This window comes from Rhodococcus oxybenzonivorans (assembly GCF_003130705.1).
Lineage (GTDB): Bacteria > Actinomycetota > Actinomycetes > Mycobacteriales > Mycobacteriaceae > Rhodococcus_F > Rhodococcus_F oxybenzonivorans.
In genome coordinates this window covers 173,015-229,222 of record NZ_CP021356.1, presented here as the reverse complement: position 1 = coordinate 229,222, position 56,208 = coordinate 173,015, and the positions used below count along the sequence as shown (strand labels likewise).

53 protein-coding genes and 8 pseudogenes (2 of these 61 only partly in view) are annotated in these 56,208 nt (G+C 65.5%); 37 read left to right on the top strand and 24 right to left on the bottom strand.

Annotation, left to right across the window (positions count from 1 at the left end):
- The 5 genes from CBI38_RS36730 to CBI38_RS36710 all read left to right on the top strand — a co-directional run.
- Positions 1-1,000, top strand: the 3' portion of a protein-coding gene (locus CBI38_RS36730) for a hypothetical protein (RefSeq protein ID WP_109336297.1). It extends 38 nt beyond the left edge of the window; the window shows 1,000 of its 1,038 coding nt (coding positions 39-1,038); the start codon falls outside the window, past its left edge; its stop codon occupies positions 998-1,000.
- Positions 1,000-1,887, top strand: a complete 888-nt coding sequence (locus tag CBI38_RS36725; RefSeq protein WP_109336296.1) for a hypothetical protein — start codon at positions 1,000-1,002, stop codon at positions 1,885-1,887. Before CBI38_RS36730 ends, CBI38_RS36725 begins: the two co-directional genes overlap by 1 nt.
- A 56-nt stretch (positions 1,888-1,943) precedes the next feature.
- Positions 1,944-2,138, top strand: coding sequence for a hypothetical protein (locus tag CBI38_RS36720; protein WP_109336295.1), 195 nt, complete (start codon positions 1,944-1,946; stop codon positions 2,136-2,138).
- Positions 2,139-2,408: 270 nt separating this feature from the next.
- Complete coding sequence (locus CBI38_RS36715; RefSeq protein WP_109336294.1) at positions 2,409-3,356, top strand: C40 family peptidase; 948 nt, start codon at positions 2,409-2,411, stop codon at positions 3,354-3,356.
- Positions 3,357-3,488: 132 nt separating this feature from the next.
- Entirely contained in the window at positions 3,489-3,905 is a 417-nt protein-coding gene (locus CBI38_RS36710) for a hypothetical protein (protein WP_109336293.1), read from the top strand.
- 458 nt (positions 3,906-4,363) lie between these two features.
- On the opposite strand, the pseudogene CBI38_RS36700 reads toward CBI38_RS36710, so the two are convergent.
- From CBI38_RS36700 to CBI38_RS36685, 4 genes and pseudogenes are all read right to left on the bottom strand, one after another.
- Positions 4,364-4,483, bottom strand: a pseudogene (locus tag CBI38_RS36700) (Na+/H+ antiporter NhaA); the annotation flags it as partial.
- Positions 4,484-4,540: 57 nt separating this feature from the next.
- A complete protein-coding gene (locus tag CBI38_RS36695; protein ID WP_162603426.1) occupies positions 4,541-5,650 on the bottom strand; it encodes a hypothetical protein in 1,110 nt (369 codons plus the stop codon).
- A 110-nt stretch (positions 5,651-5,760) separates the two neighbouring features.
- A complete protein-coding gene (locus tag CBI38_RS36690; protein ID WP_109336291.1) occupies positions 5,761-6,033 on the bottom strand; it encodes a hypothetical protein in 273 nt (90 codons plus the stop codon).
- Between the two features lie 284 nt (positions 6,034-6,317).
- Positions 6,318-7,172, bottom strand: coding sequence for a phosphoadenosine phosphosulfate reductase domain-containing protein (locus CBI38_RS36685; RefSeq protein WP_109336290.1), 855 nt, complete (start codon positions 7,170-7,172; stop codon positions 6,318-6,320).
- 128 nt (positions 7,173-7,300) lie between these two features.
- Between CBI38_RS36685 and CBI38_RS36680 the strand changes: the two genes are divergently transcribed.
- The 7 genes from CBI38_RS36680 to CBI38_RS38265 all read left to right on the top strand — a co-directional run bounded on the left by CBI38_RS36680 (position 7,301) and on the right by CBI38_RS38265 (position 11,443).
- On the top strand, positions 7,301-7,978 hold the full coding sequence (locus CBI38_RS36680) for a hypothetical protein (protein ID WP_109336289.1): 678 nt from the start codon (positions 7,301-7,303) through the stop codon (positions 7,976-7,978).
- Positions 7,975-8,394 carry a hypothetical protein gene (locus CBI38_RS36675; RefSeq protein ID WP_109336288.1) on the top strand — a complete coding sequence of 140 codons (420 nt, stop codon included), beginning with the start codon at positions 7,975-7,977 and terminating at the stop codon, positions 8,392-8,394. Before CBI38_RS36680 ends, CBI38_RS36675 begins: the two co-directional genes overlap by 4 nt.
- Positions 8,391-9,257, top strand: a complete 867-nt coding sequence (locus CBI38_RS36670; protein ID WP_109336287.1) for an RAMP superfamily CRISPR-associated protein — start codon at positions 8,391-8,393, stop codon at positions 9,255-9,257. Before CBI38_RS36675 ends, CBI38_RS36670 begins: the two co-directional genes overlap by 4 nt.
- Positions 9,254-9,976, top strand: coding sequence for a hypothetical protein (locus CBI38_RS36665; RefSeq protein ID WP_109336373.1), 723 nt, complete (start codon positions 9,254-9,256; stop codon positions 9,974-9,976). Before CBI38_RS36670 ends, CBI38_RS36665 begins: the two co-directional genes overlap by 4 nt.
- A 229-nt stretch (positions 9,977-10,205) precedes the next feature.
- The gene (locus CBI38_RS36660; RefSeq protein ID WP_109336286.1) at positions 10,206-10,475 is read left to right on the top strand and encodes a WhiB family transcriptional regulator; all 270 of its coding nucleotides are present in this window, start codon (positions 10,206-10,208) and stop codon (positions 10,473-10,475) included.
- 5 nt (positions 10,476-10,480) lie between these two features.
- Positions 10,481-10,816: a hypothetical protein gene (locus CBI38_RS36655; RefSeq protein WP_109336372.1), complete on the top strand. Its 336-nt coding sequence runs from the start codon at positions 10,481-10,483 to the stop codon at positions 10,814-10,816.
- A gap of 72 nt (positions 10,817-10,888) precedes the next feature.
- Positions 10,889-11,443: a hypothetical protein gene (locus CBI38_RS38265; protein ID WP_162603404.1), complete on the top strand. Its 555-nt coding sequence runs from the start codon at positions 10,889-10,891 to the stop codon at positions 11,441-11,443.
- A gap of 356 nt (positions 11,444-11,799) precedes the next feature.
- On the opposite strand, the gene CBI38_RS36645 is transcribed toward CBI38_RS38265, so the two are convergent.
- The 4 genes and pseudogenes from CBI38_RS36645 to CBI38_RS36630 all read right to left on the bottom strand — a co-directional run.
- Positions 11,800-13,005, bottom strand: coding sequence for a hypothetical protein (locus CBI38_RS36645; protein WP_109336285.1), 1,206 nt, complete (start codon positions 13,003-13,005; stop codon positions 11,800-11,802).
- Positions 13,006-13,524: 519 nt separating this feature from the next.
- Positions 13,525-14,010, bottom strand: a pseudogene (locus CBI38_RS36640) (transposase); the annotation flags it as partial.
- 7 nt (positions 14,011-14,017) lie between these two features.
- Positions 14,018-16,111: an ISAzo13-like element ISRop2 family transposase gene (locus tag CBI38_RS36635; RefSeq protein ID WP_109336284.1), complete on the bottom strand. Its 2,094-nt coding sequence runs from the start codon at positions 16,109-16,111 to the stop codon at positions 14,018-14,020.
- A gap of 64 nt (positions 16,112-16,175) precedes the next feature.
- Positions 16,176-16,946, bottom strand: a pseudogene (locus CBI38_RS36630) (IS256 family transposase); the annotation flags it as partial.
- Positions 16,947-17,079: 133 nt separating this feature from the next.
- On the opposite strand from CBI38_RS36630, the gene CBI38_RS36625 reads away from it, so the two are divergent.
- The 8 genes and pseudogenes from CBI38_RS36625 to CBI38_RS40210 all read left to right on the top strand — a co-directional run bounded on the left by CBI38_RS36625 (position 17,080) and on the right by CBI38_RS40210 (position 23,891).
- Positions 17,080-18,180, top strand: coding sequence for an ATP-binding protein (locus CBI38_RS36625; RefSeq protein ID WP_109336283.1), 1,101 nt, complete (start codon positions 17,080-17,082; stop codon positions 18,178-18,180).
- Positions 18,177-19,436 carry a vWA domain-containing protein gene (locus tag CBI38_RS36620; RefSeq protein WP_109336282.1) on the top strand — a complete coding sequence of 420 codons (1,260 nt, stop codon included), beginning with the start codon at positions 18,177-18,179 and terminating at the stop codon, positions 19,434-19,436. Before CBI38_RS36625 ends, CBI38_RS36620 begins: the two co-directional genes overlap by 4 nt.
- Entirely contained in the window at positions 19,433-19,630 is a 198-nt protein-coding gene (locus CBI38_RS36615) for a hypothetical protein (protein WP_109336281.1), read from the top strand. The genes CBI38_RS36620 and CBI38_RS36615 overlap by 4 nt, the downstream gene beginning before the upstream one ends.
- A pseudogene (locus CBI38_RS40905) lies at positions 19,627-20,818 on the top strand (hypothetical protein). Before CBI38_RS36615 ends, CBI38_RS40905 begins: the two are co-directional and overlap by 4 nt.
- A 216-nt stretch (positions 20,819-21,034) precedes the next feature.
- Complete coding sequence (locus CBI38_RS36605) at positions 21,035-22,096, top strand: IS110 family RNA-guided transposase (RefSeq protein ID WP_109336280.1); 1,062 nt, start codon at positions 21,035-21,037, stop codon at positions 22,094-22,096.
- 118 nt (positions 22,097-22,214) lie between these two features.
- On the top strand, positions 22,215-23,516 hold the full coding sequence (locus CBI38_RS36600; RefSeq protein WP_109336371.1) for an AAA family ATPase: 1,302 nt from the start codon (positions 22,215-22,217) through the stop codon (positions 23,514-23,516).
- A 31-nt stretch (positions 23,517-23,547) separates the two neighbouring features.
- Positions 23,548-23,724: a hypothetical protein gene (locus tag CBI38_RS39945; protein ID WP_230990455.1), complete on the top strand. Its 177-nt coding sequence runs from the start codon at positions 23,548-23,550 to the stop codon at positions 23,722-23,724.
- Between the two features lie 41 nt (positions 23,725-23,765).
- Positions 23,766-23,891, top strand: a complete 126-nt coding sequence (locus CBI38_RS40210; protein WP_257792506.1) for a hypothetical protein — start codon at positions 23,766-23,768, stop codon at positions 23,889-23,891.
- A gap of 308 nt (positions 23,892-24,199) precedes the next feature.
- Here CBI38_RS40210 and CBI38_RS38260 read toward each other — a convergent pair whose 3' ends face one another.
- The 7 genes and pseudogenes from CBI38_RS38260 to CBI38_RS36570 all read right to left on the bottom strand — a co-directional run bounded on the left by CBI38_RS38260 (position 24,200) and on the right by CBI38_RS36570 (position 30,127).
- On the bottom strand, positions 24,200-24,400 hold the full coding sequence (locus CBI38_RS38260) for a hypothetical protein (RefSeq protein WP_162603425.1): 201 nt from the start codon (positions 24,398-24,400) through the stop codon (positions 24,200-24,202).
- A gap of 43 nt (positions 24,401-24,443) precedes the next feature.
- A complete protein-coding gene (locus tag CBI38_RS36590) occupies positions 24,444-24,935 on the bottom strand; it encodes a helicase associated domain-containing protein (RefSeq protein ID WP_109336279.1) in 492 nt (163 codons plus the stop codon).
- 331 nt (positions 24,936-25,266) lie between these two features.
- Entirely contained in the window at positions 25,267-25,806 is a 540-nt protein-coding gene (locus CBI38_RS36585) for a hypothetical protein (protein WP_418328374.1), read from the bottom strand.
- Between the two features lie 11 nt (positions 25,807-25,817).
- Positions 25,818-26,828, bottom strand: coding sequence for an IS110 family RNA-guided transposase (locus CBI38_RS36580; protein ID WP_109336278.1), 1,011 nt, complete (start codon positions 26,826-26,828; stop codon positions 25,818-25,820).
- A gap of 208 nt (positions 26,829-27,036) precedes the next feature.
- A pseudogene (locus CBI38_RS36575) lies at positions 27,037-27,407 on the bottom strand (phosphatidylserine/phosphatidylglycerophosphate/cardiolipin synthase family protein); the annotation flags it as partial.
- Positions 27,408-27,922: 515 nt separating this feature from the next.
- The gene (locus CBI38_RS40205) at positions 27,923-28,051 is read right to left on the bottom strand and encodes a hypothetical protein (RefSeq protein ID WP_257792505.1); all 129 of its coding nucleotides are present in this window, start codon (positions 28,049-28,051) and stop codon (positions 27,923-27,925) included.
- Between the two features lie 210 nt (positions 28,052-28,261).
- Positions 28,262-30,127, bottom strand: coding sequence for an RNB domain-containing ribonuclease (locus CBI38_RS36570; protein ID WP_109336276.1), 1,866 nt, complete (start codon positions 30,125-30,127; stop codon positions 28,262-28,264).
- A 424-nt stretch (positions 30,128-30,551) separates the two neighbouring features.
- Here CBI38_RS36570 and CBI38_RS38700 point away from each other — a divergent pair, with 424 nt between their 5' ends.
- Positions 30,552-30,725, top strand: a complete 174-nt coding sequence (locus CBI38_RS38700) for a hypothetical protein (protein WP_204165062.1) — start codon at positions 30,552-30,554, stop codon at positions 30,723-30,725.
- Positions 30,722-30,880, top strand: coding sequence for a hypothetical protein (locus CBI38_RS38255; protein WP_162603424.1), 159 nt, complete (start codon positions 30,722-30,724; stop codon positions 30,878-30,880). Before CBI38_RS38700 ends, CBI38_RS38255 begins: the two co-directional genes overlap by 4 nt.
- Before the next feature lie 358 nt (positions 30,881-31,238).
- On the opposite strand, the gene CBI38_RS36565 is transcribed toward CBI38_RS38255, so the two are convergent.
- Both CBI38_RS36565 and CBI38_RS36560 read right to left on the bottom strand, forming a co-directional pair.
- Positions 31,239-32,315, bottom strand: a complete 1,077-nt coding sequence (locus CBI38_RS36565; protein WP_109336275.1) for a PDDEXK nuclease domain-containing protein — start codon at positions 32,313-32,315, stop codon at positions 31,239-31,241.
- Between the two features lie 781 nt (positions 32,316-33,096).
- Complete coding sequence (locus CBI38_RS36560; RefSeq protein ID WP_109336274.1) at positions 33,097-34,041, bottom strand: phospholipase D family protein; 945 nt, start codon at positions 34,039-34,041, stop codon at positions 33,097-33,099.
- A gap of 192 nt (positions 34,042-34,233) precedes the next feature.
- Here CBI38_RS36560 and CBI38_RS36555 point away from each other — a divergent pair, with 192 nt between their 5' ends.
- From CBI38_RS36555 to CBI38_RS36545, 3 genes are read left to right on the top strand one after another with little or no spacing between them, the layout of a single operon-like run.
- Complete coding sequence (locus CBI38_RS36555) at positions 34,234-34,578, top strand: hypothetical protein (protein WP_109336273.1); 345 nt, start codon at positions 34,234-34,236, stop codon at positions 34,576-34,578.
- Entirely contained in the window at positions 34,575-36,551 is a 1,977-nt protein-coding gene (locus tag CBI38_RS36550; RefSeq protein ID WP_109336272.1) for a hypothetical protein, read from the top strand. Before CBI38_RS36555 ends, CBI38_RS36550 begins: the two co-directional genes overlap by 4 nt.
- Entirely contained in the window at positions 36,551-37,348 is a 798-nt protein-coding gene (locus CBI38_RS36545; protein WP_109336271.1) for a hypothetical protein, read from the top strand. Before CBI38_RS36550 ends, CBI38_RS36545 begins: the two co-directional genes overlap by 1 nt.
- A 433-nt stretch (positions 37,349-37,781) precedes the next feature.
- Here the strand turns inward: CBI38_RS36545 and CBI38_RS36540 are convergent, their stop codons facing one another.
- A complete protein-coding gene (locus CBI38_RS36540) occupies positions 37,782-38,375 on the bottom strand; it encodes a hypothetical protein (protein ID WP_230990453.1) in 594 nt (197 codons plus the stop codon).
- A gap of 769 nt (positions 38,376-39,144) precedes the next feature.
- Here CBI38_RS36540 and CBI38_RS36535 point away from each other — a divergent pair.
- Both CBI38_RS36535 and CBI38_RS40470 read left to right on the top strand, forming a co-directional pair.
- Positions 39,145-39,387 carry a hypothetical protein gene (locus tag CBI38_RS36535; RefSeq protein WP_109336270.1) on the top strand — a complete coding sequence of 81 codons (243 nt, stop codon included), beginning with the start codon at positions 39,145-39,147 and terminating at the stop codon, positions 39,385-39,387.
- A gap of 270 nt (positions 39,388-39,657) precedes the next feature.
- Entirely contained in the window at positions 39,658-40,338 is a 681-nt protein-coding gene (locus CBI38_RS40470) for a DUF3024 domain-containing protein (RefSeq protein ID WP_335743654.1), read from the top strand.
- 724 nt (positions 40,339-41,062) lie between these two features.
- Here the strand turns inward: CBI38_RS40470 and CBI38_RS36525 are convergent.
- Positions 41,063-41,734: a M23 family metallopeptidase gene (locus CBI38_RS36525; RefSeq protein ID WP_109336269.1), complete on the bottom strand. Its 672-nt coding sequence runs from the start codon at positions 41,732-41,734 to the stop codon at positions 41,063-41,065.
- A gap of 1,788 nt (positions 41,735-43,522) precedes the next feature.
- Here CBI38_RS36525 and CBI38_RS36510 point away from each other — a divergent pair.
- From CBI38_RS36510 to CBI38_RS36505, 3 genes are all read left to right on the top strand, one after another.
- On the top strand, positions 43,523-43,696 hold the full coding sequence (locus CBI38_RS36510) for a DUF3224 domain-containing protein (protein ID WP_109336267.1): 174 nt from the start codon (positions 43,523-43,525) through the stop codon (positions 43,694-43,696).
- A gap of 142 nt (positions 43,697-43,838) precedes the next feature.
- Entirely contained in the window at positions 43,839-43,997 is a 159-nt protein-coding gene (locus CBI38_RS38250) for a hypothetical protein (protein ID WP_162603423.1), read from the top strand.
- 104 nt (positions 43,998-44,101) lie between these two features.
- On the top strand, positions 44,102-44,608 hold the full coding sequence (locus CBI38_RS36505) for a helix-turn-helix domain-containing protein (RefSeq protein ID WP_230990452.1): 507 nt from the start codon (positions 44,102-44,104) through the stop codon (positions 44,606-44,608).
- A gap of 262 nt (positions 44,609-44,870) precedes the next feature.
- Here CBI38_RS36505 and CBI38_RS38245 read toward each other — a convergent pair whose 3' ends face one another.
- The gene (locus tag CBI38_RS38245) at positions 44,871-45,038 is read right to left on the bottom strand and encodes a hypothetical protein (protein WP_162603403.1); all 168 of its coding nucleotides are present in this window, start codon (positions 45,036-45,038) and stop codon (positions 44,871-44,873) included.
- Positions 45,039-46,126: 1,088 nt separating this feature from the next.
- Between CBI38_RS38245 and CBI38_RS36495 the strand changes: the two genes are divergently transcribed.
- Both CBI38_RS36495 and ubiG read left to right on the top strand, forming a co-directional pair.
- Positions 46,127-46,474, top strand: a complete 348-nt coding sequence (locus tag CBI38_RS36495; protein WP_230990451.1) for a hypothetical protein — start codon at positions 46,127-46,129, stop codon at positions 46,472-46,474.
- Between the two features lie 491 nt (positions 46,475-46,965).
- Positions 46,966-47,805 carry a bifunctional 2-polyprenyl-6-hydroxyphenol methylase/3-demethylubiquinol 3-O-methyltransferase UbiG gene (ubiG, locus tag CBI38_RS36490; protein WP_109336264.1) on the top strand — a complete coding sequence of 280 codons (840 nt, stop codon included), beginning with the start codon at positions 46,966-46,968 and terminating at the stop codon, positions 47,803-47,805.
- Here ubiG and CBI38_RS36485 read toward each other — a convergent pair.
- A pseudogene (locus CBI38_RS36485) lies at positions 47,796-48,056 on the bottom strand (3-hydroxyacyl-CoA dehydrogenase family protein); the annotation flags it as partial. The gene ubiG and the pseudogene CBI38_RS36485 sit on opposite strands and share 10 nt — an antisense overlap.
- Positions 48,057-48,814: 758 nt before the next feature.
- Here CBI38_RS36485 and CBI38_RS36480 point away from each other — a divergent pair.
- Together CBI38_RS36480 and CBI38_RS36470 are read left to right on the top strand one after the other, a co-directional pair.
- A complete protein-coding gene (locus CBI38_RS36480) occupies positions 48,815-50,194 on the top strand; it encodes a peptidoglycan DD-metalloendopeptidase family protein (protein ID WP_230990450.1) in 1,380 nt (459 codons plus the stop codon).
- A gap of 466 nt (positions 50,195-50,660) precedes the next feature.
- Positions 50,661-52,184: an NlpC/P60 family protein gene (locus CBI38_RS36470; protein ID WP_230990449.1), complete on the top strand. Its 1,524-nt coding sequence runs from the start codon at positions 50,661-50,663 to the stop codon at positions 52,182-52,184.
- 289 nt (positions 52,185-52,473) lie between these two features.
- Here the strand turns inward: CBI38_RS36470 and CBI38_RS39940 are convergent.
- The 3 genes and pseudogenes from CBI38_RS39940 to CBI38_RS36460 form a co-directional block, all read right to left on the bottom strand.
- Positions 52,474-52,627, bottom strand: a pseudogene (locus tag CBI38_RS39940) (IS1380 family transposase); the annotation flags it as partial.
- A 15-nt stretch (positions 52,628-52,642) separates the two neighbouring features.
- A pseudogene (locus tag CBI38_RS39935) lies at positions 52,643-52,972 on the bottom strand (hypothetical protein); the annotation flags it as partial.
- A 224-nt stretch (positions 52,973-53,196) separates the two neighbouring features.
- On the bottom strand, positions 53,197-53,595 hold the full coding sequence (locus CBI38_RS36460; RefSeq protein ID WP_109336369.1) for a DUF2784 domain-containing protein: 399 nt from the start codon (positions 53,593-53,595) through the stop codon (positions 53,197-53,199).
- 1,129 nt (positions 53,596-54,724) lie between these two features.
- Here CBI38_RS36460 and CBI38_RS38695 point away from each other — a divergent pair.
- The 3 genes from CBI38_RS38695 to CBI38_RS36440 form a co-directional block, all read left to right on the top strand.
- Entirely contained in the window at positions 54,725-55,063 is a 339-nt protein-coding gene (locus tag CBI38_RS38695) for a hypothetical protein (protein WP_204165061.1), read from the top strand.
- 480 nt (positions 55,064-55,543) lie between these two features.
- On the top strand, positions 55,544-55,912 hold the full coding sequence (locus tag CBI38_RS36445; protein WP_109336260.1) for a BlaI/MecI/CopY family transcriptional regulator: 369 nt from the start codon (positions 55,544-55,546) through the stop codon (positions 55,910-55,912).
- Positions 55,909-56,208: the start of a M56 family metallopeptidase gene (locus CBI38_RS36440; protein WP_109336259.1), read on the top strand. The gene runs 648 nt beyond the window's last position; the window shows 300 of its 948 coding nt (coding positions 1-300); it begins with the start codon at positions 55,909-55,911; its stop codon lies beyond the right edge, outside the window. The genes CBI38_RS36445 and CBI38_RS36440 overlap by 4 nt, the downstream gene beginning before the upstream one ends.

Below are 56,208 nucleotides of genomic sequence, written 5' to 3'. Positions count from 1 at the left end.
TGTTCTGGACCTGATCGACCGCGTCGAGAGCGACACCGAGAGCGACCAGTTTCTGATGGCGCTCGACTGTATCCACTTGCAACTCTTCTCGCCGAGGGTGGCCGCGATCGTCACAAGGCGAGCGGAGCTGGGTTTTGCCGCCCACGACGTGAATACCTATCCCCGACGCAATATGTGGCGCACGCAGGTCCCGTTCGGGCGAACGAACGGCGGTATCGTTGTCGAAATTCCCCTCGTCGTGATCGCACCTGTCCTGATCGGCATGATTTCTGTCCTACTCAACATGAATTCGCTTTTTCAGTCTCCGCTCACGGATCTGACGGTATTCATCTTCGTGGCTGCAGGTGTGGAGGTCCTCGCGATGTGGTGGTGGATCCGCCGTGATCCCCTCAGGCTGACCGCGGCGGACGAGCGGATGATCCGCGGCAACATTGCCAAGCTCGAGGCCTACGTCTCGGCCGGCGGCGACTTCTTCGAACTTCGTCTGGCCATGACTGGGTCCGCGATCGTCGACGATATTCGTGACGTGCCGGCATGGAGTCACGAGGACCTCGACATCCACTGCATCCGGCTCGACATCGAGGACCAACTCCGAGCGATTCTCGGCCACTGCGGTGAGCTGGCAACTTTCCGGGTCAGCGGTGGCGAACCCACGACAGGTGTCAGTGCCGAGGCTGACGCGGCGCGGGCGTCCCACCACGAGCAGCGACGGTGGTTCGAACAGGTCAAAGAATCACTGATCGGGCGGGTCGCAGCGTTGTGGACTCTTCACCAAGACCTATTGATGCTCCAGGACTCGACCGACGGTACTGCGGCTCTCGGTCGCATCGACGCTCACGCACCGGCGCTCGGAGAATTGCTGGTCAACTCGGCGAATGATGATCTCGAAACGTCGGCGATCGGTGACCTGGCCAATGACCTGGTCGATCTACATCAGGCGCGGGAAGCGGCGCTGGCCCAGCTGCGCGGCGACGTCGCCGGATACGATCGGCGCAGCTGATGGGCCGCAGCCATGACCGGATCAGCCCAGACCGCGTCAACGGTGTGTTCGATCTCGACCGGGGCGAAAGCGACGTCGCCACCCGCAAGGAAGGCGAACTAATCTCACAGCATGCCTACGACACCCGCGCCGATCTCCGCAGCGGAGCACGAGAACTCGACGACGCCACCGAGAACCTACCTGGATTGACCCGGGCGCAACGGGACCTCAACCGTGCCTATCCTCGGCCCACGCCGGCGGCAATCGGAAACTCTCGGCTACGCCCGCAGCTGCCACCGGCGATCGAACTCCGTCGCACACTCTCGGCACGACAACGGAACACCCGATCCGCGACGAAGCGCCGCGTCCTCGACGCGATGCCAAAAGCCCAGTACACGGCGCTGGCGTCGTTGACGTCGGACCCGAAGACCTGGCGGGAGACGAACAACGCCCTCTCCGCGGTGGCCGGCGACGCTGTCGAGCTCGACGATGCTCGCCGCAAGCAGGTCCAACGAGTGGACCGGGCAATTCAACGATACGAACGCGAATCCGGACGAGGTCATCTCGTGTACACGTCGGTGAGCATTCCCAACGCGGTCGTGAACCCGTCAGATCTGCCCTCGACGCTATCGCCGGGGACGGTCCTGTCCTTCGACCGGTTTACTGCAGCAACTCATTCGCTGCACGAGCTGGATTCGACCGCCCGGCCCACCGATGTTGTCTTCGAGATCCAGACCGACCGGGGCATGTACTACGGGCAATCTTCTCGCGTGGACAACTCGCACCACTTGCTGCCACGGGGAATGCAGCTTCAGGTGGTGGGGGCTCATTTTGTGCCGTATGAGCGGCCCGGACATCCGCCGGGGGAGCGCCTGGTCGTCCAACTTGTCGATCACGAGACGCCATGACGAGTCGAGGCGGGGCGTTCAAGACAGATTCAACTCACCGGAAGGAAAACTCAGTCATGACTGCGGACAAGCCGCGCCACCGGCGCCCCGACTTGATCTTTCATCCCGATATCTTCGCTGCGCCCGCGCAATTCAGAGTGGTGAAAGCCGCGCCACACGACGATTCGGATTCGACCGCGGACACAACGCAAGGGAAGGAGGGCTCCGGCGCCGACGCTCATACCGGACGACGAGATGGCAAGGGGCTGTGAGCAGAAAGAAAAGTCGGAGGCCACCTACAAGATGGTGTGCCTCCGACTCACCCAGTGCATTCTCAGTAACCACACCCTATTTGATCTTCCGCATCCGGTCCAATTCTCTACGCCCTATTGGCCGATGTGGATGCCCGACTGGGTTGCCCCGATTGTGAGTTCGGTCGAGTTGAACAGGTCTCTCTCTACTGTCCTGATCGCACGACATCCTCGCGGTCATCGAGACAGTACTTCCGCCCTTGGCCGCCACACCCTCGGCCAGGAGACATCATGGATTTCGCATCGATCATCATCGGCGTCGCAGTGGCCGGCGCATCAGCTGCCCAGGGCGGCGGAGTGGACCCCGCGATCACCGACAGCGTCACGTCGGTCGCACAGGAACTACCGCCAGCTCTCGCCCAGTATGTCCCGAACCCGCAGCCCTACCTCGCCGACGCGGCCCGGGCAGTGCAGCAGGCGCAGGAGCAGTTGCCCGCCGAGTGGCAAGCCGAGATCGAGAACGCCATTCCACCGGAAGTCCAGGATGCCGCTGCGGGCGCCAGGGAACAGCTCTCGCCCGAGGCCCAGGGCCTGATTCCCGAGGTGGTCCTGCCCGCCCCTAGCCCGGAACCCGGACCCGCCGGCGGTGTCGCCAACCCGGCAGGACCCGCAGCTCAGGCACCGTCATCGACTCCGCAGCAGGAGACGAATCCGTTAGTTCTGCCTCCTGCCGTCAGTGGGGCACCCACCACTGCGGCCGGCATCCCCTCCCTGACAAGAATGCTCGCCCCGACCGCAGTCAGTGATTTGACCTTCGACCCCCGCTTTCCCCGCAACCTCGAGCTCGCGCGTGCGGTCATCGAAGCGGCGATGCGCGCGATCGGACTGCCCTACCAATGGGGCGGAGGCCTTCTCACCGGACCGTCGATGGGCGACGGCACCGGAGGAACTACCGCCGGCTACGACTGCTCGGGGCTTACGCGTTTCGCCTACTACATCGGCACCGGCGGCACGAAGATTTTGCCCCGCACCTCACAGGAACAGTTCCGGGCAGGCCAGCAGATCACCATGACCCAAGCCCAGCAGGGTGACCTGCTTTTCGGGAACTGGCAGGCAGACGGAGCCAACCACGTCGCGATCTACCTCGGCGGCGGAAAAATGCTTGAAGCACCGCAGACCGGCCAGCTGGTTCAGATCAGCGCCGTCCGCCCGGACATGATCCCCGCCCGCTTCCTGTGACCATCGGGGGACAAGTTGTCCTGCGCTGATCCCGAAGCGGAACAATACGATCGCCACTACAAACGCAGACCGGCAACAGAGTCGAGCCGCGACCTTGCGGCACGACCGCACAGACAAAGGAGACAGTGACACATGAGCACTACGCCAGCCGCCCACAAGAAAGCAATCGAGACCGCACGAAAGAATGCGGAAGCACTGGCGCAGAAAGCAATCGAAACCCGCGTCGCACTTGTCGGAGCCATCGGTGAAGCAGTGGAAGAGCTAGCCGCACTCGACTCCGCACGCGAGGCAGCCGTAGACGCAATCAGGACGGCCCACGAGGACGCGATCGAAGGCGGATGGACGGCCAAAGAGCTCGCGGCCATGGGTTACACCGCCCCGAAGAAGCGGAAGAATACCTCCAGTAAGGCCGCGCGTGGTGGCGCCGGTAAGGACGCGACTGAGACAACCGACGTCGCAGATGCTGCTGCACCGCAGGAAGGCGATCAGCCGACGAGCACCGACGGGCAGGTCTCCAGCGAGCGCGAACCTGAGCATTCCTACAGCTAAGGAAGCAGTCCGGTGGCGTGGCTCGGGCGCCGTCCTCCCGATCCTTTGTCGGAAGACGGGCGCCCGAGCGTACCAGGAACTTCTCCGGGCCGGCATAGGTGCCGAAGTCAGAACCACATGTCAGAGGGTGTCCTTACGATGATCACGAGAAGGAGGTGGTATGGCCAGTACGTCTCCGCAGCAGTGGGAACGGGGCATGCTCGTCCCCGGCCGGGCAGCAGTGCTGAACGTTGAGTCGACCGACCTTGAGGAAATCGACGGTCGATCATCGAGATCTGTGTTTTGGACGCCGCCACCGGCAATCCACTGGTCGATCCCGGCGAAGTTCCGATTCACCCGGACGTCGACGCCGTGCATGGAATTACCCCGCCGATCTGATCGGCGCACACCCGGCTGGTCTACGGTCCACCAGACGTTCATAGGGGTGACAGCTGGCCGAGTGACCCTCTCCTACAACAGTCGTCGACTACTGCAAGGGGGGTCGGCGGGAACGTCCGGATGGAAGCCAGGAGGTGGATACTGACGACGGCGAGGACGGCCGCCGCGAACGCTATGTCGGTCGCGGCGGAATTGGCCCACCTGTTAGGGCGCCGGTACCGACGTTAATCACGGTGAACCCCGCCACCGTTCGTGCGCTACTCGTCGGGTTCCGTTACCTCGTCGGATTCCTTGTCGGGGAGGAGCTTCTCGTCGACGAACTTGTGGACATCACCCATGGAGCTCTGCGCCCCCATCGCGCCGATCACCACGGCCAGGATCGGGACGGTACCACCGGCGATCGTCACGACCGTGACAACGGTGGCGAGCGAGAGGAAGATCCCGAGCTTCACAATCACCCGCACCGTCTTCCGGGGAAGGAAGAGTGCCGCCTTCGCCCGATCGACCGCGTTGTCGATGGCCTCGCGCCACTCGGGGCTCTCCTCGATCGCCTCGGAGAACGCTGAGAACGACGGCTGGTCGAAGTCTCCTGACTCGTACGCTTCGGCGAGTTCGGTGAGCTGCGGTAGGACGAGCGTGGTGTTGTCGACGTCGAACTCGATCTGGTCCTCGTCGTCGTCCCGGAGGTGCGCGTGGGCGTTCCGTGCGATGTCCAGCAGGGGTGATGTCATCGCCGTCATGGCTGCGTTGTTCGCCTCCATCCAGTCCCGCAGGGGGCTGATGGACGGGAACAGGTTCGGCATGTTGAAGACGAGGCGTTCGGTGATGCCCTTGGTCATCGCGGTGTCCGCCAGGGCCTCGGTGATGCGCTGGATTGCCGTGTTCGTTTCGCCGACGTTCATCGAGGCAGCGAGGATTCCGAGCGACGGCGTGAGAGTGGACGCAGCCGGGGACGCCGCCCACTCGGCCAGGCCGGGCGTGCGGATGCTCGACGTGATCTGCTCGTTGATCGCATCGAGGAAGCCCTGAGTCCTGCCGACGTCGGACATCCCCAAAACGCTCTGCTTGAACGCCGGTGAATCCAGCAGGTTCCCGATCGTGTTCGCCCCGGTGTAGTTCGCCATGTTGAACCCGGCGAGCTTCGCGATGCTGTTGGTGTGCGGGGACAGGCCTTCGGTGAACGCCTTGTTGATTCCCGCGCGGTCGATAATGCTCGACGTCAGCTTGGGGTCAAGCAACCTGTCGAAGGCGGGCGACCGGAGGTTGGGGCCGATCGCGGTGTTGAAGTCGGCCGCCTTCCGAGGCTTCCGCTTCTTCGCGGGTTTCGGCTTGTCGGCGGCTTCTTCGGGGTCGATGATCTCAGTCAACGAGTACTCCTGTAATGGGTGGTTCCGTGCGTTGACGAGTTTACCGGCGCGGTCCGACACCGATGTGCTATTACACCTCTGAGCGGCCTTGCCCCGGAGGCGATCCGAATCTAGCCCCCGCTGGCGAGGTCGATGTGCCACCGGGCATGCTGTTGGGCGTTCCGGTTGACGTCCTCGCGCTTCGACCCGAGGATCGTAGCCCCCGCAGATGACGTAGCCCCGAAGGCGACGTACGTTCCGCTGGTGTGCTGGCTGGCCCGGACGATGTTCGCGGCGGGGATGCTGATCATGACGTGTTCGGCATGCTTGTCGTCACGCACCCACTGGCCGCAGGTGCAGGACACGTTGTACGTGTCGGTTTCGGCGACCCACTCGACTTGCACCCTTCTGATGCTTCTCGATGATCTCGTTGAGGAGGTCGCTCACGGCTGTCCACTTTCAGTGCGGTGTCGAGATCCCACCACATGGCTTCGCTGGTGTTGATTTCCCTCTGTACGCGTGCGAACGCGGTCGATGGTGTCGGTCAGTTCGGCGGTCTCGTGGAGGATGACCGGGCTGCCATGGTAACGCGGAGCTTCCACGCCTCCAGTTGACGCACGCGGACGATCAGGTCGGGAGAAGTGTGGGGCAGTTCGCCCCACGTCTCACCGCATAGAAAGCGGAGGTGTCAGACGAACTCGCGGATCCGTGGGAGGAGTTGGGCGAGTTCTTCGAAGAGTGCGGGCCATCCGCGGCGTAGGCGGGTGATGCGGCCGTGTTCGAGGAAGGCGGCGTCGAGCATGTGGGAGACCCGCAGGTGGTGTTCGGGGGCGCCGAGTTGGCGGAGTTTGTCGTAGACGGGGTTTACCGGTAGCTGGTGGTGGGCGATGTAGGCCCAGATTTCGGCGTTGCTCCAGTCCCATATGGGCCCGAAGACATGTGTTCCGTCGGCTCGGTCGATGAGGCCGCCATGGTGTCGGCGTTGCTCGGTGGTGTTGGTGCAGCAGCCGTCGCAGTCGCGTGTGACGTGGCTGCTGAGTGCGTTGTAGTAGAGCGACCAGCGTCCGGTCCCTTTCGGTGACTCGTCGGCTCGTACGCCCCAGATTTCTCCTGCCCCGTGTGCCGAGTGCGCTGCACGGGAGGGTGCACCGATGAGGATGTCGCGCAGTTTCTGGCTCGTGGCTTGGGAGGGCTGTTGGTGATCCCATTCGCCGGATTGGGCGAGGACGGTCAGCAGTGGTGGGTCGGCTCGGTGGGGTTCGAGGTTCAGTTTCCAGGTGTCGGCGAGTGCGGTGATGTAGGTGTAGGTCTCGGGGTACTCGAGGCCGGAGTCGAAGAACACGACGGGGATGTTCGGTTCGACCTGCAGGGTGAGGTGGAGTGCGACGAGTGAGTCCTTGCCGCCGGAGAAGGCGAGGTATCCGTCGTGGTCGTCGAGGTGTTGCTCGATGCGTCCGGTGAGGTTTGCGAGGTCGCGGCGGGGCCGGCGCAGTGCTCGGAGGGTGTTCAGGTCCAGGCCGTCGGGTTCGGGCTTGCTCGCCACACGTCCTCCTCACGGGTCACGGTTGGCTTCGAGATCTCGCAGCTTCTGTCACACAGTGTCCGCCCGGCGGATCTTCCTCCAGTCGTAGGGGCGGTTTTGAAGTCGTCTGGGCATGTGAGGAGTGTGTTGTGGGGAAACTGTGCGGGGTGGCTGGCCGGCAGGATGTCGTCGCCGCGGCATTCGCGTCGACGAAGACGCGCGAGGTAGTCGAGCTGGCGAGGGTGGGCCGGTGTGCGCGATGCGCAGCGTCCCCGGTTCCGGTGGAGGCGGTGACCAAGGTGGTCTCCCGAACGTTCACGGGTTTCGATTCGTGGAAAGCGCCCGCGGAGGGTGGGCTGTGCACGTCTTGCGCGTGGGCCTACCAGCACCCGGATCTGCGCAGAAGTATGCATGTGGTGACCACCCGACCAGCGATGAGGCCGATGACGTCGGCGGATCTCGAACGGATCTTGTTGCGGCCACTCGAGCCGGACACCGCCGTGGTGGTGCCCTTGCGGCCCGGTCGAAAGCACATCCTGCCGCACGCGCGGTGGGGTGGGATTGCGGTCGAGGACACGTGCCTGCCCTGGACTACGCGTGATGTCGCGGCGGTGACAGCGATGCGCCGACTGCGGGCGCTGGGGTTCGGTGCCCGCATGCTCACCGAGCCCGCGGCCCCGTATCCGGTGCTCGCCACGATCGCCCCCCGGCGGTGGCCGGCGGTCTTCGCGGACTGGGACCGTCTCGCCCCGTACCGCCAGTTCGGGCAGTGGTGGGAGCTCGCGCTGCGAGCCACCGTGTCGGCGAGTGCGAAGGGAACGAAATGACCAGCCCGACCGATCGATGGCTCGCGGCCGCACCGGGGGGGCTGCCGCCGCTCGAGGGTCCGGCGTCGACAGCAGAACGCCTGCTGCTGTTGCTGCACTACGGGATCGACTGGGATTCGGGATGGGTCGGCCGGCGACGGGAAACGTACTGGACCCAGCACCTGCCGAACCGTGTTCGGGTCGCCACCTATATCGGTGGCGGCGATCTCGACCGGTGGTGGTCGGTGGTCTCACGGTCCCTCGAATCGGAACCGACGAACACTGACCAACGGCTGGAACTGGCGACCCTGTTGCGTGAGGAGTCCGAGCCGGTGCTGACGTTGTTACGTGAGCGTCCCACGTCGTATGTGTTGCGCACACGGATCGTCGCCGAAGCCGTGGCCGGCGCTCGCGCTTCGGGAAGGAAGAGGCGATGAGGTCGACGGTGCGCTGGGATGTCGAGCTGACTGCGTTGTCCTCGATCTCCCAGAAGGGGGAGGACTCCGGAACGACGACGACACTGTTCCGGCGCGAGCCGGTGATCCAGCCGGACGGAAAGCCGGTGCTGGTGCCGATCGTGTCCGGGAACTCTCTACGCGGCGGGTTGCGCAGGATCGCCGAGGAGCTGTTCCGTGATGTCATCGGCTACGAACAGCAGATCCCGCTCTCGGCCGCGCACGCGCTACGAAACGGTGGCTCTCTGACGAAGGTTACCGGCGACGGACTGACCGGCCGCCGGCGGAAGCGACTGCGGGAGCTGGTTCCCCCGATCGGGGTGTTCGGCGGCAACGGCGGAGGTCAGCCACCGATCGACGGTTGCCTGAAGGTGGGCAAGGTGGTCCCGCGGGTGCGTGAGACCGAGACGATCATGACCCGGGCGTATGACGGCCGGCTGATGAGTCAGTTCGAGTTGGTCTCCCTGGAGAGCTACAGCCGATTCGACGACACCGACACCCGGGCCTTCCCCGAATCCTCCGCGGGGGGCGGAGCAGGAAAGGATGTCGGCTCGTCGATGCTGATGCGATTCGAGGTCGAAACAATTCCTGCGGGAACTCGTTTCGAAACCTTCGTGCGGCTGGACCGGGCCACCCCACTTGAGATCTCGTTTTTCACCGATGTGTGGGGCAGATTCGCGCGTGACGGATTCCTCGGAGGGCGCAGCGCGATAGGTCACGGGCGGGTCCGCGCCGAATCGGATCGGGTGGTGTTGGCCGGCCCGGACCCGCAGTCAGTGGACTGGCGCGTCGAGCTCGCACCACTGCGCGATGAGGTCATCGAAGCATTGTGCTGGCTGACATGACGGGCACCGAGGAGATGGCACCGTTCCTGGTGCGGGCGCACTTATCGTCGGGACTGGCGCATGCGACGCCGTGGGGAATCAGTCTCGACGGGATCCTCGCCGCCGAACTGTGGGCCGATCACAAGGCCGCGGCACTCGACCGAGGCGAGTATGTGCCGGCGCTGACACCCGAGTGCGCCCCGCCCGACCTCGAGCTGCCACTGGCGCGATGCGAGCTCGCCGGCGAGGACTGGCATTGGTGTGCGACGTGCTCGTTCCCCGAGGACCCGGCCGGTGATCCGGTGGTGCGGCACTGGGCGTCGCGGACCGATCACCGCGGGCTCGAGCAACTCAGTCACACCCTGCCGGCGGTGATCTCGGATCGGCAGGACCGCTACCGGGCCCGCTACATGCCCCTGATGATCACCAGCACTCGCACGGTCACCTGGCGCGGAGTCGGAGATCTCGACGCCGTCGCCACGATCCTGGGTGGCCTGGATGTCATCGGTAAGAAGCGGGCCCATGGTGAGGGCCGGGTCTTGCGGTGGGAGTTCGAACACTGCCCCGCAGCCGACCGGTGGGCGTCGGCGCACCTGCATAGCGACGGCACTCTCGGACGCACCACACCACCGGCCTGTGTACCCGAGTTCGAACCGGAATCGGCCGGCTTCGGGTTGGCCGGCCTGCGGCCGCCGTACATGCACCCGACCCGAATGAGGCAACTCCACCTACCTCGATGAGTGTTGGGCGCGTACCGGTTCGGTGCATCTTCTCCGCGCGATGTCACTCAACTCATCGATCTCGGATCTTCCTCCTCATGACGGGATAAGGCCGCTTCGGAGGGGACACGAATGGCCGTGACGGAGGACATCGATCACGGCGTGACGGCCGTGATGCGAAGTCGAGTCGCGCTGTCCAGGTCCGGGATACCGTCCGCCCCACCGAGACACCATCTGCGGGAAAAGGGAGATGAGCGAGATGACCGATACCGACACACGGCCCAGGATTGCCTTGGACGCTCCGCAGTGGCGAGACTTCGCGCTGTGCCGAGTGACCGATCCGGAAGCGTTCTTCCCTGAGACGGGGGAGAACGGCCGCCCCGCGAAGCGGGTGTGCTCTGGATGCGAAGTCCGTGACGCCTGCCTCGCCGAGGCGCTCGCCCATGACGAGCGGTTCGGGATCTGGGGTGGGCTGACCGCGGCCGAGCGCCGCAAGCATTACCCGAAGCGACACCGGTGATCGCCATGGCCGTGGACTTCGCACACACCAGCCACGCCGAAGGACGGCGACGCACCAAAGCGATCCACCTCGCCCGGTACCTCTGGGATCGGGGCCTTACCCCGGCCGACCTGCTGTCACTTCGGGCTGAACAGCTTCGTCGACTTGCGCGGACGGTGGGCGTTCATCCGCCGCGCTCAGCGGAAACCTGGTATGTCACAGCCAGGTTGCTGGAGCAGAAGACGCGGTGGGCGCAGGCGCATCCGGACCACCCCGCTGCTGCTCACGCCCGCTTGGACGAGCGGGAATTGTGGATGCCGTCAACGCAGCCGGATCCAGAGGCCGGTGGGGACCTGTTGTAATGGAGAACCGGCGAATGGGGGAAGCGATGAAGGTGTGCCCCTTCACACCAAGAAGCAGGAACAGGAGATGAAATGTCGGAGCTGTCGTGGATCACTGCCCAAGAGTTGTACGACCAGGGATATACGCTCAATGGAGCGCGTCAACTATTCGGAGAGCCAAAGACAAGCCCTGATGGGGCCCTCGGCTGGGAAGTGGACTGGATCGACCGCGCCGAGGAAAGAGCACTCACCCCTGTGCTGCCCTTCCTTATCGAACGTCTGCGCGGACATTCTGAGGTGGGAGAGGCCGCCGGCGAGCTGGTCAGGCTCTACGAGGAACTCAATCGTCGAGCAGGAATCGTCGGTGCACCCGATCCGCTCCATCACCATGAAATCTCCGAAGATGAGCTGGTAGAGCTCGGAAACGACCGTGATGCCCTGAATGCGATCTACGGGCCACCACACCGTATGACGCAAGAGCCTGTGGTCGAGGGTAATCCGGTTCCGTTCACGTCGCAGGCACCAAGCCGGTTCGGAGATGGGGCGCGGTTGGTAGGAAAGCCGGACGCTCCGGTGGTGGCTCAAGAGTGCAGTAAGCGAAGTAACGAACAAGCAGACCGAGAACGCCTGAAGCATGAAAGGTGCTAGGGCAGAGGAAATGTGATGATCGGCGGAGTTATCACGCGATGCTTGTGGACTGCGCGAGAATCCTGGCCGGCAGCAGCTGGCTCCTCCGCGACGGTGTCCGGTGCCGCCTCGGGGCCGGACGGCCGAACCCATGGTGTGGGGTGTCGCCGCGGGTGGGGCGATGGTAGCCATCATCGTCTGCGCCGCCCTTACCAACCAACAACGCTCGAATTCACGTGCGATGAACACCGTTCCACCTGGTGCTGTGTGAGCGCGGTGGTCGGGGATTTCGACTCAGCTATCAACCAATTGTGCGCCCTAACATGCTGGCGCCGCAGAATCCGGAATCTCGCAGGGTGTGGCGGTCGCATGACTGCTTAGAGCAAGGTGACCTTGTCGGACGTCTTGATTGGTGCGCCTTCCGGTCCGGCGATATAGGTCGAGATCCAGATCGGATGGTGACGTTGTTCGCTGGGATACCACTGCCTCTTCCAGTGACCTCGGACTGTCCAACGATGCGAGTATGTGCGCGTTGCTGCCTCATTGATGGGTCGCGCTGAGGATCGGGACCGGTAGGACAGATACGTGATCTGTGAGGGCTTCTTACGTCGGCGAGTAGTCGCGGACTTCCCGGCCGACACTGCCGTGGACTCGACCTGTGTTGTCTTCTGACGGAGCATGTGGGTGAAGGAGATGAAGACCTCGAGAATCTCGGCGGATGTCCATCCGCGGTAGATCGTGAGGAATTCTTGCGGGAAATCCGAATCCATAGCGGCAGGGACGAAGCCGCCGATCGAGTGCAGGCTCGGCGGAGTGTCGCTTTCAGGAGGGCTGAGTTCGGCTTCCGCGGTCGGGAGCGGCAGGTAGACGTGGTTGACGTATCGGTAGACCAAGCCCTCGCGTAGCTCGCCTTCGTCGCCGATGAACTCCTCCATTCCGGCTGCCGATACGAGCTGAACTGACAGAAGAGTGTCGTACAGGATTTGCCATATTAAGAAGAGTCCGCCGTCGGGTTGGGCGAGGTAGGCAACTCCGGAGGGTGATGGCAGGTCTGCGGGAGTCACGCTCACCTCGGCAGATGTCTCACTGCCCGCGAGGATGAGGGCTGTCATTTCCTCGGAGGCGTAGTACGCGTGCCGATCGACTGTAGCTCCGCTTGTGCACCGATACGCGCAGTACATCCCGAGCATTATGCGCTCTTCAATGGCGCCAATGGCGGACTCCTTCGGCCCGAAGCAGAAGTAGTGCGGTGTGTTGGCCAGCAGCGATTCCGCGGATTGCCCGTGGAATTCACAGAACCACGCAAGTGTAGTGCCAATCGTTCGCGAGGCGCGGAACCGTTCGAGATCGGGCACCAACCAGGCATATGGCTCGAGGTGTTTAAGGACGGGTGTAGCAGCTTCGTCCAGTGCGTCCAGTAGTAGCGGCATCTGTGCCGGTTTCAAATCGGCCAACGCCATCTGTGCCCGCCGACGGGTCGGCAGGCCATGCCGGAACTGCTCACCCGTTACGAACGGTCGATTCCACTCCTGCTTGGTCTTGCGGCTGTCCCGCTTGGTCTTGCGGCTCTTCGCTCTACCCATCGTTCCCCCTCACGTGTGTCACTGTACGAACCGAATGCCGGTGTGATGTTCAGACACGCATTGTGTGTTGGATCACTGGGCGGCCCCCATTGGTCTCGCGTGCGGGCCTGAGTGTTGAACTCCCCGTCGCCGTGGAGATTCGGTGACTGGCCGTCCAACGAGCCGTGATCGGCGGATCAGCAGTCTGGCGGTTGGTCGCCGTCGTCGCCAATTTCGAGAAGCGAGGTCGGCGGGGCCGGCGTTCTGCCGGAACACACTTGTAGGCATGAGGGTGGCGTCGATGGGAGAGCTTTGTCAGATTGCCTTGTTCCCCAGTGAAGCCTCGCCCCGCGTCCCCGGCACAGGGTGCGCCGGGGACGCGGGACGAGCGCAGAACCCCCATTTGTGCAGGTCAGACCGTATATTTAAGGAGTCTAATTCGGTAGCGAGACTGACCAACTCGCTCGACTCTGGAGGATTTTCTGGGTCAAGTCCTGGGGGGTGGTGTACGACATTGTCGCGTGAGTCTTCGTCGGGTGGTTATGCGGTCAGCGCCGCTTGGGTCACCTCCTGAGCGGGTTCGGTGGCGGTTCCGTCGGGGTGGACACCGCGGGAGCGGGCCAGCACGTCTAGCCCGAGATAGCGGCGGCCTTCGATCCACTCGTCGTGCTGTTCGGCGAGTACCGCGCCGACGAGCCGAATCAGGGCGGTGCGATCGGGGAAGATTCCGACCACGTCGGTTCTGCGCCGGATCTCTTTGTTGAGCCGTTCCTGGGGATTGTTGGACCAGATCTGACGCCAAATCTGCTTCGGAAACGCCGTGAACGCGAGCAGATCTATCCTGGCTGCGTCGAGGTGGTCGGCGACCCTCGGCAGCTTCTCCGACAAGGCGTCGATCACCCGATCATATTGAGCATGAACCGAATCGGCGTCCGGTTGGTCGTAGACGGAGTGCAGGAGCGCACGTACCCAGGGCCACGAATTCTTCGGCGTCTGCGACATCAGATTCGTCGAATAATGTGACTGTAAGGAATTAATGTGTCGATTCGGGTGTGTCGCCCTCTCGTGGTGGTATGGCAGCGAGGAGGGCGGCGGCGGTGCGGTAGCGGATGGTTGCCGGTGCCGGGGTGTAGCCGTCCTGTTCGAGCAGTGGCCGCACGTCGAGCAGGGCATTGCCGATAGTGCGTGGGCTGACCTGGAACAGTTCGGCCAGGACGGCGCGGTTGCAGAGCTGGCGCATATGCAGAACGGTGGCCAGGACGCGTTCGGCATCGGTGATCTTCTGGAGGAAGATTCCGCCGCGGCCCCCGGGCATGCGTTCGCCGCCGCGTTGGGCGTAGCGGCGTCGTTCGACCATGGCGGCTTGCCGGATGGCGAGGCGTTCGACGAGGTCGCCCAGTTGCCGGCGACTCATGCCGGTCAGAGCCGGATGCGACAGTGCCTCGGGGAGCGGCCGATTCGGTGTCGGGTCGGGTGCCGTGCCGTCACGGAGAAATCCCGCGAGGTCTGCGGCGGTGCTGAAGCGCAGCCCGATGGTCGGGGTGACGTGATGGCCGTGTTCGTCGAGCAGCATCCGCGTTTCGGCGATGATTTCGCCGATGGAGTTCGGATTCACCCCGAGCAGATCCGACAGCACCCGCTGAGGGCAGACCTGCCGCAGATACACGACGGTGATCAGCAGGGCCGCGGCGTCCGACAGCAGGCGTCGCCCGCCGGCACCCGGGGCATTGCGGCGCCGGCCGCCGCGTTGGTGCCAGCGGCGTTGCTCGGCGCGGGCGGCCTGAGCCGGTGCCAGCCGTGCGGTGAGTTCCTCCAGCTCGTCGCCCGTCATGCCAGTCAGGCGCGAGTCGGCGAGCATCGCGACGGCCGCGGCACGCTCGCCTTCCCGGTCCCGGTTGGGAACCGGAGCGGCGTCGGCGTGAGTGGGTTCGATGGTGTAGTTCCACGTTCCGCACTGGGCGTGCGGGCGGATGGGCAACGCGCGCAACTCCTCTCGACCAACCGAGATCCCGATCGGGTAGTCGCCGGTGTCCAGCTCGGCGTCCACGCGCAGCCCAGTGCGGGTGCGGGTGGAGGCGATGGTCTTGACCACGACCTCGTGGCTGGTCAGCGGCCGCCCCCGCCAGTTCATGGTGATCTGGGAGAACAGTCGGTGCTCGATCTTGTTCCACTTCGAGGTGCCGGGCGGGAAGTGGCAGACCGTAATCGCCAACCCGGTCTCGGTTGCCAGCGCAGCCAATTCCGCCTTCCACAACCGGTACCGGTAGCTGTTGGAGCCACCGGCGTCGGCGGTGATCAGCAGCCGGCGCGCGTGCGGGTAGTCGGCGGCGCCGCGGGCCTGCCACCAGCGGCGGATGGAGGCGACCGCGAACGCGGCGGTGTCGTGGTCGACGCCGACATTGACCCAACCTGCGTCGGTGGTCAAGTCGTAGACGCCGTACGGGATGGCCCGGTCCGCATTCGGTCCGGTGAAGAAGCTGTGATCGACCACCCGCACCGGATCGCCGTGCGGCCGCCACTCGCGCCCCGGGGTGGGCAGCTGGCCGAGTTGTTCCTTCTTCTTCGAATCGACGCTGATCACCGGCTCGCCCGCGTCCTGGTGCGCCTTGACCTGCTCGTTGATGTAGCGGAACTGCACGTCCCGGTCCGGGTGCTGCTCGCCTTCCAACGTCTTGGCGTTGGCCTGCAAACTGAATCCGTTGTCCCGCAACAACCGTCCCACCGTCGGTGCGGACACCGGATGGCCCTGCCGGGTCAGCTCCTCGGCCAGGTGTCGCAGCGACTTGGTCGTCCACCGCAACGGAGACTCCGGATCCCCACGCTCATCCGGCTCGACCAGCGCCAACAACGCAGGCACCAGCTGCGGATTCAGCGCGTCCGCACCCTTGCGGCCCCCACCCGGACGGCGGACCCGACCCGTCGGCGCCGGCTGCTCGCCGGCCTCCAACTCGAACACGCCCCTGCGAACCGTGGTCTCGCTGACACCGACCGCCCGGGCCACCGCCCGCACCCCGCCATGCCCCAGCGACCGGGCCTCCGCCGCCAACGCCAAACGCCGCTGCCGCTCGTTCAGGTGCGGCAACAAGACCTCGAACCGCTCCCGCAACCGGTCCTCGACCTCGCTCACAACCGCCCTACCGCACCGACCTGACTCAAACTGCAAAACACCATGTTATTACCTTACAGTCACAATGCGTCCGGCAGCGCTGCCAAGCAGCCCCGGGCAGGGTAGCGCCGATCGCCGACACGAGGCCGGCGTGCGCGTCGGAGGTCACCAACCGCACCCCGGACAGACCGCGGGCGACCAACGATCGGAAGAACGCCAACCAACCGGCACCGTCCTCGGCGGAGGTCACCTCGATTCCCAAGATCTCGCGGTAGCCCTCCGCGTTGACCCCGACAGCGACCAGGGTGTGCACGTTGACCACCCGCCCGTTCTCGCGGACCTTGAGGACGAGGGCGTCGGCGGCGACGAACGTGTACGGGCCGGCATCTAACGGGCGGCTGCGGAACGCCTCCACCTGGGCATCGAGATCCTTTGCCATCACCGACACCTGCGATTTCGACAGCGAGGTGATACCGAGGGAATCGACGAGCTTCTCCATCCTCCGAGTGGAGACGCCGAGCAGGTAGCAGGTGGCCACCACCGACGTCAGGGCCTTCTCGGCACGCTTGCGGCGCTGCAGCAACCAGTCCGGAAAATACGAGCCCTGACGCAGCTTCGGGATCGCCACGTCAAGAGTGCCGGCACGGGTATCGAAGTCGCGGTGGCGGTAACCGTTCCGGCTGTTGACGCGGTCCTCGGAGCGTTCACCGAAACCGGCGCCGCACAGGCTGTCGGCCTCGGCGCCCATGAGTGCGTCGATGAACGTGGACAGCAGGCTGCGCAGCAGGTCGGGGCTGGCGTCGGTGAGGCGGTCGGTCAGGAACTGGTGCAGGTCGATATCGTGGGCAGTGGTCATCGCGTGGTCCTTCATCGAGTGACTTTGGTCGGTCTCTCGAAGAGTCACGCGATGGCCGCCTTCTTGGGCTACGACACGCCGGTCAGATCCGAATCTGGTCCGTACACCATCTTCATGGACGCAACCATTTTCTGTGGCTGATTTGGCGACTGCTGTGACGGTGTTGGATGCGAATGGGCGGGCTGGTGTTCCGTCGTTGTTGATCTCGGGTCCGGGTATGGGTAAGTCGAGTCTGGTGCGGGGGTTGGCGGCGTCGGATGGGGTGCTGTGCGAGACGGTCCTCGGGTCGTTGCGTGAACCGGCCGACTTCGCTGGCCTGCCGGTGGTGCGTGAGCACGGGGTGACGTTGGAGGCTCCGGACTGGGCGAAGCGCATTTCCGCTGAGGGTGGTGGCTATCTGTTTCTGGACGAGTTGACGACGAGTCCGCCTGCGGTGCAGGCGGCGATGCTCGCGGTCGCGTTGGACCTGAAGGTCGGTGATCTGCAATTGCCGAAGGGAACGCGGGTGATTGCGGGTGCGAATCCGCCCGATTGTGCTGCCGGTGGGTACGAACTGGAAGCGCCGCTGGCGAATCGGTTCTGCCATATGGAGTTCACTCCGTCTGTGGACGAGTGGCTGGACGGTATGGCGACGGGGTGGGCCGCGCCGCCCGTCTCGCGTGCAGTGGCGACGGACGAGCAGCGGGTGGCGTTGGTGCGTAGTTCGATCACCGGATATGTCCAGCGCAACCCGGAAGCGTTGGACGCGTTCCCGTCGTCGGCGGCGCAGAACGGGGGAGCGTGGCCGTCGCGGCGCACGTGGGCGATGTTGGCGGCGGTGTTGCCGCATCTGCGTGACGACGACAACGCGGCGATCAATGCGGCGGTGTTCGGGCTGATCGGTGAGGGGACCGGTGTCGAGTTCCTGGAATGGCGCAGAAATGCCGATCTGCCCGACCCGGTGGCGGTGATCGAGAATCCGGAAACGGCGTTCGACTGGCAGTCTCGTCCGGACCTGGTGTGGGCAGTTCTGTCGGGTGTGACGGCGTGGGCTGCGGGGCGGGGCACTGTCGAGGCGTGGCGCAGCGCGTGGGGGCCGCTGATCGCGGCTGCGGAAGCGGGTGCACCTGATGTGGCGAGCGCGGCGGCGCGGACGTTGGCGAAGGCGCGGCCCGCCAAGGCTGTGGTTCCGGCTGCGGCGAAACGGTTCTCCCCGATGCTGGTGGCTGCGGGTCTGGTCGGTGAGGCGGCGTGAGCGCGGTGCGGGTACTCGAACCGGACGAGTTGCGCGCGTTTCGCCTGGCCCGGTTGGTTTCTGCCGAACAGATGCCGTACTTCATGCGGGCGTTGTTCGCGGCGCAACCTGTCGCTGCGCCGGGACTGGGCACGTTCGCGGTGGATGCACAGTGGCGGTTGTATCTCGATCCGGCGTTGCTGGTGGGTGCGGACGCGTGGCCGGTCCCGGTGGCGGGTGCGGTTCTGTTGCACGAGGTTGGGCACTTGCTGCGGGCACATGCCGCGCGTGCGGAGTTCTTGCCGAAGCCGGTCGCGCACTTGGCGTGGAACTACGCCGCCGATGCGGAAATCAACGATGACTTGTTGGCGGCCGGGGTCGGGCTGCCGGAGGGGGTGATCACCCCGGAGTCGTTCGGGTGCGCATCGGGAGGCATCGCGGAGGACTACTACACGAATCTGGTCGATCCGTCTGCCCCTTCATCTCCGAACGCATCCGCAGACGGCGATGGTGATCCGGGGTGCGGGTCCGGTGCGGGGTGCCCTGCTGTGCCCGGCGAGTTGGGTGCGGCCGGGAATGAGGTCACCGAAGGTCTCGACGGCGCGGAGGCCGACCTGGTACGGCGGTATGTCGCGCAGGCTGTTCGTGAGTCTTCGGGGAAGGAGCGGGGGAGCGCCCCGGCAGGATTGGCGCGGTGGGCCGGTGAGGTACTGGCACCGCCGACGGTGGCATGGGATCGGTTGTTGCGTGCTGTGATCCGGCGCGTCTTGGCGGATCAGGCGGGGCGGACGAACTACACGTACTCGCGACCCTCGCGGCGCGGGATCCCGGGCATAGTCGCTCCGGCGATGCGGGGCCCGTCGATCACGGTCTCGATTGTGGTCGACACGTCGGGATCGATGTCGGCAGACGATCTGGATGCGGTGATGAGTGAGGTTGCCGGGGTGCTGCGGGCTGGCGGTGTGGCACGTGATCGGGTGCGGATTCTGGCCTGTGACGCGTCGAGCACAACGGCGCAGCCGGTTCGGTCCATCGCGGACGTGAAATTGATCGGCGGCGGTGGCACCGATATGCGGGTGGGTATCGAGGCGGCCAATGCTGCGCGTCCGCAGCCGCATGTGGTGATCGTCCTGACGGACGGGGATACGCCGTGGCCGGATCGCCCGTCGCGGTCGCATCTGGTGTGCGCGGTGATCGGCAGTGACGCGGCTGCGGGGCGTACACCGTCGTGGGCGTCGACGGTATGTGTCCCGGTCGGTGCGGGAGTTCGCGTATGAGCGCGGCAGGAAGCGGCGACCTGGTCCGCTACGCCGACCGGGTGTTGGCCGGTACCGGGATCGCCGCCCACCAGGTTGCGGCGGTAGTGGCGGGTACGGCGACCGATGCGGCGGCGGAGGCATTGCGCGCCGGTTGGCGCTGTGCCGCGAATCCGACGCAGGCCGGGAGCCATGAGGGTCGGGGTGCGGTATGAGCGTGGAATGGTTCGACCTCGCTCAGCGGCTCTATGCCGCCGAAACCCGGTCGCCGGTCGCTCGGCTCACGCATACCACGTTCAACCCGTCTGCGGCGGCGTTGGCGGTGCGTGCGGTGGCACGCGGCGGCAAGGTGTCGGTGTCGGTGGCCGGGGTGGGTGGTGGTGAGGAATGCGCCCGCGATGTGGATGCCCTGGGGCTGCTTGCGGTGCACGGCGGCACCATGGTGGGGCGCACTGATCCGGCCCCGTTGCTCACCGACGACACCGATACCTTGCCTGCGCTGCTGACCTTGGCGCGGGCGCACGCCTATCACCCGGACCCGCAGGTGGCCGGTGCGGCGGCGATGGTGGCGTGGTGGGCGGATCGTGCGGACCATCCCGGCACGTCGGCGGTGGTGAATCTGGTGGCCGCGTCGTCGGCGCGGTACGTCCTCGGCACTACCCCGGAGGCCGAACGGTCAGCGACCACGTGGCGGCAATGGTTCGGCATCTCCGATGACAGCGTCAGCGGCTTGCATGAGTGGGCCGCGCGGATCGGCGGCGGGGCGCTGCTGCCACTCCTGGAGCCGATTCACGAGGACGACCGCTATTCGTGGGACCGCGCTATCGGCGGCGACAGCCGGGTATGACTGGTCGCGCCCGGACAACACCGCCAGCGCGGCCATGGGATTGCGCACCCGATGCGATGCCGCCGACTTGAAAGCTGCCGCCCTGCTCGATGATCCGCTCTGGCGGCAACGCGCAGTTCATACCGGGCATGTGGCGGTCGGGGTGGCATCGGTGACCCCGCCGCCGATCCGGTCGCGTCGGCGCAACGCATCGCTGTCGGTGACCTGTGAGCGGCTCGATTCACGGTTGCGCGTCGGCTCCGAGGTTACCGGTTGGATGGGCACCCCGGCGGACAGGCCGTTCGAGCGGTTCTTTGTCGAGGTCACCTCGGCGCACGTCGTGGAGGGAAGGTTGGTCCTCGGTCTGGGCTCGGTCGGCGCGCACGCCCCCGCACCGGGAGCAAGGGTGTGCTTGATGCCGCAGCCGCCGTCCCCGCAGACGATGCGCGCGGGTCGGGGCCGATACTGGCGGCTCTACCGTGCCCGCCGTTCCTGGCTCTCCACCGGCCAAACGCCTGTCGCTGCGCGGCGTGAGGTTCCGACTTATGTTCGTGTCATCGGTCCGTGGTCGGGTTAGCTGCCCGTAGCGTTCCGTAGCAGACCGGAAGGATTGACTCCTGAGGTTCCTGTCACCCTATCTTTCGGGTTGACTTTTCGGGGGTGTGTCGCCCCTTCCGGCCTGCGTTCGCGGAGTGACTCAAGAGAGGCGTGACCCCAAGCTGCTGTGAGAGGTACTTGAAGTCGGATTGTCCTCCGCGGATCCCCATCCTGACAGAGAAGGGAACCGTCTTCCATGATCGTCATCGGTATCGATCCCCACAAGTCCACCCACACCGCAACCGCGGTCGACCCGGCCACCAACACCGACCTCGGCTCGATCCGCATCGACGCCACCATCACCGGCTACAAGACGCTGACCGCGTGGGCCAAGGCCTGGCCCACGCGCAAGTGGGCGATCGAGAACGCCGAGGGACTCGGCCATCACCTCGCACAGTGGCTGTTGGTCCTCGGCGAACTCGTCCTCGACGTTCCGACCACCTCCACCGCCAGGATCCGGCAACTCTCCCGCGGCAGCCGACGCAAGAACGACCGCATAGACGCTGCCGCGGCCGCATGTGTCGCCGCCCTACAGGGCGACGCCCGACCGGTCGACCCCGAGGGCCCGACCGATATCCTGGCGCTGCTCGACGAGCGCCGAACTAATCTGTCAGGCAGTCGAACTCGTCTCGTCAATCAGCTACACGCGTTGCTACGGCAGCTGCTCGCCGGCGGCGCCCCGACCTCGCTGACCGCGGCCGCGGCAACGGCACTGTTGCGGGGCTACCGGGCCCGCAGCGAGGTCGACCGAGTCCGGGTCGGGCTGTGTCGCAACCTGGTCGCCGACATCCACCGCCTCGATGGTCAGCTCGCCGAGAACGAGAAGCAGATGACCCGCGCGCTCGACGAGCACGGGACACGTCTGCGGGAGGTCGACGGAATCGGTCCGGTGACCGCCGCCTGCCTGATCGGCCGCACCGGCCGCGTCAGCCGCTTCCCGACCGCCGCGGCGTACGCGAACTACAACGGTTCCGCACCGGTGCAGGTCGCCAGCGCCGACGCCGACCGCCACCGCCTCTCCCGCTACGGCGACCGGCAGCTCAACAGCGCGCTCTACACCGTCGCGATGGTCCAGATCCGGATGCCCGCCAGCGCCGGCCGCACCTACTACGACAAGAAAATCGCCGAGGGCAAGAGTCCCCGCGCCGCGACCCGCAGCCTCAAACGGCACCTCTCCGATCACGTCTGGCGCATCATGCTCGCCGACGAGAAACGCAGCTACCGGCAACACGAGAAAGAATCAGAAAGGGCGGCTTGACAATAGAGAGGCACCCCTCGACGTGCTGATCGCGGGCGCGGAGGACTAGCCCGGCAGCCTGCACCGACACCCAAAAATTGTCTGCTTCACAACACCTTTCGTGAGAGGTTTCATCGTCATGCGCATTGTCGCCCCCCGAACAGATATCCCCAACCCGGCACCCTCGAGTACGCCTGCGCCGAGGCCGACGCCACCGTCGCTCACGGCGTGGCCGGGATCGCAGATCATGTCCGATCCGATCACAGCTCGTGTGCTGTTCTCGGTGTGGTCAGGTGATCCCGCCGTTGTCGTCCCGTCGCCGCCGGGTGCGGGTAAGACCCGACTGGTCGCCCTCCTCGCGGCAGCATTGGCACACCGTGCGGATCTGAGGGTCGGTATCGCGGCCCAGACCCGCGAACAGGCAGTGGAGATTGCGCGGCGGTTGGGCACCATTACCGATCGCGCCGCACTGATGTGGAAAGCGAAACCGCCGAAACCCGACAGCCGCGAGACGCCAGCGGTGTCGGGGCAGAAGGTGCGGTGGCCCGGTGACGTGGGCGCGATCCTGATCGGCACGACCGCCCGATGGCTGTTCTCGGACCCCGACCGCGTCGGCGCCGACGTGCTGATCGTCGACGAATCGTGGCAATGCACCTACGCCGATCTGGGCGCACTCGGCGCCATGGCCAGGCAGGTGGTCTGTGTGGGCGATCCCGGTCAGATCGACCCGGTGGTGACCGGCGACGTGTCTCGATGGGACGGCAGCGATACCGCCCCGAACCTGCCGGGACCGATCGCGCTGCAAGCCGCACACGGCGACGCGGTGGGCGTGGTCCGGCTGCGCCACACCTGGCGACTCGGACCGGACACCACCGCCCTGATTCAACCGTTGTTCTACCCCGACCTGCCGTTCACCTCCCGCCGACCACCGGAGCACCTGTCCGACGCTGGCGGAGTCGTGCTGCCCGAGCTGACGCACCGCCCGATCACGGTTTCCGGTGGCCCGTCCGATCCGGCGCTGGTGACCGCGTGCGCACAGCGGGCGCGGGAGCTGCTCGCCGCCGTGCTGGTCACCGCCGAGGATCAGCGACCTATGAGCACCGCCGATATCGCGGTGGTGGTTCCCCACGTGACGCAGGCGGCGGCGATCCGCGCCCTCCTGTCCGATCACCCGGACGTGCTGGTCGGCACCGCGAACTCTCTGCAAGGGCTCGAGCGTGCCGCTGTGGTGGTGTTGCATCCGCTGGCCGGATACCGCACCGCCGAGCCATTCAGCCTCGATCCGGGCCGCGCCTGCGTGATGCTCTCCCGCCACCGCGCCCACATGAGCGTCGTCATCGATGACGCGAGCGCCGAGGTACTCGCCTACACCGAACCCTCGACCGCGCACGCCGCCAATACCGCCCTGTTGGCCGCGCTGCACCGCACTCCCGCTGTGTAGCAACCCATCCCAATGAAAGGGGACTGGGGCAATGTCCGATGACATCATGACCGAGTTCCGCGCAGAACGGCTGCCGCACGTCGACTCGCCAGCCCAGCTGGCGGCCGCATTCGCGGGCGGACCCGACCGAACTTCACCGACGACTACGACGAGGGTTCTCAGGTCCACGACAACGGCGTCCGCGCGCTGCGGGCAGGCGATGGACTGATCCGTTATGTCCGCAAATGCACTCCCGATCAGGAGGAGGCCATGGCGGTCTTCGGTGACTTCCTCGGTGATCTGCACCATCTGGCCGACGTGATGGGCGTGGACTGGGACGAAGCGCAGCGAAGGGGAGCTGTCCACTATACTGCCGAACTGTACGGTGCGGACTAATGGAACTGGCGGCTGGAGGGGTCCCAAGGACCCGTTCGGCCGGCAGTCCCCGGCACCGGGTGCGCCGGGGACCGGCACTTCCCCATGCGGTCATCACACGTATGCGTGACCACCCGATATATGCGTGACGGTGTGCGTGAAATGCTGCGGTGAGACTTGCGTGACGCTCAGCGTGTTGATTTACGTGAAGCCGTGCGTGGCGACGAGCGTGTCACAATGCGTGCAGACAGACGAGTGCAGTTGCGTGTGATTCAACGACTACTTCTCCGGCTGGGTGCCGAAGGCCTACGCGGCCGACGTAGGGTTGGTCAGTAGCCGTCCCGGAGTGCAGCAGACCAGTTCTGGTTCATTCCGTGCACATCGAATCCGTCCACACCGACTGGAATCTGATAGTCCTTCACCTCGCCGAGCACCGGAGTATGTGCACGGGATGCTGGTCCGGGCGCTGTGCCCTTCACCTCGTCGTGGGCGTGGCCGTCTGGGATAGCGCTACCGCCTGTCCGCCTCATGGCGCGAGTGTCGAAATGTCTTAAGGGGCAGTTGTGGTGGGGGCTATCGCATCGGGTGTGCTGATAGGCGTGGTCCCCGTGGGCGCGGCCCGGGGGACACCCCGAGGACTGCGAGGGGGCGCCGCTCGTCGTCCGGCAGTGCGTTGGCTCGCCACTTTTTCACTGCCCGGTAGAGCCACTGGCCCACCTGCTCACCGTCTGCGGTGACGTAGTTTGCGGGGACGAGTGCGTCGCCGTGTTCTTCGCGGTAGGCGGCGATTTCGGTGAGCATCCGTCGCCGCTTACCGTCGGCCGGTGGCACGGCAGGGAGCGGCGCGCTATCCTCGGTCCACACGAAGCCGATCGCATCGAGTTGCGTAATGCGTTGCGGCGGCAGGGTGCCGAGCATGCGGGCCACTCGCTGGCGGTCCTGCCAGCGTCCCAGTCGGAAGCCGCATTCGGTGACGTAGTCGACGGGCATCAGGATTGCGGGGTGACGGCGGCGAAAGTCGGCGTAGAGCTGCAGAGGTGAGGCCGCGGACCGGTGTGCCCGCATCGAAATCACATCCTTAGGAAAGCCGTTCACGTAGTGCCCGGATAGTCATTAACTCAAGTATGTCAACCTCTTTGACGATCTGCCACGGAAGTCGACGCGTGTTGGAGTGCTCCTGGTGCACAGTTCGTGACAACTGGTGGAACCCACAAGCTATCGACAGCGCGAAGGATTAGTCCGACCTCGCGCACCGGTCGGCCGGGGATCTGTGGGTGCCCCCCGGTGCGGGGAAGCGCCTCCCCGTGCTGGCGTTGGTCTGATCACTCCAGCCTGTGCCCGCGGCGAGGTCGGTGCGCTGTCGATGCGGGGCATGTCGTAGTCATGAGGTCGAGCCTCAAACGTACGGATCGGTCACAGGTTCCAGGGTCGGAGCAGCGCGGCCCGCAGGCTGGTGGAGACGATGCGGGTGGTCGGTGCGCAGCCGGGGACCCGGGTGCCCGAGGTCGGCGAGCAGTACTTCCGCGTCGGTCACCGCGATCGGCTCCAGGTCGACTCGGGTACGCAGTTGGTACGCCACCGCTATGCGGGTGTGGGGGATCGCGATCGGGTCGGAGTCCACGACCGCGGGCGGGCAGAGCCATTCGTTGTCGGCGGTGACCTGGAGCAGGACGTCGCCCCGCTGGAGCCGGCCGCGGCCGCGGCTGCCGGGGGTGTCGATGCGGAACCATTCGAGCTGGTACTTCGCCGCCGGCCCTGCGGACGTACGGTGGCGGCCGGTGTGGGCTGCACGCTCGTGTTGTTCCGCGGCGCCGGGTTGGTAATTGGTGATGTGCCACAGGAACATCCGGGTGACCGGAATGGGGAGAAAGTCGGGTTTCGGTACGGTTGCGGCCGGCCGATCCCGGGCAGGGGTACGGCCCGGCCGGTCTGCCACTTGCTCCTCTGTCAAGCAGCGGTAGCGGAGCCCATCAATGGTCGGTCCGCGATCATGGCCCGATAGACGACATCGGAAAGTCTGCGCTTGAGGATGCGCAGAGCTTCCATGCCACCGTCACCGTTGGCCTTACGCCGGGACAAGAGAGCTCGGGCATCGTCATGGCAATGAGCCTGGCTGAGTGCAATGATATGGATTGCTGCATTGAGCCGCCGATTTCCCGTACGCGAAAGACGATGTCGTGCGCGGTTCGACGACCACACCGGCAGCGGTGCGGTTCCGTTATGGCGGGCGAAGGCATCCTTGGACCGGAAGCGATCAACGCCAGCCGTCTCACCGATCAGCTTGGCCGCCGTCAGCGGCGCACATCCAGGGATGGCCAGCAATGACGGTGCCAGCACCGTGATTCGGGTGGTGATCTCGGTGGCGAGTTCCTCGATCTCGACCGTGAGGCGCCGGAGATGGTCGACGAGGCGGACCGCCAATTCGGACACGAGCCCCGACAACTCCGACAAGAAGGACTCGATCTTGTCGTAGGCGCTGGCCCGTTCCAATCGCTTCGGCGGTGTCCATCCAGGATCGAGTTCGCGGCTGTGCCAGCGCAACCGCCCGATGATGCGAGTCCGTTCGGCGACGAGATCGTCCCTGTGATCGACCAGAAGTCGGATTTCTCGCTCCATACCGTCGAGCCGGGCTTCCGGTAGGTTGGGCTCGCGAAGGACGGCACGAGCAACCGCGAGCGCGTCGATCGGATCAGACTTTCCGTAGGTACGGGCACCGTCGCGCACATTCGCCATCAGCTTCGGCGGCACCCGCACGACCCGTTCCAGGCGGCGGCTCAGGTGCCAGCAGTCCTCGATCGCCCACATGCGATCGTCGCCTTGTTCCGCGCCCCATCGCAGCAGCGCCAGATGGTCCTTGCTGGTGGTCCGAATGGTTCTCGTCGACAGCTGGCTCCCGTTCTGATCGGCGGAAACGGCCGTGTGGGTGCGCTTGTGCGCATCGATCCCGATGACGATCATGGTGGTATGTCTCCTGCCCTGCTAGTGGGTGGGATGGCATGGGCCGGTCGATCGGCATATCCCAGTCGGGGCGACGCCACGCTCCTCTCAAGCCAGGTCGGCCGGTCCTTGTCGGTGTCGGCCGGCCGCAGAACTGGCAGAAGCCACGAAGGCAGATCGCGCGGTCGAGCGAACCGGTCGACACCTTCAATGGTGACACTGGGATGGCGGTGGCGTTGTCGAGGAACCTTGGTCGACCTCGGTGATCTTGTCGGTACCGTCGATGAATGTCCGGACGGCGGCCACGACCTCGGGATCATCGGTGATGACCACGGCCTCATCCGAGATCGTGGAGCTGTGGGAGAAGTTGGCGGAGCCGATGACCGCCCACCTACCGGTGGCGATCACGTTGGCATGCAGGTTCGGCGACGACAAGACCCTCACCCCGGCGGTCACGACGAGGACGTCACCGGCGCGCAGCGGCAGCAGGTTGGGTGCGTCCTGGTCGAGGTAGGCGATCGCGGCGTGCCGAGGTCCGCGCGTGCGGATGGCGCGGGAGATGTGCGGCCAGGGGCTCGATCCGTGGAAGGTGGTCCCCATACTCGAAAAGAGTAGTGGGATGATCACTGTTCGCTTCTTTGCAGCAGTGTCGGCGGCTTTCCTCCTTCCAAGGTCCGAGGCTCCCGTAGTTCTTCGGCGGAGACGGAGCGCGGCATAGGTCGGGATCTCGGAATTCGCTCGATCAGTGACATTTAGTGTGTGGGACTGGGCTGTAGAGGATGCCCTTCGATGCCGGCGTTCGAGCTCCTACACGTTCGAAGTGGCCACCTGGTTCTGCTCGAGGCCACCGGCAAACACCCAGTTCTCCCTGTGCTGAGCCGGGCCATCCTCTCCAGCCACCGATTCCCGTCCCGTATTCGTCACCGAACCGGGACATCTTTCTCGCGATGCGTCGATTGCTGGTGGGGAGTGGGGGAGTGGCAGCATAGTTGCAGTTCAAAGGGGATAAATAAGTTGTCGATGCGGGGGGAGGGAGGGTGAAAAGCGGCACCGAAGCGGGTTGAAAGACACTTGATCAGGCCCGTAGCGCCGACATCGGCGCTACCGGTCAGTCGTCATCGGCACCGCAACGCCGCGGTGCGGACACTGCCTGACACGTCGGCCGGAAATCCCGCATCCGCGGTGGTCTCGGCCGCCTGCCCGACGACCTGCTCGCCCGAACCCCGGCACGGGTCCTGCGTCATTCTGTTTTCGGACCGACGGGCGCCGGGATGTCGATGCTCCGATCGATCGACGGCGTACTTCTCCGGGCCGCCACGAGAGTGCCGTCCCCGTTCCATCGGAGCGCCTCAGGCGTCTCAGGCGGCTACCCGCCGGAGACTAACCGGCAGCGATTCAGCCGCACCGGCGCCCGACCGGTGTTGCCGCGGTGAACACACGACCGCGCGCCGCCATCACTGCCGGCCGAAAAGTGCCTCAACGAGCGCGGTGGCCGCCGCGGTTTTCGCGGTCGCCTCCGCGGTGGCGGTGTGGCCGGCGAGGTGCACGGTGGCGGTGAAGCGGGGTGCATGCGCGGGTCCGTCGGTGCGGAACTCCCATTCGGGCGGAGGCTGATCGTTGTTCTGGGCGAGGCTCATCAGCCAGGCGGTGGGGTTGGACAGCGCCTTGGACATCTTTGCCCCGTCCAGGTTCAGGGCGGCCGGGGCGGGCGCACAGTGCGGTTCCGCGGATATGGCGGAGCCAGGTTCCTCGGACGCCGGTGGGGGAGTCGTGGGCTGCGTGGATGGCGCGGTGGTCGGCCAGTCCGGTTCCGTGTCGGGGTGGTCGGTGCCGGTCAGCTGCGCGCGCATTGCCGCCCAGAGGGCGGCTTGTTCGGCCGGTTTCTTCGCAGTTTCGGTGGCCCAGGGTCCGCGGATGCCGAGGTGGGTGGCGCGGGCGGCGAACAGTGGGTTGTGGTCGGCACCGTTGCGCCGGATCTCGAGATCCGTGGGCGGTTGATCGGGGTGGGTTTGCCGCCACACCGACGCCACGCTGGGGCCCATCTCCGGGTGAGTATCGGCCAGGGTGTCCAGGATGCGGAGTTGGATGGGAAGCCAGGTGGGGTCGGCGGCGTCGATCAGGACCGCGACGTCCGGGGCGGTCAGCAGGTCGGCGTCGACACGGCGGACGAGTTCGGCGGCGAGTTCGGCCCGAAGCGGTGCGGTGGCTGCGGATTTGAGCACCTTGTGGAAGGTGCGGGAATCGAGGGTGGTGAGATCTGTGGTGGCCTGCTCGGCGACGATGCGTTGGTCGGCGTGTTTGAAGTGATTCTTCTTCGCTTCCCGGGCGGCGCGGGTGCGCCGGTTCAGGTCGCCGCCGAGGGCGGCCAACTGATCCGGGGTGTAGGGGGCGGGGGAGTGGTCGAGGTGGGCGAAGATGACCCGCTGGTTAATCAGGTCGGCCACCCGCCGCAGCGGTGAGGTGACATGGGTGTAGGCGCTCAACCGTAATCCGTAGTGGCCGTGCACGGTCGGGTCGTAGGTCGCGGCCCGCAACGTCGACAGCAGACGGCCGCGTAGTTTCGCGAACAGGTCCGGGTCCCCGGCCGCGGCGGCGATCTCGTGCATCAGCTCGTCGGTGCTGCCGGCGACCGGGTTGGGCCGGTGGTTGCGGAACAGGATCGGCAACCCCCGCTCCACGCACCACAACGCCACCGCCTCGTTGGTGGCGATCATCATCTCCTGCACGATGACGTAGGCGACGGTCCGCAGTTCCGCGGCGATCGCCACGATGGCCCCGTCCTCACTGCTCGCCCAACCTTGGGTGAGGTCGTAGAACGCGAGCGCCCCGCCGTCACGCCGGGCGGTCAGCAGGGCCCGGGCGGCAGCATCCGCGGCAGCCAACTGAGCGTGGAGCGGATGTGCCGGGTCGGTCAGGATGTTCGGCACCTCGGCGTGATCGACCGCCACGCATCGGCCCGTCGGGATGTGGCCGCGGCCGACGGCGGTGTCGACCAGCCGGCCGTCGGTGGTGAGGGTGCCGGTGACCCGCAGGCTGGTCCGCACGGCTTCGGTGGTCAGGGTGGCCGCCCGTTCGGCCGTGTCGCCGAGCATCGCAATGGTGCGGCTGCGCAGATAGCGGGTCTCGGCCCGCAGAAACGCCTGCTCGTCAGCCACCGACCCGAGACCGACGACGTCGGCGACACCGGCGATATGAACCTCCACCGCCCACCCGCGGCCACCAGCGAGCGGGATGACCGAGAAGGCGTCGTCTCGGTCCCGGGCAGACGCGGAATCGATCATCAGCAGCGGCGACATGTCGGTCGTGGTCGGTGATGCCATGATCGATCCCCCTTGGTTCTCTACAGGTATCCGACGATAACCGGCTGCTGTCCCTGCGGGTCGCCGGCACACGCCGGACCACCCCACAGACGTGGGGCGTTCTCGTGTGAGGTCCCATGGAATGGCGTGCGGTCAGCACTGCAGGGTGGCGCTACTCGGCCGACGATGTTGACGGTCTCGGTGGTGGTTTTCGCGGGGCAGAACTAGCGGTCACGATGAGGACGCCGAGCCTTTCATCGGGCAAGACACGATGGTGCTCCGCAATTCAGGTGCCCTGGGCTGGCGAGTTGCCTTCTCGACGTTGATGTCCCCGGGGCCCCCGGACGTGGTCGCCTGAGGCTGCGTCCGCACACGGTGGCGGATCACATGATGGTGCACACCGACGGGTGGGTGCCGTCCGCGGACACGACGAAGGGTAGGGCGCATGACCACAGCCTCGATGATTCCGGCGTCTTCGATCACCACCCGTCCGGTGCGGCGGCCTGGTGCTATGAGTACCGCGGAGATCAAGTCGAGGATCGAGGCCATGTTCGCTGACGACCGCAGCCCCGCCCGCCCGCCAATCACCGCTGTCCAGCGATGGGGGATCGCCTCGTGAATGTAGTGCTTCTGCTGATGGTGCTGGCCGCGGCGTTCGCTGCCGTCCTGGCGATGCAGACCGGGGACCGGGCCGCTCGCGCTACTGACCGGCCGGTCATCGTGCGCTCCGTCGACGGTCGCCCGCCCTGGGACGAACCGCCGCCCGCGCGTTGAAACTGCGTCGGAGCACCATCAGGTCCCACCGACCGAGCTGCGTGACGACTGATGTGCGCGTCTGCCGGGTTGGCGGCGGGGCGTCCTGTGAGCCCGCGGCGCTCCGGCCGATCCGACGGACCGCATCGCACTCACGCGGATCCGCATCGCACTCACGCCACGTGCGCGCAGACGCGAGCCGGGACCCGTAACGCAGGTGCGATGTCCTGTTTCCGGGAAAGTGGACCGGGGCACTCCACCCTCTACTGACTGCCGATGCCCCTGCCGCGACGGGCGATCCGGACGCCCTAACGCTCACCTCAGGGTGTGGTTTGCGATCCGGTAAGCGGGATCCCCTATCGGAGACGAACGTCCGACATCACACACCGGATCCATCGCGTGACGATTGTTTCCGCTGGGGTTTCGTCGACTGCGGGGTGTGGTCGTCGAGCTCGAGGGCGACCGCGCGGGTGAGGGCGTCCTCGGCGGGGAGCGCGGCCTGCTCGGCGGGCGAGAGATCGTAGCGGGAGACGGCGATCGGCTGGGTGGTGCCGGCCAGTGCGTACCGGACGACGGACTCGTTCTTGTCCGCCACCAGCAGCATCCCGACCGTGGGCTGGTGCTGTGGCCGCCGTAGCCTGTCCTCGACGAGGGCGACGTAGAAGCCGAGCTGGCCGGCGTTGCGTGGATCGAATTTCGTGGTCTTGAGTTCGATGACCACGTACCGGAGTTGCTCGACGTGAAAAAAGAGCAGGTCGAGAAAATAGTCATCGCCCTCGACATCGAAGTGGACCTGGCGGCCCACGAACGCGAATCCGGGGCCGAGCTCGCGGAGGGTGTCGATGATGCGTTCGACGAGCCGATCCTCGAGCTGTCGCTCGGCGGCGTCCCCGTCGATGGCGAGGAACTCGAGCGTGAACGGATCCTTGGTGATCTGCTGAGCGAGCTCGGAATCGGTGCGCTCGAGAGCGTGCGGGAAGTTGGAGGGGGCGGCACCCTCTCGCTGGTGCAGATGGGTCTTGATCTGGTGCGCCAGCACGGGGCGACTCCAGCCATGTGCGATGTCCTTGGCGCTGTACCAGTCGCGCAACTCGGCGTCATCGAGCTTCTCGAGCAACTCGATGACATGACCCCAGGGCAATTGGCCAACGGGTCGTTGACCGATTGCATCGGGGTCGGGCCACGCCTCGGCGAACCTGCGCATGTACTTGAGGTTGGCCGGTGAGAAACCCTTCGCTCCGGGAAACTCTGTGCGCAGATCCGCGGAGAGTCGGGAGAGGACCTTGCTGCCCCACGGGGCTGTCTTCTGTCGCTCGATGATCGTCGCCCCGATCTGCCAGTAGAGCCTGAGCAGTTCGGTGTTCACTCGGCGCTGGGCGATGTAGCGCGCCTCATGCACGAGCCGCTTGATGCTCTCGAGCGTGGCGGCGTAGTCGGTAGGGACGGGGGAGGACATCGCTCGAGGCTAACGGAACCGGCTGACCCTCTGGCATCGCGGGAGGCGACCCAGGTGAAGCCGGGCTGGAGCGGCAGTGGGATCTGGGCCTCCGGCCGGGTCTGTTTGAGGATCGGTTATCGGCCCGGCCGGCGAAAAAGAAAGCACCTGCAGGTTCACGTGCACCAGTGCGTGTGATGCAGCGTGTGAACGTGCGTGTATCTACTGAGGCTGGGCTCAGCGGCGGCCGGGAACACGCACGGCGGACAAGCTGAGCGGGGCGAAGGAGTGCGGTTTGGCGGAGGTCGGAAAACGTGGTGGCAATTCTGCGCGGCCGAGCAAGCGAGGTCGAATCGCGCGTTTACGCGACGATGCCCCTGCGGTGGGCGGCGGACCCAACATGGAGTCATCCAGTGCGGGTGTGACGTCGAAACCCTTGCCCCGCAGGGGTGGAGGCGGGGCGGGCGCCAGCAGCAGCTGGTGACCACGGCCGCAGCCCGGCCGGGACGCTCGACGACGAGGATTGCCCGGGCCTACTGGGCGCCCGTCTTGTAGCTCATCGGTAGATTGATCAGCCCGGCAGCCACTTCTCGTGGCGAGGTGGGTAGGGGTGGAACCGGTCGACGGCATCGACGGAGACTGTGTTCGCCGTTGAGGGAGAAGGCGGCAGTTACACGCCAGGAATGTCGGGCACGAGAGTTCGCGGAAGAGAACGCCGACCAGTTCCGTGCAGAACTCGACGCATTTCGAGGGGTCGGGCGGTTCGGTGCTGGTGCGCAGCTTCTTTCGTGGGCGTTCCCGCTCAGAGGTCCCACAGCGTGAGCAGCGCCGTCCGGAGGCTGGGGGAGCGGACGTAGTGATCGGTCCGCAGCCGTGACCCAGGGTGCCCGAGGTCGCTGAGCGCCTTCTCGGCGTCGGTAAGGGGCACGGGTGGCAGGTCGGTGCGGGTGCGCAGGAAAAACAGCACCGCTCCACCGGACCGTGGGATCCGGATCGGATCGGAGATGACCACGGCCGGCGGGTGGATCCACTCGTCGCCGGTGGAGACGAAGACGATCACGTCACCGCGCCGAAGGGTGCCGGGTGTGTCGAGGCGGAGCGAGTCGAGCTGGTACTTCACCGCCGGCCCGCCAGCGGCGTTGTGCCGGCCCCGCTGGTTGTCGAGGACCTGTTGTTCGGTGTCGGTGGGTTCGTAATCGACGGCGTGTTTGATAAACATGCGGGTCACCGGGGTGGGCAGGAAATCAGTTTCGGTGCGAACGCGGCCGGTGACCCCGGGCAGTGGGACAGCGCGGCCGATCTCCCACTCGAGGATCGCGTCGTCGAGGAACACCTGATCGACCTCGGTGATCTCGTCGAGGCCGTCGATGAATGTGCGGACACCGGCGACGATCTCGGGGTCGTCGGTGATGACCACGGCGTCGTCGGCGAGGGTGGAGTTCTCGGACGCGTTCGCCGACCCGATCACCGCCCGGGTACTGGTAGCGATCACCTTCGCGTGCAGGGTCGGTGACGACAACACCCGCACCCCCTTGTTCAGGTAGTAGGTGAGGGCGGCGGGGGAGGTGGCGTGCGCCCGGATAGCGGCCTTGGACGCGTTGACGACCAGCAGGTCCCCGGCGCGCAGCGGAAGCAACTCAGGTGCGTCCTGGCCGAGGTAGCCGATCGCGGCGTACCGGGCTCCGCGGGTGCGGATGGCGCGGGTGATGTGCGGCCACGGGCTCGGCCCGTGGAAGGTGGTCCCCATACCGACAGACGGTAACCGGCCACCGGCCCGGGCGGGCAAGAGCTGTCAATGCCGTCGGCCGCCCAAATGTTCCGCACCCACTCTGCAAGACAGTATGCAAGCAAGTGTGCGCGCAAAGATACGCGCAACAAGGCGTGTAGTGGGTAGGATGACTCAACCGAAGGAACACGGGCGGAGACGAGTGGGGTGGGTATGGCGAAAGCAGGAAACACCGTAGGCGGCGCCCGCCGCCCGACCGGGGGCGGACGCGGCGGTGCCGCCCGGGCGGGGAAGGAAGGTTCCGGCGCGGGGGCCGTCTCGGGGTCGGGAAAGCCGAGTCCGGAGTTGACGGCGAAGCTGGAACCGCGGAAGGGGCCGACGAAAGTTCCGCTCAACACCCGGGTCTTGGCCTCGACGGAGGCCCGGTTGAACTGGCTGGTGAACCACCGCCAATCCACGGTGACCAACGTCGTGGACGTTGCCCTGCAAGAATTCTTCGACCGCTACCGCGTCCCACCGGCCGATCTCGACGGCCGGATCGCCGAGCAGGAGTCATGAGCTCCCCGTGGGAGCAAATCCCCCTCTTCACACTGCCCGACACCACCCCGACAACGTCCCCCGAATCCCCCGAATCCGCCGAAAAAGACGGTTCCCCCAACACCACCGATCAGGCGGGTGTCACCGATGAGGCGGGTGTCACCGCTGGGGCGGACCCGGAACCAGCGGTCGCCACGCACCCTGGATTGCATGAGCAGGGGAACGCTGACTGGGACGAGCAGGGGGATGCTGAGTCGGACGAGCAGGTTGACGTCGCCGAAACTCCCACGAGCCCGGAGTCTCCCGACGTGGACACCGCCGACGTGGACAGCAACGTGGCGGACGGCGTCGCGGTCGACCCGCCGGTGTGGGAGGCACTGCCGGCGGGGGAGGCCGCGGATGGGCATGCGTTGATCGTGACCGCCGCCGGGACGTACACCCCGTCGGGGCGGGAGCTGACCGGTCCGGTCGATTCCCTCGAGAAGCTGGACAAGCTGATTCGCTGGGCCTCTTTGACCCCGTTGGGGGCACCCGCGCAAATCTGGATCGTCGGGTTGGCGGCGTGTGAGCTACTCGGGTGGGTCATCGATCCGGGCAGTGAAGACGACGTCAACGACATGGAAGCGTTGCGGACCCGCGCCGCATCGGAGTTGACCGCCACCCTGCATGCCACCCTGCCACCGTTACTCGGTGCGGGGTGGGAGCTGCGCGGCGAACCCGGTCATGTGGTGCACCTGTCCCGCACGATCGGGAACTTCACCTCGATGGTCGATGTGGTGATCGAACCGTATGTGTGGACCTACTGGAACAAGGACTTCGGCTGGCACAACCGGGTCGGCGATATGGGTGTCCTCGGCTCACCCACCGCGGGAACCTATCTCCCCGACGACGACCTGTCTGCCGCGCGGGAGCTGGGCCGCCGGCTGGCCTGGTGCGCCCAGCATCTCGGGGTGCTCCCCGGTCCCACCCCGGCCCGCACCGGCGCCGCGATCATCGACAAGATCAAACGCGAACGCACCCGCAGCGGTAAGGGCATCGTCGTCACCACCCCGGGGGCGGTGCCGCCGCTCGACGGGGCGCCGCGCGGGGACCTCGAGCCCGCGGTCGGCTGGACCCGGATCCCGGAGACCAGTGACCTCGAGGGTGCGTGCCGGTTGGTGTCGATCGACCAACGCGCCGCCTATTTGGCCTCGGCCGGGATGCTCGAACTCGGTTACGGGCAACCCAAGCATCTGACCGGCGGGTCGGCGGCCGCCGCAGCATCAGGGGAGAAGGGCACCCCGTTCGGGTTGTGGCGGATCACCCTGCCCGCGGGCAACACGTTGGCGCTGCCCGAGAAGCTGCCGTTGCCGCATCCGCACATGCTTGCCGATCAGCCGGTGCAGACCTGGGTCACCACTGTCACCCTCGATGCCCTTCGGGAGCCTGTGGCGGATGGTGGGATCGGTGCCGATCTCGACGATTTGGACATCACCGAGGCGTGGGTGTATCCGCAGCAGGGGCGGGTGTTGGACAAGTGGGCGAAGATTTTGCGGGAGGCCCGCAAGACGGCGGTGGACACCGGTGATGCGGCGATGAAGGGGTTCGTCGGGTCCTGCTACAAGGGGTACATCGGGCGGATGGTGAACCCGGACATGTGGACCGCGACCCGGATGCAGCATCATCATCAGCCGTTGTGGCGGGCGTCGATCATCGCGCATTGCCGGTGGCGGGGCCGCCGCGTCGCGATGCGCATCGCCCGCGAACACCATCGTTGGCCGGTCCGCACCGTCACCGACTCCTGGGTCTACCTCCTGCCCGGTGGTGAGGACATTGCCGATCCGAGCGGCGCGCTGGGAAAGATGACGGTGGAAAAGGACGTGGTCCTCACCGACACCCTCCTGCACGCAATGGCGTCGGCGGCGGATGTGCATGAGGTGAATCTGGCGATCAAGGCCGCCTTCGCCGACCACGAGGACGCCGCCGACGACGATGACGGGGAGGGGGTGCTCTGATGGCTTTGCATCTGCCCAGGCCGCGCACCACGAAGCCGGCGCAGCAGGCGGTCGGTCTCGACGGCCTCAAGGTGTCCGTGGCGAACGCCGCCACCAGCGGTGTCGAAAAATCCAAGCAGGTCAAAACAGGGGGACTGGCCGGGCTGACCAGCAAGGTGACCGTCACACAGTTACGGAAGGAACTTGGGAACGAGGGTTTGCGTCAGGCGGCGATCGATGCCGGCCGCACCCCGCCGTCGGACCGCACGTTGCGCCGGTGGGCGCAGCAGGGCCGTATTCCGCATGCGGATGTGCTCGAGCGGGCCCAGCGGCGGGCGGCGATCGAGCGATTGGGTGGTATCGATGCCGTGGCCGTCAAGATCGGGCGGTCCCGCTCGGCGGTGTCCCGGTACCGGTCGGGGGAGACGAACGAGTTACGTGCCGACGCCAGCAAAAAACTGAAGAACGTGCGGGCAGAGGACATCATGGCCCGGGCCGGGGTGTTGCGCCCCGATGGAACACCGAAGACCGCGGTCATCCGGGTCAAGGGTGGGGTGATGGTCCGCAACGGTGCCGACGAGGGCTACGACTACCGGGTCCGGACCCTGGATTTCGCGAACTCGGACACCCCGTTCAGCCCTGACGAGTCCCGCGAACTCGCCGCCGCCCTGGCCAATGATGATCATGCCCGGGTCGTGGCCTTGCTCGAGCGGCACGCCACCCTCGACTACCCGGAGAACAAGGGCTTCGACAGGTACAGCGACCAGTTCGGATTCCACTTCGACCACATCGAATCCGTCCACATCGACTGGATCTGACAGTTCTCCACTTGCCGCGGCTGGGCGCCGGAATATTACAGGGCTGCTGGATATTTCGGGACGCTGTGTCCCTCACCTCGCTGTGGGCGTGGCCGGCCGGGACAGCGGTCTGCCACCCAGCGGGTCAACTATCACTGTCCGCCGACCGGGTTCGGATGGCGCGGGATGTGCGGCCAGGGGCTCGGCCCGTGGAATGTGCTCGGCATACCCGAATCGGGTAGCGGGGATGACCGCGGCGGCCGGTCGGCTCCGATTGACCCGGCGCACCAGCGAGGCCACCAGCTCCCTGGTGAGGTGTGGGTGACTGCTGTAGAAAAATTTGTGCAGCGTTCGCGGGTTATTCTTCGGCCGACACACGTTGACTCTGCGGAGTGCTAATGAGCGTGCTGTCAGCGAGTGCGATATCCGAGTCGGCGCGCGGGGGTAGGGGTTTTCAGGCGGTGGGCTGGCGACGAATGAAGTCGGCCATTCCCGGGACGGTGAACGCGATTCGACCGTGTTCGGGGGACCAGATTAGACCCTTTTTGATGGCGGAATCACGGACATCGCTGACCGCGGTCGTCGCCACACCCATGGCTGCGGCGACCTTCCCGGACCGGGGCGTGGGTTCCCCGGTTTCGGCGATGGCGCGCAGGTACCGGCGCTCCCGGTCAGTGGCCCGGGTCCACCGGGACGGGAAGAACCCGTCATCGAGTGCTCGACGGCCTTCCTCGACCGCGAGGTGGGCGTCCTCGATATCGAAGGGGGAGGCGGGGGCGGTGTGCCAGATCGCCTTGCCGAACTCTTGCAGGAAGTACGGGTAACCGCCGCTGGCTTCGACGACGATCTCGAGCGCGTCCGGGGTGAACGCACCCCCGTGGGCCTCGACCGGGACCCGGAGCGCGTCGGCGGCATCGGCCGGGGAGAGCGGTCCGATAGTCCGGTAGGAGGATTGCCGTTCGGCGTAGGAGCGGCTGTCGGCGAGCACCGCGGGCAGGCTGGGAAGGCCAGCCTGCAATGGTTTTGCGGTCGAGTCGGTACCCGTCACCGTCGCGGTGCCCCATTCCACCCGAACGGCTGACTTCGCCCGACACCACATCTTCTCTTCCCGGGTAAGGAGCAGGATGCGACTCGCAATGACCCACCAGCAGCAGCGGATTCCACCACGACCGACGAGCAGGTGCGCGGCGGTCCCAAGAACGCGCGATGTCCCGGATGCAGGTCGAGTCGTGCGGACACTCGCAGCTCGACGGATCCGGGCTCGATCAGCCTCAACGTCGACCGTCTCGATAAGGCTTATCGATGTTTCCTCTCGGCTGGATCCGCCCGGTGGCCGGGCTGTCGGCACGTGCTATGACGATACCGATACTCCGGCATCATCGCCCGACGGCCTGGAGTGCGGGAAAGGACTGGCGGCCCCGCGGTCGATGGAGCTGATTCCGTATGCGTTGGCATGCTGGCCAATGGCGTGCCTAGCGCGTGGGCACCTCGTAGCCCACCGACGCGCTACCCCGAGCACCTGCATATCGTTGCGGCAGCGGTAGTGGCCCAACAGCCCGGCCAACATCCGCTCGATCCCGAGACGGGTTCCCCCATAACTCCCCTACTCCTGCGGCTGCTCAAACGGTGACCGGGTCCGGCGCACAGACGCTCGCAGCGAGCGGACCCGCGGGGTGCTGGTCGTTTGTGGGTGCCGATCCGCGGGCACCCTCGACGGGGACGAGGTTTCTCCGCCGCTCGGTGAGGCATTACCCGAAGCCGCACCCCAGACGCAGAGACCACCAGCACCGATTGACCCGACGAAGGACTGAGGCACCATGGCCACCTGCGAGACCTGCGGCAACGAATACGACAAGGCCTTCACGATCACCCGCGGCGACCGATCCGCGGTGTTCGACAGTTTCGAATGCGCCGTCCAGGCGATGGCGCCGCAGTGCGACCACTGCGGGTGCCGGATCCTCGGCCACGGCGTCGAAACCGCCGACCAGATCTACTGCTGTGCGCACTGCGCTCGGGAATCCGGCCACGGCGAACTCGCCGACCGCGCTGCCGGTGGCTGAGCCAGGCGAGCGGTCCCTGACCCGACGATGCGGAGAAACACTGGTCCGACAAGCCGCCTTCCGCCCACCTTCCGCCGGTCGGTGAGCTGTGTGGGCCTGGTGAGTCGTCGCGGATTGGCGATCTGTACCTGCGTAGCCGGACCGAGAAGTGGTCCATACTTCCCGAGTTCTCGCCGGCCGCCGTTTGGGGTGCAATCGCGATCCCACCCGCGACGGGAAGCAGCGTCTCTTCTACAACGGATTAGTCGGACACCGTCGCCGTCCACCCCGGTGCACTCCCTCCGCATCCCCGACGAGGTGGCCGCGGCCCTGCGCGAGGTCACGCTGCTGGACATCGACTGCGAACGCGTCGTCTTCGGTGCCCGCGTCGAGGACGACGACATCATCCTGCCGGTCAGCGACGTCGACCTCGAGGAGCGGATCGGGTACGTGGCCGCCGACGCCAACCATGAACCGAACCGGCGCCGCCGGCGGCGCCTCGACGCCGCGTTCACGGTACTGACCGAGGCCGCCGAGAACTCGCACCGCTCAGCCCCGGCCCCGGCCCCGAGGGTCGCCGGCGGCGGGGCCGGGGATGCGTGGCCACCGCGGTCGACGTCCGCGTCCGCGGTGGCCGGTCTGCCGGAGCTGGACATCGCGCGGGTGCGGCGGTGGTGTGTGGCCCGGGTGCCCGAGCACGCCCGGCATCAGGTGCGCCTCGAATGTGAGGTCGCGGCGCGTCACCTGACCATCGTCGAGCGGTGCGCCCCGTGGTGTGCCGATATCGGGCCGGAGTGGACCAGCCTGCCGATCGCCCGGCTGCGCTACACCAAGGCCACGAAGACCTGGAGCCTGTACTGGCGGGACCGCAGTCTCCGCTTCCATGCCTACGACCGGCTGGCGCCGTCGCCGCATCTGGAGGCCCTGCTCACCGAACTCGACCGGGACCCGACCTGCATCTTCTGGGGCTGACGACCCCGCTGGGCATCCGACTGATCACTGAGCATCGATGGATGGGGTGTGTCACGCAGGTCATTGGCCTCTCCGGTCGCCATCAATCACTCGACAGTCTCGCCGTCACCGAGTTGATCGCGCGGGTCGAGGACACGGGGTTGCGTACTGGTGAGCTCGCGTAATCAAGTGTCGCGTGGTCCTCGGTCCGAATCACCGGGAACGTCGGCTGGCGCGTAGCGATCCCAGTTTTCAGGTAGCCATAGTCCAGCGGGTAGATCACGGATCGGGCCATGCTGGCGCCCCGCGTCGTCGATACTGGCTACTACGTGTCCACACAGGTCAGCGACGGTCGTTTGCAGCACTGGTGAAGCGCCGATGTTCGGCCGGGCAGCGCGGCGATTCCGTGCTCACGCAGGCGACTCTCGATGGTGTGTAGCTCCCGCCGATCACTCGTGAACAGCACCCGACAGTCTCGGTCTGGGTGCCGCGACGTCCGAAAACCGAGAGCTACGCGAGGCCCTCGCCATCGCCCTCGGTGGACAACGGGTCGCAGTCATCATCGTGAGCACCCCCGACACGCCGCGAAAAAAATGTCGGGCTGTTCGTAGAGCCAGGAGCGTGGAACCCGGGCTTTCCCGTGCGACCGCATCGAACGAAATCAGTTGTCCTGCAATGCCCATTCGGCGCAGTGCGGCGACGGCGCGGCGGCATCGTTTGGAACTGACTACCGCCAGGGCGGGTTCTAGCCGGTTCCCCAGGTGGCCGAGACGCCGCGGTCGCGCAGCCATTGGCTCGGGTTGAGTCGGTTGCCGCCTGCGTCCGAGACCTCGAAGTGCAGGTGCGGACCGGTCGACTGCCCACGGTTGCCGACGGTGGCGATCTGCTGACCCGCCGCGACCCGCTGGCCGACGTTGACGATGAACTCGTTGATGTGGCCGTAGGCGGTGACGGCGCCGTCGTCGTGGCGCACCCGCACCCACAACCCGAACCCGGAGGCCGGGCCCGCGGAGATGACCTCACCGTCGGCCGCGGACTGGATCGGGGTGCCGATCGGGGCCGCGATGTCGATGCCGCCGTGGTGCGCGCCCCAGCGGGGGCCGTAGCCGGAGGACAGCGTGCCGGATACCGGTTGCACGGTGCGGGCCTTGAGCGGAGCGGGGGTGCCTGGGTTGACCGGCCCGAGCACGCCGGGCGAGGGCGGGGCGGCCGGGATGTCGGGCAGCTCGATCGCGGGCAGCTGAACACCGGCGGGCAGTAGGCCCGGCGGGATCTCGAGCGGGCGGGCGGCCGCGGACGCGGCGCCGAACTGCGCTCCGCCGATCAGAATGGCACCGGTCGCAGCGGCGACAGTCGCAATCTTCAGGCGGCCGGTGATGGAATTTGAACGATGTGCGGTCCTGCGGTGTTTCGCCACGGTGTCTTACCTCGTCTTTGTTGGCTAGACCGCGCTCTTGAGATTCGTGGCCTCGGACCCCCGGTCGAGAAGGAAAGTAACAAAACGATATCGACTGCGCCATCGTGACCCGATCGATATACAAACATGATCTTGCTCGAATATGCCCACGTCAGGGTCTTAGGATGGCCATCACGGGCAGGTAACGACACCGGGAACACCGTCCCGGGCACCCAGTCGAGCAGCGCCGCCCCAAGGCTGAGGAAACCGGTGGTGACCTCGACGTTTGCCGGGCCGGCGAGTGGGTGCGGGGACCGGCGCGACGGCGTCCCGCGATGCGGCGAGTGTGGCTTCACGGCCCGACGCAAGCGGACACGCCACCGACTTCGTCAAATGTGACGGGAACCACGCAGTGCTGTCCCGTCCAGGGGTTACTGGTGGGCTCGCGTAATCCGCTGTCGCGGGTTGTTGGTGGTGTCCACCCCGACGGTGACCGCCCTGCGACGTAGCGGTTCCAGGTGGCTGTGACCTGGGTGGTGATCTTGGTGGTCGTGAGGTGGTGGTAGCCGAGGCCCTGGAAGATGTGGTGGGGTGGTCGGACACGTCATGCCCGGTGAGCGTCCAGCGCACCGGCACCGGCACCGGCACCGGCACCGGATCCGGGTCGGCCAGACCGCGGATCTTCGCTTCGTCTTCCCACTGGAGGGCGCACCGACTTGGCCGGCTTCTCGACGGCGTACTCGCGGTGCTGCGTCCGCGATACCACCGCCACCGGGTGGCGGGACAAGTAAAGACCACGCGGACAGGAGTCGGCCGCCCACGGTGGCGACCGCGCTGAATTCGATCCGTCCGGGGTTGCGGCGAAGAGTGCGACGCCGAGGGGGGTGGCGACGAGGGGGGTGGCGACGACCACCCGCGGCCACGAGGGCAGGGCGTCCGGATCGCATCGCGTCCCTCACCGCGGGGTGTTCGCCCGATCGTGCACCGGCCGGACGTCGAGTCCTGCTGATCCAGAGTTCTCGCTCACGACAGGGTCCATCGCAGTACGGGCCACGCACCCCGCCCTCCGTGATTCACATATTCGCGGCGGACACTTGCCGGCAACGATTCGCGGGAGCGCATCTACCAAAACCGGACACGGTCGGCGGTAAACCAGCGGGCGCACGCGATCCCTGACCGAGATTCCAGTCTGATCGGCGGTGGGTGGCGGAACACTGCGTCTATGGACTTCGCCTATGGCCTGTGGTGGTGAGCAAACCGATGACAGCCGACGATCAGAAGTGGCGCCCGCGTCGGCGCTTGCGGGTGCTCGCGACGGACACCGCGATCCAGGACGGACAGATTCCACGTCCGACAGTTGGAGAGGTCGGCCGGTTCTGGCTCCTGTTCAACGAGGTCCCGCCCGACGCCTGTCTGGGACCAGACCGTGCCCTCAACCCAGGGGGCCCCGACCGCAGTCACATGCGGGCTGCCGTCCTCATTGACGGTGCGCGCCGGTCCCGTCGGCAGACACCTACACGGGCGCACCCTGGCCGACGATGCCGCCTCGGTGAACTGCGCGACGTTGGACTCGGTCGGGCGATCACGTCGCGGTCGCCCCACACCACCACCACGGGTTTACCCAGGGCGGAGAGCCGGCCGGCGACCGCGCGTTCGCTGTTCTGCTCGACACCGCGTCGGAATGACGCACTCCTTGCTGGGTCAATCGCTCCAGGGAGCGGTGCGAGATGTCCGGCACGGGAGTCGTCGGCGAAAGCCGATCTGCAGTGCCGTCACAGGTTTGTCAGTCCGGTCTGGCATTCTTCGTGCATGGCTGACACCACAACGCAACGAACAGTCGAGGCCGAGTTCGACATCGACAGCTGGGATGAGGTTCCCTACGACGAGCCAGACGAAGGTCCGAAATTGACCAGGGTCGTGATCCGCAAGGCCTACCGAGGCGCACTGGCGGGAACCGGGGTCGCGGAGGTTCCTACCACGTAGGGTACCGAAGGCGCCGGTTGCGTTGCCTCGGAACGTGTCCAAGTGTTGACGGTCGACGTGTATGCAGCCGTACCAGGGGTGTTCCGTCAACGAGCTTTCTGAAGAGCTCTTCGGTTGAGTTCACTTCCTCTGCACAGTCAGCGTGCAGACGACGGAGACGTCCCGGCTCACCGCCAGATACCGCGATCTGCTCGTCGGCACGGTGTTGATCAGGCTCGTCGTCTGCATCGAAGGTGACGGCGGCGGTGACAGTCTCACCGCCCAACACCAATTGGCCGCTGGTGCTCCGGCCCTGTGCTAGTCAAGACTGAAGAACTATGAATGGAGCCTTCCCCTTGTGATCGTCGTTCTACGCGCCGAAGACGCCGAGGAGCACCTGGCATCCGGTGCGATGGCGTGCCCGGAATGTGGCGACGTCCTGCGCAGATCGGGATTCGGCCGCATCCGCACCGTCGCGGGCTCGGCACCAGCACCGTGACCGCCCGTCCTGTCCGGGTACGTTGCGCCGGCTGCAGCAAGACCCAGGTGCTGTTGCCGACAGCGCTGCGGGTGCGCCGTGCCGACACCACCGAGGTCATCGGAACGGCGTTGGTGCACAAGGCCAATGGGCTCGGATACCGGCGCATCGCGGAAGGTCTGGACCGGCCTGAATCGACCGTTCGCCGATGGTTGCGACGGGTCCCGCCCGAGCACCTGCACTGGATGTACACCCAAGGCTGTGAGCGCCTCGCCACGTACGCGGCCGACGCGTTCAGCCGCATCCGCAACACCCGCAATCCGCTGCAGCACACACTGACAATGGCCGCCGCGGCCTTCCACGCCCGTGAACGGTTCGGGTTCGAGGACCCGCCATGGACTCTGATCGGGATGTACACCCGTGGACGGCTCCTCGCACCACCTCGCGGCGGCTGAAAACCGGTCCCGCGGGGTATCCGCATGCCCGCATCCAGCCGTCAACATGCAGACCGCGCCTTCAACGGGACGACAACGCCGTCACCATGCCGACGAAAACCTCGAAAACAGTCCGAAGCCGTCTGCATTTACAGCGACGCGATCATCTGCGTCTTCAGTGACGGGCAACAGCCCGCGAAACGCTCGCTGACCTCCTACGACCACTGAAGCCGACCAAGGAATCAATCATCTGCGGGCTTTCACAGCCTGTGAAACTTGTGGATCAACCGACGGGAGGCCGGTAGTCGGGAAGGGCCAGCAACCCCCGGACGTACCGAGCCTCGAATGCCGCAGTGATCTTCTCCAGCTTGGCCAATTGCTCCGGACTCGCGCGCGACATGCCCAGGTGTGCATGCTGGGCCACCCACTGTCGAAGTTCGTCGTGGGTCAACGAAACCACCCTTCCCGTGCGGTAACCCCTTCGCACCTGGCCCGCATACACACCAGTCGACCCCGCTGGAAGTGTGCGCCCCATTGTCGAGGTCGACGTGGTGAATACACAGATGAGAAGGTTCTTTCATCCGGTCCGCTGATTGACACCACCTCCGCCCCTTGGAAGGTCCTGCAAGGGGGCGACCCCACCTACCTCCAGGGAGGGCCGACCCACCTTCGACACTACTGCCGATGGGTGGCGGGCAGAAGAGAGCCGACCCCCGAACCGGCGATCGGAGGGAAGCCGGAACGGGGTCGACGAATCGGGGTGTCCTACGGGTCGATGACGTCGGCGCACCGCTGCAGTTCGGCCGCGAGCTGGCGGGCCTCTTCCGCAGACAGGTTGGTGACCACCCCGTCCTCGAATTCCAAGACCAGACTGACGGCGGGATCACGGGATCACGGGAGCCGTTTGGGGCTGACCAGCGTGTCGACAACGTCGCCGGTCTTCTCCAACGGTCACCACCATCCAGTTGCTGATCTCGCCCATGCAGATGTGTTCGGCCGTCGGGCTCACCTACACACCGGGACGCGTAGTGGGATCCGCCGCCGACTCTGTCGGTTTCCCGGATTCGGATGTGGAGGCTCGGGTTCCGGGGTCACACTGTGTCGGACATGGTTGCCTACCCCCGACCAACGGAGATCGTGATGCCCACCGGCGATAATGAATCGTTTCGCAAGGCCATTGACCTGACGAAGGAGAAGATTCACGCCCTCACGAGATTCTTCCGGAACCTCTTCCGAGGAAAATCCGCGGGCGGCCCCACGGCTTGATCATCTCGCAGGCGCAGGATCCGCCGGGATCGACGCAGTCGCGGGTGGATCGGGGTTGCCAGCCTGGCGATGGTCGACGTGTCGGGGACGACGCGTTGACTGCCGGTCGGCGATCCGCGACTACGCCGCTCGGCAGGCGCGGGATGGGAAGGGCGACCCCTCGATCGGGTAGCCCTGCGACGGCTTCACGCGTGGCGTCTGATTGGCTGGGCATGGTTTCTCCGCACTCGCTTGTCAATAGCGCTGTTTCGCTCACGGAGTAAGGTCTAAGCAGTGAGGTCGGGCACACTTCCCATGGCCGTTCTGCGTGCCGAGTACGAGGCGGTGCGATTCCCTCTGCAACTGGTCGAGGATGTCGGGATGGCGCACCTCGATCAGCGGGCACCGCTGCGGCTGGCGTACGAGAAGATGCTGGCCACCGCGGACAGTGCCGCCGCCCACCTGCTCGATGACGAGGCCGCCGCCACCCGCGCCTGCGCCCTGCGCCAGCGGACCGCAGCCGTCCGGGTCACCGTCGCCCTGCGTAAACGTCGAACCCAACAACGCCTGGAGGCTGAGGGTGCGGCCCGCATGGAACGCTGGCGGCGTCACCGGGCACGGCTTCGCCCTGGGCGCGGGTAGCGGGCGACGATCATGAACGGGCCCACGCCAAAAAGTCCAAGTAAGTGTGCACGTTCACACCGCCCACGGCAGCACAGTCACCCCAGCCGAACGGACGACACTCGAGGCAGCCGGTGTGTGGCGCCTGTGCCTTTACTGCGACTCGACGGTGGACGTCTACGTCATGTTCGACGGCGTTCACCGAACATCGTGGTCCGACACCGACCGGACTGCTGACGGCCCAGGCAACGGCAATCGAGCAGCATGGAGGGCAACTGCAGTCGACCAGCAGGATCACGCATCCTTCACTCGACCGACGGCTCGAGCGACCGCGACGGTCGCCGCGAGGGAGGCACCGGCGGCGGGACTGAAATACAGAACCCGCCCGACACCAGGCACACGTGCGAGATCCTGAATGTCACCTTCTGAGCAGGGGTGAGGGCACCGGCCTTGAAGTGACCGACGCGCAGGAGAAGGCTGGACGTCGTCGCCGTGATCTCGGCAGAGAAGGGGTGGTCCGCTTGGTCATCGACAACGACGTCTACAACCGGGTGGGGGAGTCGTGGTGGGAGGAAGACAACCCGCTCAACCTGCTGCACGGGAGTCTGACGCCGGCTCGATTCGCCTACTTCCGCACGGTGCTCGACGCGACGGTCGGTGGCGACTGTCGCGGACTCCGCGCCCTCGACGTCGGTTCGGGCGGCGGATTCCTCGCGGAGGAGTTCACCCGCATCGGTTTTCGTGTGCTCGGGATCGACCCGTCCCCGGTGTCGGTCGAGACCGCGCGCCGCCACGCCGTCGACTCGGCACTCGACATCGAGTACCGGATCGGGTCCGGTGAACGACTGCCGGTGCCGGATGCCGCGTTCGACGTCGTCTACTGCTGCGACGTCCTCGAACACGTGTCGGATCTCGATGCGGTGATCGCGGAGTCCGCGCGGGCGCTGAAACCGGGGGGCCTGTACCTGTTCGACACCATCAACCGCACGGTGCTCAGCAAGCTCGTCGCGATCAAGATCATGCAGGAGTGGCGGATGACCCGGATGTTCGACACTCCCATCCACGACTGGTCGATGTGTATCCGTCCGGCCGAGCTGACGTCGGTCCTGGACCGGCACGGTCTGCGTCTCGGTGAGGTCGTCGGGCTCGGGCCGCGGTCGAAGAATCCGCTCCGGCTGCTCGACCTCACGAGGGCCGGTGGACCGCGACTGAGCTACGGGGAGTTGAGCCGCCGGCTGGACTTCGGGCGGATCAAGAGCACCGCCATCTCCTACATGGGTTACGCCGTCAAGAACGGCGAGAGCCCGCCGCGGTCACGCGACGGGCTCCCGGAGAGGCGAGATCAGCTGTAGTCGTAGAAACCCTTGCCGGACTTCTTGCCGAGCTGTCCGGCGTCCACCTTGCGCTTGAGCAGCGTCGGGGGAGCGTAGTGCGGCTCGGCGAACTCCGCGTACAGCGACTCCGCCGCGGCGAGGGTGATGTCGAGGCCGACGGTGTCGATCAGTGTCAGCGGACCCATCGGGTAGCCGCAGCCGCCCTTCATGGCCTCGTCGATGTCCTCGGCGGTGGCGTACCCGGACTCAAGCATCCGGACCGCCGACGTGAAGCCGCCACCGTGATCGCGGCCTCGTCGAAACCATCGGCGGCCGGTGGCCGGCCAACCCCGCCTGCATTGTCCGAATCCTCACCCACCTCGACATAGACGGCAACCCCAACCGGGATGGCCGGCACCATCCACGCCCTGACAGGTCACCAACCTGGCCACGCCGAGTGCCGGACAGCCGAACGGGCGGATCCGAGTGCATGCGGACACCGCCGAGGAAGCCCTGGCAGTATTGGTGTGGATATTCGTCACCGATCCCTACTCCTGCGACGCGGCAGTCCACCTTTGTCCGCCCACGATTTGCCTGCGACCCGACCCTCGAGCGGGCTGACCCCGCCGAAATTGCGAGCGACGCTATTCTTCAGTGCCATTCATGCGATGTCGGACTGCCGGCTGTCAGGTGCAGGCGAGTCGGGAAGTGACGGCGCCCTCGGTGACGTCCCAGACGACGTATGCTGCAGCCATTTGGCATAATTCGCCCGTGATGGGCGGATGTACAGGCGCGCAGGTTGCCTCATTCTTCCAGAACCCGATCTGCGCCAAAACTTACCGCGCTCCTGTGCGAGACCGCATCGGGGGGTGCGTTTGCGTAGGAGTGTCAGCGTGACGGGTATTTTGGAATCGGGACGCACCGATTCCAATGCCACCAAAGACGCACCGACAACCTCAACAAGTGTGACGCGAAATAGGCACCCAGCCTGGAGACTTAGACCACAATAGGTAGGTTCGAGTCGGCAAGCTCACAGTTGGAGGCGCAAATGTCCGTTGATCCTTCGGCGGTCATCGTCGGGTTGGCCACGGCTCTCGGCGGTGTCATACAGGGAGCTGATATGCCCCCAACGCTGAAGGATTATGGTACGCAGCAAATTCAATCGATCAAAACTTCGGCGCCGGCATTCGGTGAGCAGCTCAACGAATACATCGAGCTCCTTCCGCAGCAAGCTCAAGGACCGGCGCAGCTAGTAGTTGCGGACCTGGCTAATGCTGTCCAGACTGCGGTGGAACCATATCTTCCCTCCTCATCAGAGCACTATCCGACCGTTGAGCCCCGCGCTGACGGGATCGCACCAGGACCAGCCCCGGACCTCGATGCCGCGACCCGCACGGAGGACCCAACTTCTGGGGCCACCGTGTCTGTCGAGGAGGCTGTTTCCATAGAGGCCTTCTCCGGAAAGTTCAGCGGAGGGGTGCATCCCGCACCCGAGACTGGCTACCTCTTCAGTCCCACAACGGCGCAGGTGGGCGCCATTGCTGTGTTCGTCCCCTGGTTTCAGAAGGCGGGCAACATTTGTGCCGGAATCAAATCTCCCACTCTGGCGGCGTTGTATTCGGTAGAAAACGGATTCCGATACGGTGCGACGGCACCCGTCTCGCGAGACGGCGCGCGGGGTCCCGGCCAGTTCATGCCAGGAACCTGGGCGAGGTATGGGAAGGATGCTGATGGCGACGGGCGGGCGAACATCCTCGACGTCGGCGACTCGGTGATGGCCTCCGGCCACCTGCTGTGCGACATGTTCCTCGAGATCGAGGGTTGGAAGGAGCAAGGTGTGGTAGCGGGTGACACATTGGACATGGCAATCGCCGGATATAACGCCGGCATCGGAGCCGTACGTAAATCTGGCGGAATACCGTACGGTTTACCGGATTACGAGAACCAGACCAAGCCATATGTCGCTAGGATCCGGGCAATCGAGGGACAGTTTGAATGGCTGCTGTCACCGCCGAACAATCTGCCGGGCATCGGCGCCCAGATATTCGGACAGGCCCCAACATCGGGGCTGATCACCTCCACCTTTGGCGACGGCCGAGGACACGAAGGCATCGACATCGCCAACACCATCGGAGCCCCAATCGTGTCCGTCGCCGACGGTGAAGTCATCAATGCCGGACCCGCCCAGGGCTTCGGACTGTGGGTGCGGATCCGCCACGACGACGGGACCGTGACCACTTACGGACACAACAACGGCAACCTGGTCGCGGTTGGAGAACGCGTCAGCGCGGGGCAGCTGATCGCGACCGTCGGGAACCGCGGAAACTCTACCGGCCCGCATCTGCACTTCGAGGTCACCTTGCCGAGCGGGCTGAAGGTCGATCCCGAGAAATGGCTCCAGCTGGGTGGTCGTTCGCTACTGAGGTAGATCGGCGGCTTCGGTAAACGAGCGCTGCACCGATGGCACCACTCATTCCTTGGTTCCCTTGGCGACCACCGGCACCCGGCCGGAACGAGTCTGCCTCGGTGAGTTACCCCGCGCACCTCCATTCGCCTGCGGTCCATCCGACAACGTGAGCAACGCCATCGCCGGGGCCTCGCTACACGTTTTTCGCCTGTAGAAGAGTTTGGTTCTCTCGGCCGCATTGGGCTTCGGTCGCCGATCGGCCGCCGTGCCAACGTGGACGACGGCCCAATGGTGCGGAAGTGAGTCATGTGTCGTTATTTGTCATATGGGGCGGATGAGTGGTAATTATCTACTATCGTTCTTAGTACATGACCTGTTGTGCCCTAGTCGTCCGAGGATGCTCGCCGTCCACGGCATTTAGGGCATGACATGGAGTTGGCAGAAATGTGGGGATCGAACGAGGTGGCATAGGCGGAGGGAGGATGCCGTGGGGCAGCGACGTCAACCCGGCCTGGGGCGTGCCCGTTCGGCCCGGCTATTGTTCGGTTTCGTACTCGTCGGAGCGACAGTCATCTCTCTTCCTGGTGTCGCCGTGGGCATCCCACCACCACCGCCGAACCCTAGCGATTCCGACCTCCAGTACGCCAACGACCAGGTGGGCCAACGTCTGGAGCAGGTAGGTGATCTGATTAACCAGGTCGCCTCGGCGAACCAACGCCTCGAGGGGATAGCTTCCCATGTCGCGATCAAACGCGAGGAGGTCAACAAGGCGCTCGTAGACCTGCAGGATGCACGTGACGAAGTCGAGGTTGCTACAGCCGCTGTGGGCGCCGCCCGCAGTAACGTCGTTGCCGCGACGGCGACAATTGACCAGGCACAGCAGCAGTTCGACGAGTTCGCCGCTGCCAGCTACCGGCAGGGAACGGCAGGCGCGCTCACCACCCTTCTCGGTTCGAGCGGACCTGATGACATCTTGGCTCGTGCTGATTTGCTCCGCGTAATTGTGGACAAGCGCACCGCTGTTATGGAAGATCTCCAACGCGCTCGAACCACACAGGCGAACCGGGATTCATCGGCGCGGGCTGCCAAGCAGGCAGCCGACGCCGCTGCGGCCGCCGCAGAGGAGAAGAAGTCCCAGGCGCAGGATGCCATAGAGCAGGCGGTTACCGCTCAACAATCAGCAACCAGCCAACAGGCCGAAATCATCGAGGAACGAGATTCGGCGCAGGCCCAACTCGACGCCGCGAGAAGCAGCGTCGTGGGATTGCAGGATCAACGCCAGGTGTATGGCCAATGGGACATCCAGCGTCAGGCGGAGGAAGCTGCTGCTGCGGCCGCCGCAACAGTGGCGCAACAGGCGGCATCGGAGGCGGCTGCACGGGTCGCAGCCAACCGGATAGCGCAGGAGCGGGCGGCGAAGATCGCCGATCAGGAAAGACCGCACACACAGGTCAGCGACCCTGCGGAAGACGACACCGCCGCTGACAGCGAAACCACTGCATCCACCGACCGGGCCGGTAGAAGTACGTCGGACGACCCCTCAGGTCCTGCTGATGAAGGACCTGACACCGGCGCGGAAACGCCCACAGGCAGCGCAGCCATCGAGACGGTAATAGACCGTGCGATGTCACAACTGGGAGTGCGCTACTCCTGGGGCGGCGGGAACGCAAAGGGGCCCACCGTCGGTATCCGTGACGGCGGAGTCGCGGATAGCTTCGGTGACTACATGAACCCCGGCTTCGACTGCTCGGGCCTGATTCTGTATGCCTTTGCCGGGGTGGGAATCTCCCTCCCGCACTACTCTGGATACCAATACACCGCGGGGACCCAGTTTCCGACATCTCAGATGAAACGCGGTGACCTGATCTTCTACGGTCCCAACGGCAGCGAGCATGAGGCCTTGTACCTCGGGAACGATCAGATGCTCGAAGCCCCCGAGTCGGGTGACGTAGTGAAGGTTTCGCCGGTACGTTGGAGCGGGATGACTCCATATGTGACCCGACTCCTCTAGCGCTCGCTGGCCTCCAACCCTGACGGATATCGGGTGTCCAAGAGTGAGTGCGCTGGCAGCTCATCTGCAGTCAGGCTTAAACCCGAATGCACCGATTCTCTGATGTGGTCGCGGCGAGTTTCGTTGTGCGACACAGGACGGGCTCTGAGCGTGGTTGATCGTCCCACCTCTGGTGTCGGGTCTTCCACGGAGTCTTTCACATGGAGGCCGGCGGGTGGGGTGCGTATTTGGCGATGATCGGGTGATTGGGGCTGAGAGTTCTGTCGAACAGGGTGTCCCAGGCTGTTTCTTACGGCCAATTTGTGGGTAGGTGAAGTCTCAGGCGTCGGGCCGAGGACGCGATCCGGGCGGGGACCGAGACGATGGTGCGCCGGATGGTGCCGGTGGTCGCGTTCGCCAACCGGGGATCGCCGGTGAGGGGTGCCGGCGGCACGGGTGAGGTCCCCATCGGCCCGCAGAGCCAGGTGCAAGGCATCTCGCGCGACGGTCTTCGCTCGATCGCCAGCCGGGCGGTGCAGCTTCGACGAAGCCCTCTGCTCCACCCCCGTTCAGCGCGCGAGCCAATCCGAACCCAGTCGGCCCGGACTCGTACACCACCGCACACGGGCCCGGAAGTTCGCCGAACACTCGAGCACCTCGGTGTGCGAGGACATAAACCGTGCCTCGAACACCTCTCCAGTCTGTTCATCGATCGCCGCCGCGACGACCGAGCGGGCATGCACATCCAGCCCAACACTCGTGCGCTCACAAAACGCTGGGGCCTCCTCACACTCGGAAAGGCCGAGCACGGAAACACGCTCGGTAACCCACGAGGTTGCATGAGCGAGGTCCCGACCAGCAACCACTCCAATCTGCGAGCAGTCACGACATACGGTCTAAGCGGTGGAGGTAGTCCGGCGCTTCGTCGGCGCCGCTTCGAAAGACCACATCGTCTTGTGGTTATCCGGTCATGCACGGACAGGACAAGGCGGCCGCACACCGGTGCCCACCTTGGCGGCTCACTCGGAAATTCTCAGTGAGGGTTCTGCCACGTCGCGGGCCTGGACATTGCGGCAACATGGCGTCGTCGTTGCAGTGCGAACCCCAACCAAGAGGTCAAAACGGCACACAGTACGAGCGCCCGTACCAGGGCGACGGCATTCTCGGGGTAGATAACACCGGTCAGGTAGTAGTCAATGAATCCGGTCGATGGCAACTCGGCGTCACCGGCGTTTCGGCGAGCCCAATTTTCCAGGTAAGTGAGCGGACACCCGAGCCCAGTCAGGACTGTACTGAAGCCCCATACGACGGCTAATGCATGCAACAGGATGAGGCGGGGCCATCGCCAAGCGAGGAAGCCACCGACGACGACGAAGGCGAGAAAGGTGAAGTGAAGGACCGCCGTCAGGTCGGCCACCATCCGAAAGATCATCGTTACGTCTACCAACCCAAGAGTGGCCACAGCAAACCACCTCGAATTCGAATGTTACGGACATCCAGGTCTACCGGCGAGGGGGTAACACCTACTTTGTCGAATACGAAGTGAGTTCTCCGGCCAGACCCCTCACGCGCGTGGCGGTCCCGAAGTAGAAGGTCGGGACGGCTCGGCACGGGAAGTGCTCGTCGAGGAACCCATACGACACTGTCCGCGCGAGTTTTGGGGGTGCTCCCCCAGATCGACACGAGACTGAAACCCAAACTCCACAACGGACATGGAAGGTTACCCCGGCCCTCGGCGCCTTTCGCCGCACTGGGCGAGCGGTCAGAACGTGGCCGCGCCGCACCGGAGGTGATGCAACGCTTACTCCGGCTGGAGAATGGCACCGATGCGCGAGTCCGGCGCTGCTTCGTGGTCGATACCTTTCCTTCCAGCAGGTCCGGGGTCGTCGACCCTGATCCGTGAGCGAACTGTCCAAGGACTCGTCAGTGGGACAGCCACCACCCGCCACGTACCCCTTCAACTGTCTGAGCGGAGGAATCAGCTGACTCGGGGTACACCGAATTATGATGAAGACTCGCACTCGCGCAGCCGATGATGAAGGTGCCATATGCCGACCTACTCGTTGTCATTGCCTCGATCAGGGCTGATCGCACAGTGGTGCGATGACGGCACCGCTCAGATCGGATCCGCGTCCGACGCCTGTAGCGTGTATTGGGGTACAACGTCGGCCTTCCGTTCAAGCGACCCAGACTTTTTTCCCTACGTACTGAAACAGCAAGTTTGTCCTGGTGACAGACCTGATCCGACATGGTGGCTGCTGATCAGTGCCCTCGAGAGGCCTGCCGCCGTTTCCGCGGCCCTCGCCGATGGTTCACGAGTTCCAGTTCATCGGCTCGGGCCATTGATTTTGTGTGAATGGGAAAGCACCCCACAACGACTCATTGTGAGCGTCGACGCGGTGGCACGTGCCGTCGAGCCTTTCCGCCCCTCATCAAAGGGGCCGGCGCCGTTCCCGTACGAGCCATCCGATGCAGGCGGGGACCGCCCCGGCCCGGGGCGTGGCAGCATTCCGCCGGATCGGCGACGCGGACCCGCAGGCAACCGAGTCGATATGCAAGACATGATGACGGACGGGCGGGGCGGGTTTCTGGCCAACTACCCGTTCGCTGATCTGTTGATGTTGGGGTGGCGATTCGTATGCTTCGCGCCACCGGAAACGCCGCCGGGAGTCGGAATCGGTGCACGAAGAGCGCTCTTCGTCGACGACGATAATCGGACGATGACCTTCGACGTGGACCGGCACGGGCAGATGCATGATCACGCCATCTACGCTGCTGGCGGTGACATCATCATGATTGCCGACTCCCCGCACGCTGCACTGCTCCTCGCTGCCAGTCCGTTGACCGCGCATCCAAGTGCCCTGCTGGAGATTCGCGGCGTCACGGAGTTTCGTGACTGAATGGGCCCGGCGGAATATCTTTCGCCGGTCTCGTGTGCGAGGTCCCTGCTGAAGTGGTCGACGTCGTCGACGAGATGCTTCGGTTTCGTCGCGAAGATCAAAGTATTTGAGCCGATGCTCAGGATGCGGTGTCGGTGTGGGGATCGGTGCAGGCTTCACGAGCCCCACAGTCAACTCCCATCCCTCGTAGTGACTGCGAGAGCCTCGGCCCGTCTCGTCGAGTTGCACAAATTTGAGGCGCGGGCGCGGGTGCGGAAAGGCCTTACGGTGGCGGTAGGGATCGTCACCTCGGCGTCAGCCAGCGTGCAAGACATGCCTCATCGGCGCCTGCAATGATCGCCCAGTGGAAGGGGACGGGCTCCCAAACGTCTTCTGAGCCGGATCCACCCCGATGCAATGAGGGTTCGCCGGCCGCCGCGGCAGGGGAATGTTCCGCTCTGGACGGATGCGGCGACTAAGGTGGTCACGGCAGGAGGAAGAATGCAGGGTTTGGGTGAGCTAGAGGCTCTCGTTATGGACGTCTTGTGGCGTTCCAGCGACGCTTTGCGGGTGCGTGACGTGATCGATGGGCTCGATGACGATCGAGAGCCCGCCTACACGACTGTGATGACGGTGCTCGACAATCTTCATCGAAAGGATTGGGTCCATCGGGAACGTGTCGGTCGGGCGTATCGCTACCAGGCGGCTCGCAGTCGCGAAGAAGCGGCGGCTGACGCGTTACGTTCATTGCTCGATTCGACCGGCGACCCTACTGGCGTGCTCCTTCACTTTGCGCGGGGTACGTCCGACAATGAATCGAAGATTCTCGCCCGGGGGCTGCGCGAGCGAGGAAAAAAGAAGAAGAAGTGACAGCTCTTCTGCTGTGGGCCGCAGGCGGGTTGATTGTGGCCATGATCGCGCCACGTCTTCTGTCGACCGCAATTCGTCGAGGTGTCGATTCACAGGTCGCGCTCGTCACTTGGGCAGCACTTGTGTTCGGCACTCTCATCAGCATTGTCGTTCCGGTGACGCTGAGCCTTGTCCCCAGTCACGGGGGTGCGTCTTCGATTGCGGACGTCGTCCACCAGTGCTGGCTCAAGCTCCATAACGATGCGCCTGCGGCACTCGAAACCACGATCGGTGCGCTCGGCATCTTGGTGCTGCTC

Excerpts from the sequence above, each read along its gene's own strand:
- CBI38_RS38265 (WP_162603404.1), top strand. The coding sequence starts at position 10,889 with ATGTCGGAGCTGTCGTGGATCACTGCCCAAGAGTTGTACGACCAGGGA.
- CBI38_RS36670 (WP_109336287.1), top strand. The coding sequence starts at position 8,391 with ATGAGGTCGACGGTGCGCTGGGATGTCGAGCTGACTGCGTTGTCCTCG.
- CBI38_RS36460 (WP_109336369.1), bottom strand. The coding sequence starts at position 53,595 with ATGATCTTTCGGATGGTGGCCGACCTGACGGCGGTCCTTCACTTCACC.
- CBI38_RS36510 (WP_109336267.1), top strand. The coding sequence starts at position 43,523 with ATGGCTGACACCACAACGCAACGAACAGTCGAGGCCGAGTTCGACATC.
- CBI38_RS36445 (WP_109336260.1), top strand. The coding sequence starts at position 55,544 with ATGCAGGGTTTGGGTGAGCTAGAGGCTCTCGTTATGGACGTCTTGTGG.
- CBI38_RS36555 (WP_109336273.1), top strand. The coding sequence starts at position 34,234 with ATGGCGAAAGCAGGAAACACCGTAGGCGGCGCCCGCCGCCCGACCGGG.
- CBI38_RS40205 (WP_257792505.1), bottom strand. The coding sequence starts at position 28,051 with ATGACGCAGGACCCGTGCCGGGGTTCGGGCGAGCAGGTCGTCGGGCAG.
- CBI38_RS36715 (WP_109336294.1), top strand. The coding sequence starts at position 2,409 with ATGGATTTCGCATCGATCATCATCGGCGTCGCAGTGGCCGGCGCATCA.
- CBI38_RS36570 (WP_109336276.1), bottom strand. The coding sequence starts at position 30,127 with ATGGCATCACCGACCACGACCGACATGTCGCCGCTGCTGATGATCGAT.
- CBI38_RS38700 (WP_204165062.1), top strand. The coding sequence starts at position 30,552 with ATGACCACAGCCTCGATGATTCCGGCGTCTTCGATCACCACCCGTCCG.
- CBI38_RS36660 (WP_109336286.1), top strand. The coding sequence starts at position 10,206 with ATGAGCGAGATGACCGATACCGACACACGGCCCAGGATTGCCTTGGAC.
- CBI38_RS36560 (WP_109336274.1), bottom strand. The coding sequence starts at position 34,041 with ATGGGGACCACCTTCCACGGGCCGAGCCCGTGGCCGCACATCACCCGC.
- CBI38_RS36615 (WP_109336281.1), top strand. The coding sequence starts at position 19,433 with ATGAGCGCGGCAGGAAGCGGCGACCTGGTCCGCTACGCCGACCGGGTG.
- CBI38_RS36720 (WP_109336295.1), top strand. The coding sequence starts at position 1,944 with ATGACTGCGGACAAGCCGCGCCACCGGCGCCCCGACTTGATCTTTCAT.
- CBI38_RS36665 (WP_109336373.1), top strand. The coding sequence starts at position 9,254 with ATGACGGGCACCGAGGAGATGGCACCGTTCCTGGTGCGGGCGCACTTA.
- CBI38_RS38695 (WP_204165061.1), top strand. The coding sequence starts at position 54,725 with ATGATGACGGACGGGCGGGGCGGGTTTCTGGCCAACTACCCGTTCGCT.
- CBI38_RS36605 (WP_109336280.1), top strand. The coding sequence starts at position 21,035 with ATGATCGTCATCGGTATCGATCCCCACAAGTCCACCCACACCGCAACC.
- CBI38_RS36550 (WP_109336272.1), top strand. The coding sequence starts at position 34,575 with ATGAGCTCCCCGTGGGAGCAAATCCCCCTCTTCACACTGCCCGACACC.
- CBI38_RS36655 (WP_109336372.1), top strand. The coding sequence starts at position 10,481 with ATGGCCGTGGACTTCGCACACACCAGCCACGCCGAAGGACGGCGACGC.
- CBI38_RS36580 (WP_109336278.1), bottom strand. The coding sequence starts at position 26,828 with ATGATCGTCATCGGGATCGATGCGCACAAGCGCACCCACACGGCCGTT.
- CBI38_RS36725 (WP_109336296.1), top strand. The coding sequence starts at position 1,000 with ATGGGCCGCAGCCATGACCGGATCAGCCCAGACCGCGTCAACGGTGTG.
- CBI38_RS36480 (WP_230990450.1), top strand. The coding sequence starts at position 48,815 with ATGTCCGTTGATCCTTCGGCGGTCATCGTCGGGTTGGCCACGGCTCTC.
- CBI38_RS36505 (WP_230990452.1), top strand. The coding sequence starts at position 44,102 with ATGTGGCGACGTCCTGCGCAGATCGGGATTCGGCCGCATCCGCACCGT.
- CBI38_RS36600 (WP_109336371.1), top strand. The coding sequence starts at position 22,215 with ATGCGCATTGTCGCCCCCCGAACAGATATCCCCAACCCGGCACCCTCG.
- CBI38_RS40210 (WP_257792506.1), top strand. The coding sequence starts at position 23,766 with ATGGCGGTCTTCGGTGACTTCCTCGGTGATCTGCACCATCTGGCCGAC.
- CBI38_RS36545 (WP_109336271.1), top strand. The coding sequence starts at position 36,551 with ATGGCTTTGCATCTGCCCAGGCCGCGCACCACGAAGCCGGCGCAGCAG.
- CBI38_RS36710 (WP_109336293.1), top strand. The coding sequence starts at position 3,489 with ATGAGCACTACGCCAGCCGCCCACAAGAAAGCAATCGAGACCGCACGA.
- CBI38_RS36590 (WP_109336279.1), bottom strand. The coding sequence starts at position 24,935 with ATGCGGGCACACCGGTCCGCGGCCTCACCTCTGCAGCTCTACGCCGAC.
- CBI38_RS36535 (WP_109336270.1), top strand. The coding sequence starts at position 39,145 with ATGGCCACCTGCGAGACCTGCGGCAACGAATACGACAAGGCCTTCACG.
- CBI38_RS38260 (WP_162603425.1), bottom strand. The coding sequence starts at position 24,400 with ATGAGGCGGACAGGCGGTAGCGCTATCCCAGACGGCCACGCCCACGAC.
- CBI38_RS39945 (WP_230990455.1), top strand. The coding sequence starts at position 23,548 with ATGTCCGATGACATCATGACCGAGTTCCGCGCAGAACGGCTGCCGCAC.
- CBI38_RS36645 (WP_109336285.1), bottom strand. The coding sequence starts at position 13,005 with ATGGGTAGAGCGAAGAGCCGCAAGACCAAGCGGGACAGCCGCAAGACC.
- CBI38_RS36675 (WP_109336288.1), top strand. The coding sequence starts at position 7,975 with ATGACCAGCCCGACCGATCGATGGCTCGCGGCCGCACCGGGGGGGCTG.
- CBI38_RS36565 (WP_109336275.1), bottom strand. The coding sequence starts at position 32,315 with ATGTCCTCCCCCGTCCCTACCGACTACGCCGCCACGCTCGAGAGCATC.